At 71.9% G+C, this 57,671-nt stretch carries 41 protein-coding genes (2 of these 41 cut by a window edge); 23 read left to right on the top strand and 18 right to left on the bottom strand.

Annotation, left to right across the window (positions count from 1 at the left end; genetic code table 11):
* Together AB0F72_RS26720 and AB0F72_RS26715 are read right to left on the bottom strand one after the other, a co-directional pair.
* Window positions 1-63: the 5' portion of a metallophosphoesterase gene (locus tag AB0F72_RS26720; RefSeq protein WP_360436275.1), read on the bottom strand. Its footprint begins 1,125 nt before the window's first position; 63 of the gene's 1,188 nt are visible here — the first part of the coding sequence; the start codon lies at window positions 61-63; the stop codon falls past the left edge of the window.
* A 106-nt stretch (window positions 64-169) separates the two neighbouring features.
* Window positions 170-841 (bottom strand): nucleoside/nucleotide kinase family protein, encoded by a 672-nt coding sequence (locus AB0F72_RS26715; protein ID WP_360436274.1) that lies wholly within the window; start codon window positions 839-841, stop codon window positions 170-172.
* A 135-nt stretch (window positions 842-976) separates the two neighbouring features.
* Here AB0F72_RS26715 and AB0F72_RS26710 point away from each other — a divergent pair, with 135 nt between their 5' ends.
* The gene (locus AB0F72_RS26710) at window positions 977-2,095 is read left to right on the top strand and encodes a ScyD/ScyE family protein (RefSeq protein ID WP_360436272.1); all 1,119 of its coding nucleotides are present in this window, start codon (window positions 977-979) and stop codon (window positions 2,093-2,095) included.
* On the opposite strand, the gene AB0F72_RS26705 is transcribed toward AB0F72_RS26710, so the two are convergent.
* Window positions 2,079-2,741 (bottom strand): hypothetical protein, encoded by a 663-nt coding sequence (locus AB0F72_RS26705; protein ID WP_360436270.1) that lies wholly within the window; start codon window positions 2,739-2,741, stop codon window positions 2,079-2,081. The genes AB0F72_RS26710 and AB0F72_RS26705 overlap by 17 nt on opposite strands.
* A 392-nt stretch (window positions 2,742-3,133) precedes the next feature.
* On the opposite strand from AB0F72_RS26705, the gene AB0F72_RS26700 reads away from it, so the two are divergent.
* The 3 genes from AB0F72_RS26700 to AB0F72_RS26690 all read left to right on the top strand — a co-directional run bounded on the left by AB0F72_RS26700 (window position 3,134) and on the right by AB0F72_RS26690 (window position 6,389).
* Complete coding sequence (locus AB0F72_RS26700) at window positions 3,134-4,069, top strand: sulfotransferase (RefSeq protein WP_360436268.1); 936 nt, start codon at window positions 3,134-3,136, stop codon at window positions 4,067-4,069.
* 73 nt (window positions 4,070-4,142) lie between these two features.
* Window positions 4,143-5,048, top strand: coding sequence for a hypothetical protein (locus AB0F72_RS26695; RefSeq protein WP_360436314.1), 906 nt, complete (start codon window positions 4,143-4,145; stop codon window positions 5,046-5,048).
* 321 nt (window positions 5,049-5,369) lie between these two features.
* Window positions 5,370-6,389 carry a serine/threonine-protein kinase gene (locus tag AB0F72_RS26690; RefSeq protein WP_360436266.1) on the top strand — a complete coding sequence of 340 codons (1,020 nt, stop codon included), beginning with the start codon at window positions 5,370-5,372 and terminating at the stop codon, window positions 6,387-6,389.
* 196 nt (window positions 6,390-6,585) lie between these two features.
* Here AB0F72_RS26690 and AB0F72_RS26685 read toward each other — a convergent pair whose 3' ends face one another.
* Both AB0F72_RS26685 and AB0F72_RS26680 read right to left on the bottom strand, forming a co-directional pair.
* Window positions 6,586-7,509 (bottom strand): universal stress protein, encoded by a 924-nt coding sequence (locus AB0F72_RS26685; RefSeq protein ID WP_360436264.1) that lies wholly within the window; start codon window positions 7,507-7,509, stop codon window positions 6,586-6,588.
* Complete coding sequence (locus AB0F72_RS26680; RefSeq protein WP_360436262.1) at window positions 7,506-8,957, bottom strand: amino acid permease; 1,452 nt, start codon at window positions 8,955-8,957, stop codon at window positions 7,506-7,508. Before AB0F72_RS26680 ends, AB0F72_RS26685 begins: the two co-directional genes overlap by 4 nt.
* A gap of 255 nt (window positions 8,958-9,212) precedes the next feature.
* Here AB0F72_RS26680 and AB0F72_RS26675 point away from each other — a divergent pair, with 255 nt between their 5' ends.
* The gene (locus AB0F72_RS26675; protein WP_360436260.1) at window positions 9,213-9,563 is read left to right on the top strand and encodes an STAS domain-containing protein; all 351 of its coding nucleotides are present in this window, start codon (window positions 9,213-9,215) and stop codon (window positions 9,561-9,563) included.
* Here AB0F72_RS26675 and AB0F72_RS26670 read toward each other — a convergent pair.
* The 5 genes from AB0F72_RS26670 to AB0F72_RS26650 are packed head-to-tail and all read right to left on the bottom strand — an operon-like array spanning window position 9,551 to window position 18,687.
* On the bottom strand, window positions 9,551-12,817 hold the full coding sequence (locus AB0F72_RS26670; protein WP_360436258.1) for an AAA family ATPase: 3,267 nt from the start codon (window positions 12,815-12,817) through the stop codon (window positions 9,551-9,553). The two genes, AB0F72_RS26675 and AB0F72_RS26670, sit on opposite strands and share 13 nt — an antisense overlap.
* Before the next feature lie 51 nt (window positions 12,818-12,868).
* Window positions 12,869-14,131 carry a cytochrome P450 gene (locus AB0F72_RS26665; protein WP_360436256.1) on the bottom strand — a complete coding sequence of 421 codons (1,263 nt, stop codon included), beginning with the start codon at window positions 14,129-14,131 and terminating at the stop codon, window positions 12,869-12,871.
* A 35-nt stretch (window positions 14,132-14,166) separates the two neighbouring features.
* Window positions 14,167-16,377, bottom strand: coding sequence for a glycoside hydrolase family 9 protein (locus tag AB0F72_RS26660; protein WP_360436255.1), 2,211 nt, complete (start codon window positions 16,375-16,377; stop codon window positions 14,167-14,169).
* Between the two features lie 32 nt (window positions 16,378-16,409).
* Complete coding sequence (locus AB0F72_RS26655) at window positions 16,410-17,648, bottom strand: hypothetical protein (protein ID WP_360436253.1); 1,239 nt, start codon at window positions 17,646-17,648, stop codon at window positions 16,410-16,412.
* A 16-nt stretch (window positions 17,649-17,664) separates the two neighbouring features.
* Window positions 17,665-18,687 carry an alpha/beta hydrolase-fold protein gene (locus AB0F72_RS26650; protein WP_360436251.1) on the bottom strand — a complete coding sequence of 341 codons (1,023 nt, stop codon included), beginning with the start codon at window positions 18,685-18,687 and terminating at the stop codon, window positions 17,665-17,667.
* A gap of 166 nt (window positions 18,688-18,853) precedes the next feature.
* Here AB0F72_RS26650 and AB0F72_RS26645 point away from each other — a divergent pair, with 166 nt between their 5' ends.
* From AB0F72_RS26645 to AB0F72_RS26620, 6 genes are all read left to right on the top strand, one after another.
* Complete coding sequence (locus AB0F72_RS26645) at window positions 18,854-19,303, top strand: DUF5990 family protein (RefSeq protein WP_360436312.1); 450 nt, start codon at window positions 18,854-18,856, stop codon at window positions 19,301-19,303.
* Window positions 19,300-22,488: a DEAD/DEAH box helicase gene (locus tag AB0F72_RS26640; RefSeq protein ID WP_360436249.1), complete on the top strand. Its 3,189-nt coding sequence runs from the start codon at window positions 19,300-19,302 to the stop codon at window positions 22,486-22,488. Before AB0F72_RS26645 ends, AB0F72_RS26640 begins: the two co-directional genes overlap by 4 nt.
* Window positions 22,481-23,278: a hypothetical protein gene (locus AB0F72_RS26635; RefSeq protein ID WP_360436247.1), complete on the top strand. Its 798-nt coding sequence runs from the start codon at window positions 22,481-22,483 to the stop codon at window positions 23,276-23,278. Before AB0F72_RS26640 ends, AB0F72_RS26635 begins: the two co-directional genes overlap by 8 nt.
* A 13-nt stretch (window positions 23,279-23,291) precedes the next feature.
* Window positions 23,292-23,579: a DUF6412 domain-containing protein gene (locus AB0F72_RS26630; protein ID WP_360436310.1), complete on the top strand. Its 288-nt coding sequence runs from the start codon at window positions 23,292-23,294 to the stop codon at window positions 23,577-23,579.
* Window positions 23,580-23,650: 71 nt separating this feature from the next.
* Window positions 23,651-24,592: a membrane protein insertase YidC gene (gene yidC / locus AB0F72_RS26625; protein ID WP_360436308.1), complete on the top strand. Its 942-nt coding sequence runs from the start codon at window positions 23,651-23,653 to the stop codon at window positions 24,590-24,592.
* Between the two features lie 233 nt (window positions 24,593-24,825).
* On the top strand, window positions 24,826-25,467 hold the full coding sequence (locus AB0F72_RS26620; RefSeq protein ID WP_360436245.1) for a hypothetical protein: 642 nt from the start codon (window positions 24,826-24,828) through the stop codon (window positions 25,465-25,467).
* A 69-nt stretch (window positions 25,468-25,536) separates the two neighbouring features.
* On the opposite strand, the gene AB0F72_RS26615 is transcribed toward AB0F72_RS26620, so the two are convergent.
* The 6 genes from AB0F72_RS26615 to AB0F72_RS26590 form a co-directional block, all read right to left on the bottom strand.
* Window positions 25,537-26,958, bottom strand: coding sequence for an SDR family NAD(P)-dependent oxidoreductase (locus AB0F72_RS26615; protein ID WP_360436243.1), 1,422 nt, complete (start codon window positions 26,956-26,958; stop codon window positions 25,537-25,539).
* Window positions 26,959-27,046: 88 nt separating this feature from the next.
* Window positions 27,047-30,478: an MMPL family transporter gene (locus tag AB0F72_RS26610; RefSeq protein WP_360436241.1), complete on the bottom strand. Its 3,432-nt coding sequence runs from the start codon at window positions 30,476-30,478 to the stop codon at window positions 27,047-27,049.
* A gap of 37 nt (window positions 30,479-30,515) precedes the next feature.
* The gene (locus AB0F72_RS26605; RefSeq protein ID WP_360436239.1) at window positions 30,516-31,364 is read right to left on the bottom strand and encodes a hypothetical protein; all 849 of its coding nucleotides are present in this window, start codon (window positions 31,362-31,364) and stop codon (window positions 30,516-30,518) included.
* A 159-nt stretch (window positions 31,365-31,523) separates the two neighbouring features.
* Window positions 31,524-32,312, bottom strand: a complete 789-nt coding sequence (gene yaaA, locus AB0F72_RS26600) for a peroxide stress protein YaaA (protein WP_360436237.1) — start codon at window positions 32,310-32,312, stop codon at window positions 31,524-31,526.
* A gap of 144 nt (window positions 32,313-32,456) precedes the next feature.
* Window positions 32,457-32,798, bottom strand: a complete 342-nt coding sequence (locus AB0F72_RS26595; RefSeq protein WP_360436235.1) for an STAS domain-containing protein — start codon at window positions 32,796-32,798, stop codon at window positions 32,457-32,459.
* Between the two features lie 555 nt (window positions 32,799-33,353).
* The gene (locus AB0F72_RS26590; protein ID WP_360436233.1) at window positions 33,354-35,165 is read right to left on the bottom strand and encodes a copper resistance protein CopC; all 1,812 of its coding nucleotides are present in this window, start codon (window positions 35,163-35,165) and stop codon (window positions 33,354-33,356) included.
* 109 nt (window positions 35,166-35,274) lie between these two features.
* On the opposite strand from AB0F72_RS26590, the gene pgm reads away from it, so the two are divergent.
* The 3 genes from pgm (at window position 35,275) to AB0F72_RS26575 (ending at window position 40,651) form a co-directional block, all read left to right on the top strand.
* Window positions 35,275-36,924 carry a phosphoglucomutase (alpha-D-glucose-1,6-bisphosphate-dependent) gene (pgm, locus tag AB0F72_RS26585; RefSeq protein ID WP_360436231.1) on the top strand — a complete coding sequence of 550 codons (1,650 nt, stop codon included), beginning with the start codon at window positions 35,275-35,277 and terminating at the stop codon, window positions 36,922-36,924.
* 74 nt (window positions 36,925-36,998) lie between these two features.
* On the top strand, window positions 36,999-39,302 hold the full coding sequence (locus AB0F72_RS26580) for an EAL domain-containing protein (protein WP_360436229.1): 2,304 nt from the start codon (window positions 36,999-37,001) through the stop codon (window positions 39,300-39,302).
* Window positions 39,303-39,307: 5 nt separating this feature from the next.
* Complete coding sequence (locus AB0F72_RS26575; protein ID WP_360436227.1) at window positions 39,308-40,651, top strand: MFS transporter; 1,344 nt, start codon at window positions 39,308-39,310, stop codon at window positions 40,649-40,651.
* Window positions 40,652-41,174: 523 nt separating this feature from the next.
* On the opposite strand, the gene gndA is transcribed toward AB0F72_RS26575, so the two are convergent.
* Window positions 41,175-42,614 (bottom strand): NADP-dependent phosphogluconate dehydrogenase, encoded by a 1,440-nt coding sequence (gene gndA / locus AB0F72_RS26570; protein WP_360436225.1) that lies wholly within the window; start codon window positions 42,612-42,614, stop codon window positions 41,175-41,177.
* A gap of 138 nt (window positions 42,615-42,752) precedes the next feature.
* Between gndA and AB0F72_RS26565 the strand changes: the two genes are divergently transcribed.
* From AB0F72_RS26565 to AB0F72_RS26545, 5 genes are all read left to right on the top strand, one after another.
* Window positions 42,753-44,159 (top strand): GGDEF domain-containing protein, encoded by a 1,407-nt coding sequence (locus tag AB0F72_RS26565; protein ID WP_360436223.1) that lies wholly within the window; start codon window positions 42,753-42,755, stop codon window positions 44,157-44,159.
* 123 nt (window positions 44,160-44,282) lie between these two features.
* Complete coding sequence (locus AB0F72_RS26560) at window positions 44,283-44,597, top strand: type II toxin-antitoxin system PemK/MazF family toxin (protein ID WP_360436221.1); 315 nt, start codon at window positions 44,283-44,285, stop codon at window positions 44,595-44,597.
* A gap of 157 nt (window positions 44,598-44,754) precedes the next feature.
* Window positions 44,755-46,359, top strand: a complete 1,605-nt coding sequence (locus tag AB0F72_RS26555) for a SpoIIE family protein phosphatase (RefSeq protein WP_360436219.1) — start codon at window positions 44,755-44,757, stop codon at window positions 46,357-46,359.
* Window positions 46,360-46,387: 28 nt separating this feature from the next.
* Window positions 46,388-47,656: an erythromycin esterase family protein gene (locus AB0F72_RS26550; protein WP_360436217.1), complete on the top strand. Its 1,269-nt coding sequence runs from the start codon at window positions 46,388-46,390 to the stop codon at window positions 47,654-47,656.
* Window positions 47,657-47,818: 162 nt separating this feature from the next.
* Window positions 47,819-48,922 (top strand): alpha/beta fold hydrolase, encoded by a 1,104-nt coding sequence (locus tag AB0F72_RS26545; RefSeq protein WP_360436215.1) that lies wholly within the window; start codon window positions 47,819-47,821, stop codon window positions 48,920-48,922.
* A gap of 49 nt (window positions 48,923-48,971) precedes the next feature.
* On the opposite strand, the gene AB0F72_RS26540 is transcribed toward AB0F72_RS26545, so the two are convergent.
* A complete protein-coding gene (locus AB0F72_RS26540; RefSeq protein ID WP_360436213.1) occupies window positions 48,972-52,988 on the bottom strand; it encodes an NB-ARC domain-containing protein in 4,017 nt (1,338 codons plus the stop codon).
* Window positions 52,989-53,166: 178 nt separating this feature from the next.
* Between AB0F72_RS26540 and AB0F72_RS26535 the strand changes: the two genes are divergently transcribed.
* From AB0F72_RS26535 to AB0F72_RS26520, 4 genes are all read left to right on the top strand, one after another.
* The gene (locus AB0F72_RS26535) at window positions 53,167-53,373 is read left to right on the top strand and encodes a hypothetical protein (protein WP_360436211.1); all 207 of its coding nucleotides are present in this window, start codon (window positions 53,167-53,169) and stop codon (window positions 53,371-53,373) included.
* Window positions 53,374-53,451: 78 nt separating this feature from the next.
* Window positions 53,452-55,065, top strand: coding sequence for a methyl-accepting chemotaxis protein (locus AB0F72_RS26530; RefSeq protein ID WP_360436209.1), 1,614 nt, complete (start codon window positions 53,452-53,454; stop codon window positions 55,063-55,065).
* Between the two features lie 575 nt (window positions 55,066-55,640).
* Window positions 55,641-57,188: a S1 family peptidase gene (locus AB0F72_RS26525; RefSeq protein ID WP_360436207.1), complete on the top strand. Its 1,548-nt coding sequence runs from the start codon at window positions 55,641-55,643 to the stop codon at window positions 57,186-57,188.
* A gap of 42 nt (window positions 57,189-57,230) precedes the next feature.
* Window positions 57,231-57,671, top strand: partial view of a hypothetical protein gene (locus tag AB0F72_RS26520; RefSeq protein ID WP_360436205.1) — the 5' portion only. It continues 84 nt past the right edge of the window; the window shows 441 of its 525 coding nt (coding positions 1-441); its start codon is at window positions 57,231-57,233; its stop codon lies beyond the right edge, outside the window.

Raw genomic sequence — 57,671 nt, 5'->3', positions numbered from 1 at the left:
GAAGATCGCACGCCGCGGCGAGCGATGCCTCGGCTCGCTCTCGACCGCCTCACCCACCGACATGAGGGCAAGCATGCCACTCAGGTCCGACAAAAACCTTCAGAGGTACGGTGCCCTCCCCGCCCGACAACCGCATCCAGCACCGTCCCGCCCCCGCCGGTGACACGGCTCACCCTGGTGCGAGGCGCCGCAGAACACTCTCCGGGACCAGCAGATCGGCCCGCTCCCGGGTGGTGGCGATCAGCTCGGCGTTCCGCTCGTCGGTCCCGGTCGTCCAGGCCACCGCGTCGGCCTCCGGCTTGCCGAACCGCACGTGCCGCTCGATCAGCCGCCGCAGCCGCTCGCCGGGCTCGAGGTCGGTGTACCAGACCTCGGTCAGCAGCGAGCGCACCGGCCGCCAGCGCGCATCGTCGACCAGCAGGTAGTTCCCCTCGGTGATGATCAGACGGGCCTGGCGGGGCACCCCGATGGCCCCGGCGACGGGCTGTTCGAGGACCCGCTCGAACCCGGGTGCGTAGATCATCGGGTCCTGGTCGTCGAGGAGGCGGCGCAGCAGGGCCGCGTACCCGTAGGCGTCGAACGTGTCCGGGGCGCCCTTGCGGTCCCGCAGCCCGAGGCGCTCGAGTTCGGCGTCGGCGAGGTGGAAGCCGTCCATCGGCACGTGCGCCACCCAGTCCGGACCGTGCCCGGGCGGCGGGTCGGCGGCGAGGGCCGTGACCAGGGCTTCGGCCAGCGTGGACTTGCCGGCGCCGGGCTGCCCGGCGATGCCGAGCACGGCCCGCCGGTCGTCGCTGACCAGGCCGCGGGCACGGGCGACGAGGCCGGTGAAGGTGCAGGTCATGCCGGTGACCGTACCGGTTCATCCGCCCGGGGTCGGATCGACGACAAATGGGCTTACCGGCCCGTTCGGGCGATATGCGCCGCCGGGCGGGCGGCGGAACCTTGCGGAGTCATCTCGACCACAGGGGGAGATCAGATGATCACCAAGAGTGTCGTCGCGGCCGTCGTGGGGGCGGCCGCGCTGCTCGTCCCGGCAGTGCTGATCCCGGCCGTGCCGGCCGCCGCCACGCCGGCCGTCCGCACGATCGCGACCGGTCTGGACAATCCACGGGGGATCACGCTCGGGCCGCCCGGCGAGATCTACGTCGCCGAGGCGGGCCGGGGCGGTGCCGGCCCGTGCCGGCCGGGCCCGGAGGGGGAGGCCTGCTTCGGCCGGTCCGGCGCGATCACCGTGATCAAGCAGGGCCGGCAGTGGCGCCTGCAGACCAAGCTGCCGTCGCTCGCGTCGCGGGCCGGCACCGAGGCGTCCGGCCCGTCGGACGTGTCGCTCGGCGCGGACGGCCGGCTGCACTACACGCTGGGCCTCGGCGGCAGTCCCGACCTGCGGCAGCAGGTCCCGCAGCTGACCGGCATGGCCAAGCTGTACCGGGCCGGCCGCACCCCGGCGGTGCTCGCCGACCTGGGCGCCTATGAGACGAGCGCCAACCCGGACGGTGTGACGCCGCCGGACACCAACCCGAACGCGCTGCTCGCCACGAGGCGCGGGCAGCTGGTCGTGGACGCCGGCGGGAACTCGCTGCTGCGGGTCGCCCCGCGCGGCCGGATCTCCACTGTCGCCACGTTCCCGAGGCGTACCGTGGCGGCGCCGGAAGGCCTGCCGCCCGGCTCGCCGCCGGCCGGCACGCCGATCCCGATGGAGTCCGTGCCCACGTCGGTGACCCGTGGCCCGGACGGCGCGTTCTACGTCGGCGAGCTGACCGGTTTCCCGTTCCCGGCCGGGCAGGCGCGGGTCTGGCGGATCGTGCCGGGTAAGGCGCCGTCGGTGTTCGCGACCGGCTTCACCAACATCATCGATCTGGCCTGGGCACGGGACGGCCGGCTCTACGTGCTGGAGATCGCCCACCGGGGACTGCTCTCCGGTGACCGGACCGGCGCCCTGCTCCGGGTGGACCGCAAGGGCAGGCACCAGGTCGTGGCGTCGGCCGGGCTGACCGCGCCGGGTGGTCTGGCGATCAGCGGCCGGTCCGCGTACGTCACGAACTGCAGCGTCTGCGCCGGAACGGGTTCGGTCGTGCGGATCAGTCTCGGTAGCTGAGCCCCAGCCGCAGGCCGGCGACGCCGGCCGGGGAGAGCGGGCGAGCGGTGGCCCGGCACAGGTCGGAGCGGATCTGTGCCGGGAGCTCGTCGCCGAGCGAGCAGAGCGCCGGGTACAGGTCGAGCACCTGCCGGTGGGTGAGCGCGCCGGCGCCGATCAGCAGGCCGTTCAACGCGGTACGGCTCTCGGCCAGCTCGGAGCAGAGCTGCATCCGCCAGGCCACGTCGTGCACGTGGTCGGCGAACTCGCGGGCGATCCGGTTGCCGGACGGGGCGCGCAGGCCGCCGATCGAGGTCTGGCGGAAACGGGCGACGGACGGGGCGAGGCGGCAGGCGATGCCGAGCCGGCGGGCCAGTTGCGGGACGGTCAGCACGTCCATCCCGGCGGCGCACCGCTCGCAGAGCCGTTCGAAGGTCTTGGCGTGGACGACGGAGGCCGGTCGCTGGCAGGCGCCGTCGAGTCCGCAGATCGGGTCGAGGATGACCTCGGTGAGGGTGCCCTCGTGGTCGAAGCGCCCGACGGCGAAGTAGGACGCCGACGTGGTGCGGTAGTGGGCCAGGGCGGCGCGAGCGCTGACGTATCCGTCTGGGTCGACGCCGATGCGGGGCACACCGTCCTCGGTGTGCAGCTGGATGAGCCGGAACATGCTGCGCGCTCCCGGGGTAAGCAGTTTCCCTGTCGTTCTCCGGTACGTTCACTGACGAACAAAAGTTCAGGCGTTACCGAAAGTAGTCAATCGGTGACGTCATTTGCGCTGCTGAGCGCGCCGGAGTCTGTCGAAGGTTACTAGGCGTAATGATTAAAGGGAAGGGCCCGTGTGTTTGCGGGCACGACGCGCGGGCACATGAGCATCACCGGGCGGGCACCGAGTGCGCGCTGTGCGAGGCGGGGGCATGCCCGCGGTTCCGGCGGCGGGACGGCTGGTGGCGCCGCTGGCTCGGGTGAGACGTGCGCCACAGTGGCTCGGTGCGACTAAATCCTAGTTAGTCTGTAGGATAACTGTCACTTTGAGCGAGCCGTCGCACCCGAGGGGGCCCGATGCCACTGCCCGACTTCCTGATCGCCGGCGTTCCCAAAGCCGGCACCACGGCCCTGCACGCCGCGCTGACAGGGCATCCCGAGCTGTTCCTGCCGTCGGTGAAGGAGCCCAAGTTCTTCCTCTCGGACGGCCCGCCGCCGCAGTTCGGCGGACCCGGCGACGTGCAGACCTATCAGGAGCACGTCTGGCGGCAGAGCGACTACGAGGCGCTGTTCGACGCGGCCCCGGCGGGCACGCTGCGCGGCGAGGCCACCCCCTTCTATCTGTACGACCGGACGGCGCACGAGCGGATCGCGAAGCTCACGCCGGACGCGAAACTGGTCCTCCTGCTGCGTGACCCGGTGGACCGGGCGCACTCGAACTGGACCCACCTGTGGGTGGCCGGCCTCGAGGAGGAAGCCGACTTCCTGGCGGCCTGCCGGGCCGAGGAGGACCGCAGGGCACGGGGCTGGGCCGACTTCTGGCACTACATCGCTCTCGGGAAGTACGGCGAGCAGTTGCAGCACCTCTACCGGCACATCTCCCGTGACCAGGTGCTGCTGCTGCGCTACCGCGACCTCAAGGACGACCCGGCGCGGACCCTCGACCGGGTGTGCGCGTTCCTCGGCGTGCGGACCGGCCTGCTCACCGCGATCCCGAAGGAGAACGTCAACCGGCACTACGTCGAGGACAACGCGGTGAACCGGGTGCTGCGCGGCCTGCTGCGCGCGGGCGGCGAGGTCGGCCACCGGTTCCCGCTGCCGCTGCGGCTGGCCGCCCGCGGCCCGCTGCTCACCCTGCTGCACCGCAAGAAGGGGAGCCGGCCGGTGACCACGCCGGCGGAACGGGCCGCCCTGCTGCCGTACTTCGCCGAGGACATCGCGCTGCTGCAGGACGTGACGGGCGAGCGGTACGACGACTGGCTGAGCCTGGACCGACACGCCCGCGCCCGCTGAAACCACCGTAAAGCCCACTAACCCGATAGATGATGGGTTCCGTCGCCGCAACCCGAGGAGAACCGTCTTGAGCATGGGAACCATGGCCCTGCCCCTGCCCCGCTGGGAGGACTCCACTGTCGTGGTGGAACCACCGGGCACCGAACCCGGCGCGTGGTCCGGCGCGCCCAGTTCGGTGCTCGCGGACGGATACATCTATCTCGCGTACCGCCTGCGGCTGCCGATCGGCGCCGGCCGGGGCATCGCGAACGTGGTGGCCCGCTCGTCGGACGGCGTCACGTTCACGGTCGTCGCCGAAATCGCCAAGGACGGTTTCGGCGCCGAGTCCCTGGAGCGCCCGGCGCTGGTGCGTACGCCGGAGGGCCGCTGGCGGCTCTACGTCAGCGCCGCCACGCCGGGCACCAAGCACTGGCGGGTCGACCTGCTCGAGGCCGGCACGCCGGAGGGTCTCGCGACCGCGACGCCACGCACCGTGCTCGCCGGCGACGAGGCCAGCGGCGTGAAGGACCCGGTGCTGCACCACGACGAGCACGGCTGGCACCTGTGGGCGTCGGTGCACCCCCTGGAGTCCTGGGACGACGCCGACCGGATGACCACCGAGTACGCGACGAGCCCGGACGGTGTGCAGTGGACCTGGCGGCGGACCGCGCTGGCCGGCCGTCCCGGAACGTGGGACGCGCGCGGGGTCCGGGTCACCTCGGTGCGGATCGCCGGCGACGAGATCACCGCGTCCTACGACGGCCGGGCCACGGCCGGGGAGAACTGGGAGGAGCGGACCGGGGTGGCCCGTGGCGTCCGGCTGCCCGACGGGACGTTCGGGCCGCTCACGGCCGAGAGCCGGGACCCGGTGGGCAGCCCGCACGAGCCGTACGGGCTGCGCTATCTGAGCCTGGTCGAGCTGGCCGGCGGGCGGCAGCGGCTCTACTACGAGGCGACCCGGGCGGATGGGGCGCATGACCTCCGTACCGAACTGGTCTGACCGCGCAGGGTGACGCCCGCCGCAGCGGAAAGCGTGGTTTGACCGGTTCGTCGTGTCACATGCTGAGAGCATGATCACGCTCGGTGGGGGCTGATTTGGCGGCCTTGATCGACGTGGCCTAACGTCGTCGAGGACGTCAGGTGCACCGGAAAACGGCCGCACTGTCCGATGGCGGAGCCGCACTCACAAGGTGCCGCTCCGCCATTTCCGTTTCCGGACACGATCGGTGTGTCCTGCCTCGCGGCGGCGTTTGTGCCCTGGTCGCCGGGGTATCACCGGACGATCCGGCTGGGCGTCGGTGTCAGGGGGTGAGGAGGCACGATGCGTACGCTGGGCGGGCGGTATCAGCTCGTTAACCGCATCGGGCTCGGCGGCATGTCGGAGGTCTGGCGGGGGCACGACCGGGTGCTGGACCGGCCGGTCGCCGTGAAGATCATGGCGCCGGCGGTGGAGGGCACCCTCGGGCAGGTCGGCATCGAGCTGGTCCGGACCGAGGCCCGGTCGGCGGCCCGTCTCGCACACCCCAACGTCGCCGCGGTGCACGACTTCGGCACCTCGCCGTCGGCCGAGCGCGACGTCCCGTACATCGTCATGGAGCTCGTCGACGGGCAGACGCTCAGCGCGCACCTCGCCGCGGGCCGGCTGGACTGGCGGATCAGCGTGCGGATCTGCGCCGAGGTGGCGGCGGCGCTCGCCGCCGCGCACGCGCAGCAGGTGGTGCACCGCGACATCAAACCCGCCAACATCATGCTGACCCCGGCCGGCGCCAAGGTGCTCGACTTCGGAATCGCCGCGGCGGTCGGCTCACCCGACCCGGACCCGGACGGCCCGGTGATGGGCACGCCCGCCTACATCGCGCCGGAACGGTTCGACGGCCTGCCGGCCACCCCGGCCGCCGACATGTTCGCCCTCGGCACGCTGCTCTACCACTGCCTGTCCGGCACGCTGCCGTGGAGCGCCCGCTCGCACACCGAGATGGTGATGGCGCAGCGCTTCGAGGACCCGCTGCCGCTGCCGCACATCGACGGCGTGCCGCCCGAGGTGCTCGACCTCTGCTCGCGGTGCCTGTCCCGGGAGCCGTCCGAGCGGCCGCCCGCGCTGGTCGCGGCGCTGCTGCTGGCCGAAGCGGTGGACGCGCGGGTCTACGTGCCCCTCGCCGACCTGGGGATGGAGGCGGAACGGCCGTCGGTGATCTCCCCGTGGGACGCGCGGGCCGCCGCGGAGGCGACCACCCCGGCGCCGGTGCACCCGGAGCCCGTGCACCCGGATCCCGTGCATCCGGAGCCGGCCCGGTTCGCCGGTGACAGCGGTGAGCGGATAGGCCGGCACCGCAGAAGCTAGCCCCGACGCCACACGAAGCACGGGTCCTACGCCCGCGCTTGGCAGCGTGCCCGTTTTCCACACGCAGCGGGGTGCCGCGGCCGCGTGTGGAGTTGGGGTGCGGAGCGCGCCCGTTTTCCCCACGCTCCACGGGTGCCGCGTCTGCGTGTGGAGCTGGGGTGCGGAGCGCGCCTGAACTCCACACGCGATGCTGGGGTCAGGCGGCTCGGGGGACGACTATCAAAGGGCGGCGGGCGCGGCGGAGCAGCCGGCCGGAGACGCCGCCGAGCAGGACGCGCCGGGCCGGGCCGTAGCCACGGGAGCCGCAGAACAGGACGTCCACGTCGGTCAGTTCGGCCAGGGTCTCCACCACGTCGCCGGAACGCAGCGTCCACTCCACCGTCACGTCCGGCACGGACGCGGCGGCCTTGCGCAGCGCCTCCTCGTAGGTCTCCCGCGCGGTGTCCAGGAACGCCCGCTCGGCGTCCGAGCCGAGCAGGAACGGCCGGGCAGCGTCACCGCGCGCCACCACCGTGACCAGCAGCAGCGGGTCGCCGGTGCGCCGGGCCAGCCGGGCCGCCGACTCCAGGGCGGCCCGCCCGTCCGGGGTGTCCACATAAGCGACACCGATCCGCCCGCCGACCCGGGACTCCCCGGCCGGCGCCTCCGCCGCCGATCGGGTCATCCCGGCCGGGGCCACCGCGACCGGGCAGACGCTGCCCGCCAGCAGGCGTTCGGCAGTGCTGCCGGGAAACAGCCGCGACGCCGGGGCGGCCGCGCCGGAGCCGACCACCAGCAGCGCGGCGTCGCGGTGCTCGGCCAGGTCGTGCAGGCCGTGCGCCGCGGAACTGGACGCGAGCACCTGGTACTCCACGCCGGGCGGGTCGCCGAGCGCGGCCCGGGCACCGTCCAGGACCCGGTCCGCGGCGGCGCGCCGGTCGGCGATCCACTCGGCGTCCACCCGGCCCGAGCCGATCGCCGACGCCGCGGGCGAGACCACCGCCACGACCAGCGGAACCTCCAGGATCCCGGCCGCCCAGCGCCCGAGCGCCAGAGCGTCGGCGCTGTGCGCGCCCCCGTCGACGCCCGCGATCACCGGCCCGCTGCCCACCGGCCGGTCACTGACCGGACCCGGGCTCACGGCTGCTCCTCGCCGCGGGTCTCCGGGCGCTCCGGCGGGCCGGCCGGGTCGGTGGCGGCCTGGCGCAGGCGGGAGTGGCGGTAGCCGTAGAGGGCGTAGATGAGCAGGCCGGCGACGAGCCAGCCGATGAACCGGATCCAGGTGTCGAGCGGCAGGTCGGTCATCAGGTAGACGGCGAACAGGATGCCGAGGATCGGCAGCACCGGCGACCACGGCACCCGGTACGGCCGGGGCATGTCCGGCCGGGTCCGGCGCAGCACGATCACCCCGATGTTGACCAGCACGAAGGCGAACAGGGTGCCGATGTTGACCAGTTCCACGATGGTCCCGAGCGGGACCAGCGCCGCGAGGATCGAGATCAGGATGCCGAGGCCGATGGTGAGCCGGGCCGGGGTGCCGTACCTCTGATTGACCGCCGCCAGCCGGCGTGGCATCAGGCCGTCCCGGCACATGGCGAAGAAGATCCGGGTCTGGCCGTAGAAGATGACCAGAACCACGCTGGTGATCGCGACGACCGCTCCCAGGGCCAGGATCGCCGCCGCCCAGCCGATCCCGGCGCCCTCGTCGAGGGCCGCGGCGAGCGGCGCGTCGCTGCCGGCCATCTGTTCCGGCGAGGCGATGCCGAGCGCGCCGGTCACCGTCAGCACGTAGAAGAACGTGCAGATCACCAGCGAGCCGAGGATCGCCAGCGGCAGGTCCTTCGCCGGGTTGCGGGCCTCCTCGCTGCCGGTGGAGACAGCGTCGAAGCCGATATAGGCGAAGAAGATGATCGCCGCGGCCGAGGTCACCCCGTCGACGCCCTGCGGGGCGAACGGCTGGAAGTTGCCGGTGCTGAAGTTCGCGAACGCCACCACGATGAAGAAGACCAGCACCGCCAGCTTGATCACCACCATGACCAGGTTGGCTCGTGCGCTCTCGGTCACGCCGCGGACCAGCAGGAACGTGATCGCCAGGACGATGAAGACGGCCGGAAGGTTGAAGACGCCGCCGTCCTCGGGCGACTTCGCGATCGCGTCCGGCAGTGCGAAGCCGAACGCCGCGTCCAGGAACGCGTTCAGGTTGCCGCCCCAGCCGACCGCGATCGCCGCGACCGACACCCCGTACTCCAGGATCAGGTCCCACCCGATGATCCAGGCGACCAGCTCGCCCAGCGTCGCGTAGGCGTAGGTGTACGCGCTGCCGGAGACCGGGATCGACGAGGCCAGTTCGGCGTAGGAGAGCGCCGAGAACGCGCAGGCCACCGCCGCCAGCACGAACGAGAGGATCACCGCCGGCCCGGCCAGCGCGGCGCCCTCGCCGATCACCACGAAGATGCCGGTGCCGATGATGGCGCCGACCCCCATCGCGGTCAGCTGGGTGGAACCGACCGCCCGTTTCAGCTGCGCGTCCCCGGAGGTGTCGGTGATCAGCGAGCCCACGTCACGCACCGCGAAGATTCCCGGCTTCATCGCCCCTCCTCGTCCCCGCGGCCCCCGCCGCCGTGCCTGTCACGGTTACCGGCGATGCGCCGGCGCCGCAAGATGATCGGCGCGATGCGCCGAAATCGGTCGCCCGAGTTGCCGCGCGGCACGCTTCATGGGCGCAGAACACCATTGGCGTACGGGTTGTGCGCCGTGATCGCCGAACCACGAGGCAGCCTGCGAGGGCCCGTTGGGGGCGGTACCGTGAATTGATCGGGCACATCGCCCGGCTCGGAGGGTGGCATGGGCGAGGCCGTGATGACCACACGGCAACAAGCCGACGGCGCTGTCGTCGTCGAGATCCGGGGCAGCCTGGACACCGCCACCGTCGACGCGGTCCGCGGGGAGCTGCTGGTCGTCCTGCACCGCGAGCACCCCCGCACCCTGGTCGTCGACCTGATGTTCGTCACCTTCATGGATTCCACCGGCATCAGCGCGCTGGTGACCGCGCACGAGGCGGCGCGGGACGTGGGCGGCCGGGTGCAGGTGCGCAACCCGAGCGAGTTCGTCCACCGCCAGCTGCGCGTGACCGGCCTGTGCGACCTGTTCGGCCTCCCCTCAGGCCCGCCGAACTCCCGCCCCTACCGCTTCTGACCCGGCGAGTGAGCGATCGCCGCGCTGAAGTCGCTCCACAGCCGGTAGGAGGAGTGCCGCAGGCCGAAAGCGGCCTCCGGAAAGTGCCCCTCGTCCTCCCGTAGGGCGGCGGTCACCTGCTGAATCACGTCGGCGGCCGCCTCGGGGAGGCTGTCGGCGATCACGGCCTGATGGGGACTCGAAGCGGCCAGGTCGTCCTTGAACCGCCGGAACTGCGGACTGAACTCGTCGTCCTCGTAGTGAGCGAGGCATCTCAGGAGGATCGGACCGGTTGCCGTGCTCCGGTACCGCCGGACGTCCTGCAGCTCCGGGATGTCGTCCAGCAGGCTCGGGTACCGCGCCAGGTTGAGCAGGATCGCCGTGGAGTCGATCTCGTGGAGCAGGTCCAGCTCGACGATCAGGCGCAGGCACTGGTCGACGAGTTCCGGGCCTGCCTGAGTGCCGAGCATCATCCGCTCGAGGGCGTTGCCGATCAGTTCGGCCGTTCCCCGGCCGACCTCGCCGGGCGGAGCCGCGAAATAGCCGGAACCATCGCGTCCGGCGGTGAACGCGCAGATCGCCGCGAGCAGGGCCACGCCGGGATCTCTGTCGTCATCGACCCAGACGTCGTCGACGAAGATGAGGCCGAACTTGAGCCGGGCGCGCGCCGCGGCGTCGTCGATCAGGCAGGCGTGCCGGTAGTCCGCCATCGGCGGGGACACGGTTCCGGTGCTCACCACGAGGTCGTCGTTCCGCCGGTCGAGCACGCCGAGGACGGCGTGCCAGCCGTCGACGGCGAGCCCGGACTTCCAGAGGCTCACCGTCGACGCCCACTCCTCGGCGCTGGTCGCGACGTCGCCGAGGGGCGTCCCGGACTCCGCCACGGCGACGCGGAGCAGGACGAGGTTGGCGGAGTAACACGCGAGCCGGCGGACGAGATCGGGCGGTGTGGGGCGGTAGGACCCGGAAGCGCCGGGTGCGGCCCGTACCCGGTAGTTCCGGGCGAGGAAGGTGAGAACCCGGGTGACGTCGCCCTGTTCGCGCGCGTCGAGGTCGGCGAACAGGTCGAGGAAGAAGCCGACGATCGACGCCCGGGCGGCGATCGGTTGGTGTGAGAGCAACGTGGCCAGCTGGGTGTCGTCGGGATCCCGCTCGCGGCGGGAGGAGTAGGCCGTGTCGGCGACGTCGCGCAGTTCTTCGAGGATCCGGTACGCGACCAGGTACTCCCCGAACGTGGCGTGCAGAAACTCGTAGGATCGCCGTTCGCGTCGCCGAGCCGACGTGTCTCCCGCGCCGAGCACCGTCGCCTCGGCGGTGTGCACGAAGAAGAACTCGCCGAGCAGCCGCTGCCCCGGTTCTTCGCCGTCGAGCGGATCGGCGCCCTGCAGCGCGGTGAGGTCAGCGCTCAGCTCGATCTCCATGGTGTTCTGCCGGCCGCGGTTGAACATGGCGAAGGCGGCGACGCAGAGCCGTTCGATCTTGGCGTTCACCGCCGTGCGCAGGCGTTCGTCCGCGAGCGTGCCCTCCTTGAGGACCTCGCGCCGGGCGAACGATGCGATGATGTTCTGATACAGCGCGGTCCGGGAGATCCCGCCGGTGAGCGGTTCGGCCTGGGGGTCGGCCGAGTAGAGCGCCAGGATCAGCAGGAGCAGCGGCTGGCAGGCGAGCTCGCGCTGACCGAGCGCGACCTCTGCGGAGAGGCCGCGCACCAGGCCGGCGGCGATGGGAACCGCGTTCGTCTCGTTCCACTCCCGGAGCCAGCGCTTGATCTGCTGGTCGTCGAAGTCGTCCAGCTTCAGCACGGTGGTGCCCGCCGGGATGTCGACGCGGTCCGCCACGACCGTACGGGACGTGACGATCACGATGGCGGGGCGGTCCTGCTCGGCCTCGACCCGCTGGAAGTCCGTCACCTCCTGGAGGAACCCGCTGCGGTCGTGCTGGGAGGCCTGGAGCAGCTCGTCCAAGCCGTCCAGAATGATCACCCGGATGGTGTCCACGCTGGTGTCCGCGAGATCCGCCCACGCCACCCGCCGGTTGGTCGACCGGTCGAGGGCCTGCTGGATCTGGTCCACGACGGTGGCGTTGGCGCTCACGGCGCGCAGCGGCACGAGGGTGACCGTGTAGTCGGAGACCGGGAGTCGTGCGGCCAGGACCCGCATGAGCATCGACTTGCCGGCACCGGGATGCCCGAGCAGCAGCAGCGGCAGGCTCGTCGCCCGCGGGGCGAGCGCGTACCCGGCCAGCCAGACGTCGAGGTCGTCGTGGCGGGGTTGATGCTGCCACCACGTCTCGTCCGTGACCGGTGTCCGTGGGTCCATCTCCGTCACGCGGTAGGACGGAGCCACGAACGCGTTGCCCACCGTGGGCAGCACGACCGGACCGAGGTGCCGGGCCTCGGCCGGGTTGATGATCCGCTGGTCCAGCTGGGACCGGTTGGCTCGTGCGATGACGGCCTGCGGCTCGGGTTGCCGGACCGGTGTGCTCGCCGTCGCGGCCAGCGTGAGCAGAGCCTCCACGCGGGCCAGGCCGTCGTGCTGGTGGCCGAGCTCATCGGTCAGCGCGGAGATCGCGTACTGGGTCGCGGCGTGCTCGTCCAGCGACGCCCAGATCCGGAACTCCGGCACGGCAGCGGCCAGGGCGACGTAGTTCTCCCGGTATTTTTCGGCGGCGAGCTCGTCGAGATCGGGGTCCAGCGCCGCCCGGTGCCAGGCGTTGAGACCCTGGAGGAACGACTCGGTGCGCTCCGCCAGCGCGTGGTACCAGGTGCGGATGGCGCTCTCGGTCGCGGCGAAGCCCTGCCCCGGGCCGGGCGCGGGCACCTCGGCCTCGTAGAGGGCGCGCAGCAGGCCGGTGTGCGGGCCGAGGGCGACGGTCAGCTGCTCCCGCTCGGTGATCTTGAGCGCGGCGTAGGCGCGCTCACCCACGGCCTCGCGCAGCACCTGGAAGAACGACGACACCACGACGGTGGTGTGTGCGGCGGCAACCAGTTCCCGCCGTCTCCGGGTGGGTGCTGTGCCGAGCCCTTTCCGGAACGCGGCGTGCAGGTCGCGGAGCAGACCCATCGCCTCGTTCTTCTGGTCGACCCAGCCCCAGAACGGCGCCACCGCCGCCAGCGGAGCCGCGGCGGCCGGGCCGAGCGTGGCGACTGCCGTCGCCACGCCGGAGACCAGGACGACGCCGCCCAGCACCTTGCTGAGCCGGGAGTACTTCGACGGGTCCTGCGCGCCCAGGATGTCGAGCGCGCCGCTGAACGTCAGGCTGGGTTCGCGCCGCATAGCGCGCGATCCTATGTCGCCCGGGCACTCAGGTGAACTGTCCGATAGCTGTCAGTGAGGGGCGAGCAGTCGCCCGCCGGCGCGGACCGGGAAGGAGATCGGGCCTCGGATCAGGGTGGCGTTGCGGCGGCGGATCGGGCCGGCGCGGCGCAGGTCCGGCACGCGCTCGGCGAGGCGCTGGAGGGCGATCGCCGCCTCCAGGCGGGCCAAGGGCGCGCCGACGCAGTAGTGGATGCCGCTGGAGAAGGCCAGGTGCTCGGCCTCCGGCTCGCGGTGCAGGTCGAACTCGCCGGGCCGGGAGAAGATCGACGGGTCGCGGTTCGCGGCGCCGAGCAGGGTGATGACGAACTGGCCCGGACGGACCGTCCGGCCGCCGACCTCCATCTCCTCGGAGGCGCACCGCGCGGTGCGCTGCACCGGCGGGTCCCAGCGCAGCGTCTCCTCGACCGCCTTGCCGGCCAGGCCGGCCGGGTCGGCGCAGAGGTCGGCCCACTGGGCCGGGTGGTCGAGCAGGGCGTTGACCGCGTTGCCGATCAGGTTGACGGTGGTCTCGAAGCCGGCGACCAGCAGCAGCCGGCACATCGGCAGGATCTCCGCGGACTGGATCTGGTCGCCCTCGGCGGCCAGGATCCGGGAGACCGCGTCGTCGGCGGGTTCCCGGCGGCGCAGCGCCAGCAGGTCGGCGAGCACCGCGTCGAGGGCGCCGCTGGCCTGCTGCAGCCGGGCGGCGTGACGGAGGCTGCGGATGCCGTCGAGGGCGCCGCCGATGACGGCGCCGTGCTCGGCGAAGCGGGCGGCGTCGGCGTCCGGCACGCCGAGCAGGTCGGTGATGACGGCGATCGGCAGGGGCGCGGCGAACGACGGGACGAGGTCGAACGTACCCCCGGACAGGGCTTTGTCGAGGAGGTCGTCGACGGTCCGCTCGATCAGGGGGCGGTAACCGGCGATCTCGCGGGGGCTGAACGCCGGCTGGGCGACACGGCGCAGCCGGGTGTGCTCGGGCGGGTTGCGGTCCAGGAACGACATGTCCAGGGCGTCGCCGGGTGCGCCCGGGCCGTTGATCTCGGCCGAGCGCACCACGAAGCGCCGGTCCCGCAGCACCGCGTCGCAGATCCGGTACGACGCGGTGACGTAGTTGCCGAGGCGGGTGGCGACCAGGTCGCCACCCGCCCGGACCCGGTCATAGATCGCGTACGGGTTGTCGCGCCCCGGCTTCAGGTGGAGCCGGGAGAGCGGGTCGCGCCGCACGTAAGCGTGGTACACGGTGTCGAACCGTTGCCGGTACAGCGCGGCGGCGAATCGAAGAGCCTGCATGGAGCCACCCCCTTTTGCAAGGAGGGTAGGACGCGTCAGGCCGTCTCGGCTACGTATGCGCTGATCCAGGCCAGCGCCGCGTTCCAGTTGATGGTGAGCTCGTTGGTGGCCCAGGAGCCGATGTCGTCGATGTAGCAGAACTGGCCGACGCAGCCGGTCAGCTTGGCCTGCGCGACGGGGTCCTGGATCGACGAGTTGGGCCCGCCGGAGAGGGTGCCGGCCGGCGGGTGCGGCAGCGACGGGTCGAGCTGCGCGGCGTACCAGCGGCTGTGCTGGTTCTGCGAGCTGACCTCGCCGTACCCGGTCACGTAGGAGATGTTCAGGGCGTTGCGGCCGAACAGGTAGTCGATGCCGGTCAGCACGCCGTCCCGGTACCGGTCCCGGCCGGTGATCTTCTCGGCGGCGGCGATCACCACCAGGTTGTTGGCGATGATGCTGCTGGAACCCCAGTCCCACACGTTGTTCGCCGGCGCGTAGGCCACCCCGTAGCCGTGCCCGCGCTGGACCGCGAGGTACTCCTCGGCGCCGCGGACCACCGAGGCGCGCACCGCGGCGCGGCCGGGCAGGTTGTTCGGGGTCAGCGCCAGGTCGATGCGGGCGGCCGCGGCGGTGGCGGCCCAGTCGAACGCGACCGGCCCGAACACGTCGGCGGTGTGCTCGGGGGAGCGCAGCACGTCGTCGCGGTACTGGCGCTCGCCGGTGGTCAGGTAGAGCTCGGCCGCCGCCCAGTAGAACTCGTCGGTGACCTTGTCGTCGTTGTAGGCGCCTCCGCCGACGCCGTCACTGGCCGGGGCGTACCGGATCGGGTTGTCCGTGGCGGCCCGGTAGGCGGTGCGCGCCGCGGCGAGCGCGCGTTTCGCGAAGGCCGGGTCGAACGGCTTGTAGAGACGCGCCGCCTGCGCCGCTGTCGCGGCGACGTTCAGCGTCGCGGCGGTGGAGACCGGGTGCAGCTCGCGCGGCTGGGGATCCAGGTGGGGCAGCAGCGGGAGACCGGTCCAGGCCGCGTCGTGGATCTTGTGGTGGACCATTCCGGCGTACGGGTGACCGGCCGGCACCTGCATGGACAGGAGGAAGTCGAGTTCCCATCGTGCCTCGTCGAGCAGGTCGGGCACCCGGTTGCCGCTCTCCGGGATGGCCAGGTTCACCGTCCGGGAGCCGCGCAGGTGCTCGTACTCGCTGAGCAGGCCCCAGACCGAGATGCCGCCGTTGACCACGTATTTGCCGTGGTCGCCGGCGTCGTACCAGCCGCCGCGCACGTCCAGGGTGTAGTCGCAGACGCCGGGCTGGCAGGGCACCGCGCCGTCGCCCTGGTTCGGGGCGACGTCGACGTGACCGGCCGGGCGGGCGTAGCCGGGGCGCAGGTCGTCGCGGATCTCGATGCCGCTGCGCTGGGTGTAGTAGAGCTTCAGGGCGTCGGTGCGCAGGTTCCGGTACGGCGTCGCGCTGATGTCGAACGGCCGGGACGTCTCGCCGTCGGCGGTGAGGGTGAGGCCCGTGGCGTGCCGGCGGTAGCCGCTGAAGTCGATGGTGTGCACGTTCTGCCCGGACGACTCGTCGAGGCCGTGCGGGGTCGTCGTGCCGGTCTTCACGACCTTTCCGGATCCGTCCGTCAACTGCCAGGGCAGCGGAGTCGTCGCCGCGGTCACCAGCGTCGCGTTCTTCGGGCCGTCCTTGAGGTAGGCGACCTGGTTGACCCGGACCCGGGGACCGGTGTCCGGCTCGTAGACCTCCGGCGGTACCCCGCCGACCAGGCTGACGTCGTCCACGCAGAACCGCCACGGGTCCGGGCTGCCGCCGACCTGGAAGGCGACCTGCGCCTGCGCGGTGGAGGTGTTCGCGGTGAACGTGTACTCGTAGTGGGTGCGGTCGCCGCTGAGGATCGGCGACTGCTCGAAGTAGGTGTCGTAGGGGCTTACCGCCAGCCCGGTGACGGCGCGGACCACGTGGCCGGCGCCGCCGGTGGCGTCGAAGCTGAACCGGTAGTTCTCGCCGGCGACGAGGTCGATGTCGTTCTGGCCGATCGCCACGTCCCAGCGGTTGGTGGTGCCGCCGGGCACGTCGATGCAGGCCTGGCCGCCGTCGAGCGCGATCGGCGATCCGGCGGTGGACCAGAACGGGTCGGCGGTGCCGTCGAAGCCACCGTTGACGACCTGTTCGACCTCGTCGGCGAGGGCTGGCGCCGCGGCGCCGACGGTCAGGAGAACGGCCGTGAGGCCGATGATTCGGGAGCGCTCCCAAAGAGACATGCACCTATGTTCATTGCCGGGGTGTTACCGCGTCAACGGTCCTGGTCCCGGATCCATGCGTCGATCAGGCCACCGAAGTGCGCCAGGAACTTCTCGTGCTCGTGCACCGGGTACATCGCGCGGACCGTCTCGCGCAGCAGCGAGCGGAACTCCTCGGAGGTCACCCAGTCGTAGACGATGTCGTCGAGGTTGCCCAGGTGCTTGGCGCAGAACTCCTGGTAACGGTCCACCTCGAAGTAGTCGTCGGCGAGTTTGCGGTAGCCGTCGAGCTTGTCGGCGTACGACAGGGAGGTGTCGTCCGCAATCGCGAAATACTGGGACGTGTCGGTGTCCAGCCGGGGCTTGCGGCCGGTCACCACGCAGAAGACCGTCCAGCGCAGCAGGGCGGTCATCGCCCACGGGAAGTAGTAGTGCAGCGAGGTCAGCGCGACGTCCGGGCAGGCGTTCGCGTAGTCGATCGGGTGCACCTGGTCGCCGCGCACCAGCGTCTCGCAGCTGTTGAACTCCCACCGGAAGAACGCGTTGACCAGGCGGGAGATCGTCACCACCTCGTCGCCCGCGGACGGCGACAGGAAGTTGTGGTCCACCTCGTACCGGGCGTGCATCGGCTGGTCCGGCCGGAACTTCATGACCATCGTCTCCGGGCCGATGCTCAGGCTGCGGGCGAACACGTCGTAGTCCTCGATCGAGGACTGCAGGTGCATGAGCCGCTCACCGGAGGCGTCGTACGCGGCGTGCAGCTCGATCTCGTTCCGGATTTTGGAGACGCCGACCCAGGCGCCGCCGTCGTACGGTTTCATCCAGAGCGGGTAGCCGACCGCCGCGGCCGTCGCCTCCAGGTCGAACGGCCGGTTGTACCGCGCCGCCGTGTACGCCCAGCGGGAGTTCTCCAGCGGGTTCTTGAACGGCACCAGCACCGTCTCCGGGATCTTCAGCCCGAGCCGCAGCATCGCGCAGTACGCGGCGTGCTTCTCCATCGACTGGAAGGTGAACGGGCTGTTCAGCAGGTACACGTCGTCCATCAGCGCGATCTTCTTGAGCCACTCGCGGGGGTGGTAGTACCAGTACGCCAGCCGGTCGATGACGAGCTCGTGCCGGGGCTTGTCCCGCAGGTTGAACGGCTCGATCGTCACCCGGACCGCGTTGGCCCGGTGCGTCTTGCCGTCCGGGCCGGTCACCAGGCCGACGCGGCGCAGCAGCGCCTCGTACGCGCGTGGCCAGTCGTCCTCGGTGCCCAGCAACATTCCGATGGTGTGCTCGACGTCGGCCACGGCCGCCTCCTTCAGATCACTCGGGCCAAACCCTGCGCAGCAGGGACGTCAGATGCGGGTCCAGGGCGTCCCGCCACCCCGTCCAGGTGTGTGCGTCAGGGTTCTCGGCGAATGCCACCGGATACCCCTGATCACGCAACGCATCCACCATGTCGCGGTTGTTCGCCAGGTTCTCCTCCGCCGCCCCGCAGGTGAGAACGGCCGGAACCGCCGGGCCGCGGCCGGCCCGCAGCACCTGGCCGGTGAACCGGACGATCCGTCCCCAGCGGGGAAAACCCGACTCCTGGCTGTCGTGCCGCGGCTGGAAGTAGCTGCCGGACTGCAGGAAGAGCCCGGCGAACCCGGCCGGGTGCCGGCGCTGCGCGTGCAGCAGGGCGAGCGCGCCGAGGCTCGCCCCGGCCCCGACCACCGCCGGGCTCTGCAGGTCCGCGCGGAGCCGCGGAATGATCTCGCCGGCCAGGGCCAGCGCGTACGCCGGGGAGGCCGAGTACCACTCGTCACGCTCACCGGGCGGCAGGAGCGCCAGATGGTACGGCGGAACCCGTCCCGCCCGGATCATCGCCGACGTGTACCGGGCCAGGCCGCCGAACCGCTCGTAGTCCGGCCCGTCGTGGGCGATCAGCACCCGGCCCCGGGCCGCGTCCGGCGTCTCCGGCGACCAGATCCGGATGTCGGCGGTGGCGCGCAGGCCCCGGACCGGCAGATGCAGCGACCGCCAGGTGCCGGCCTGGCCGTCGTGGTGCAGCCAGTCCGGCTCGGCGTAGTCCGGGTGGTGCACGACCGAGGATTCGCCGAAGCCGCCCGCGGCGTGCATCGGGTTGCCCGGATCGGTCACTGGCTCCCGGCTGCCGTCCGGGTGGGTCAGCTCGAACCGGTACTCGATCCGGTGGACCGCCGGGGCCGGCAGGGCGAGCTGCCAGCCGTCGCCGGCGAACTCCAGATCGGCGTGGCGGACCGACGAGAGCAGGCGGACCGCGGCGAGGCTCTTGGCGGGATCGGGGTAACGGAAGCGCACCGTGGCGCCGTCCCAAGCCTCCATGAACGCACCCTACTGCCGGGAGCGCCCGCGCGCCGGGCGTGTGCGGCGGCCCGGTCCCGCCGCGCGGGCGCCCGATCTCGCCGGGCGCTCGGCCGGCTTCGCCGCGCGGGCGCCCAGCCGGCGCGGGGAAATGTCGGAGGGGAGGCCTAGAGTCGTCGGCGTGCGGATGAGGATCGAGGGCCACGACCTGCCCGGCCGGCCCGGCGCCCCGCAGGCGGAGGCGCTCCGGCTGGGCGGGGTGCACGTCGGCGTGCAGCGCACGGCGGGTGGCCGGGCCGAGGTGGTGCAGCGGGTCCCGGTCTCGGCCGAGAGCGCGGTGTGGGAGCTCGACGTCGACGTCCGTGAGGTGGACGGCTGGATCGACGTGGGCGGCCCGTGGGTGCACGGGCGGCCCGGGCAGCGGTTCCTCTACCTGAGCTGGGGCGCGGTCGACGGCCCGGAGTTCGCGATGTTCCGGCGGGCCAAGCTGATGTTCGGTGACATCCCGGGCCCGCTGCTGCGCGCGGCCGCCGCGGGCGGGGGCGTCCTCGTCGCCCGGCTCGGCCTGACCGACGCGGAGGGCGGGCCGCGGTGCGCCCGGGTCCGCCCGCCCGAGCTGACCTGGGAGCTGGCGTGACCACCGGAACGGCCGCCGGCGCGGTCGCTGATCGGGATGCGGCGCCGGTGCTGGCCTCGGTGCGGGTTCTGCACGGTTTCGTCGGGCACGACGGCGGGTTGAACCTGTGGGCCGAGGACGGGTCGGCGGGGCCGGTGGCCGGGTCGGCGGGGCCGGTGGCCGGCTCAGCGACGGCCGGGAAGGGCCCGGCGCGCGGTGTCCCGGCATGGCACCCGTTCGCGGTGGCGGCGGGCGACCTGCCGGCCGGGGAGCCGCGGGAGGCCGCGACGCTGGTGCTGCCCTCGACGTCCGCCGGGCCGCTGGCGTCGCCGCAGCTCGGGATGCCGCCGCGGCGGGGTGCGGTCCGGGCGCGGACCTGGCGGGTGCCGGCCGTGACGGTGCCGTTCGCCGACCCCGACGTGGTGGCCGATTTCGACGGCCGGGTCGCGCCGTCGGCGGCCTGGATCGTGGAGCTGTGCGGGTTCGCGGCGAGCCTGGTGCGGCGCGGGCGGGTGCTGCCGGCGATCCGGATCGAGGGCGCGCGGCCGGCGGCGCACTGGCGGCCGGTGACGATCGGGGCGGACGCGGTTCGCCGGGCCGCGCTGCTGGAGACCATGCCACCGGCCTGCCGCGCCGAGGCCGCGGCGGCCACCGCCGGCGCAGCCCGCAGCGCCGTCGGCTCGGGCGGCGCAGCCCGCAGCGCCGTCGGCTCGGGCGGCGCAGCCCGCAGCGCCGTCGGTGCGGGCGGCGCGGCCCGGAGCGGCGGGGATCGGAGCAGCGCGGACCGGAGCGCGGCGGAGTTGTTCCGGGCGGCGCTGGATCGGCTGGTCGACGGCCTGGTCCGGACCCGGCTGGCAGAGGCCGGGATCAGCCTCGCCGACTACGGGTGGCTGGCCGCGCTCGGCGGGGAGCCGGAGTTCGAGGCCACGCCCGCGCTCGCCGACGAGCTGGCCGGGCGGCTCGACGCCTGGTTCGAGCAGGCGGCCCGGGGCGCCGAGGTGCGGGTCTGCTTCCGGCTCAGCGATCCCCGCGAGCACGAGCCGGTGATGCCGGCCGAGGTCCCGCTGCCCGAGGACGTCTGGCGGCTGGAGTTCCTGCTGCAGGCCACCGACGAGCCGAGCGTGCTGGTGCCGGCCGCCGACGTGTGGCGGGACACGTTCGCGCCGCTCAGCCGGTGGACCAGTCACCCGCAGGAGCGCCTGCTCGCCGGGCTGGGCCGGGCCGCCCGGCTCTACCCGGCGCTCGGCGAGGCGCTGCGCGACGCCCGGCCCGCCGAGATGCTGCTCGACACCGAGGCGGCGCACGGGTTCCTCAGCCATGCCGCGCTGCTCACCGAGGCGGGCTACGGCGTGCTGCTCCCCGCCTGGTGGCAGCGGCGGCCGGGGCTCGGCCTGTCGCTGGAGGTGCGCGGGCGCGATCCGGTCTCGACAGTGCTGCGGGATCGGGCCGTCGGCAAGAAACAGCTGGTGGACTACCGGTGGTCGCTCGCGCTCGGCGGGCGCACCCTGACCGAGCACGAGCTGGCCGACCTGGCCCGGGCCAAGGTGCCGCTGGTCCGGCTGCGCGGGCGGTGGGTGCACCTCGATCCGCAGCGGCTCGCGGCCGGGCTGGCGTTCCTGAGCCGGGGCGGCGGGACGATGACCGCCGGCGAGGCGCTGACCACGACGCGCCTGCTGCCACCGGAGGAGCTGCCGCTGCCGGTGACCGACGCGCGGGGGGAGGGCTGGCTCGCCGACCTGCTCACCGGGCGGCTGGAACAGACTCTTGAGCAGCTCGAACCGCCGGAGGGCCTGGGGACGGTGCTCCGGCCGTACCAAATCAGGGGTTTTTCCTGGCTTGCGTTCCTGGACGCGCTGGGGCTGGGCGCGTGCCTCGCGGACGACATGGGCCTCGGCAAGACGGTGCAGCTGCTCACGCTGCTGCTGCACCACCGGGCGGGTCCGGCGCTGCTGATCTGCCCGCTCTCGGTGCTGGGCAACTGGCAGCGGGAGGCGGAGCGGTTCGCGCCGGGGCTGCGGGTGCGGGTGCTGCACGGCGCCGACCGGGCCGATCCGCGGACCCTCGCCGAGGGGGCCGACCTGGTGCTCACCACCTACCAGACCGCCGTGCGCGACGCGGACGTGCTCGCCCGGATCGACTGGGACCGGGTGGTGCTCGACGAGGCGCAGCACATCAAGAACGCCGGCAGCGCCGCCGCGAAAGCGGTCCGCCGGTTCCCGGCCCGCAACCGGATCGCGCTGACCGGCACCCCGGTGGAGAACCGGCTCGCCGAGCTGTGGTCGATCCTCGACTTCCTCAATCCGGGGCTGCTGGCGTCGGCGCACACGTTCCGGGCCCGCTTCTCGGTGCCGATCGAGCGCTACGCCGACGAGGACGCCGCGGCCCGGCTGCGGCAGGCGACCCGGCCGTTCCTGCTGCGCCGCACCAAGAACGACGCGATGATCGCCGCCGAGTTGCCGAGCAAGCGGCACGTGCGGCACCTGTGCGGGATGACGACCGAGCAGGTCAGCCTCTACCGGGCGGTGCTCGACGACCTGCTCGCGCGGCTTGACGAGCCCGGCGACACGTGGCGCAAGGGCCTGGTCCTGTCCGCGATGACCAAGCTGAAACAGGTGTGCGTGCACCCGGCGCTGGCGTTGAAGGACAATTCGCCGCTGCCCGGCCGGTCCGGCAAGGTCGACCGTCTGGAGGAGATCGTCGACCGGGCGCTCGGCGCAGGGGAGAGCGTGCTGTGCTTCACCCAGTTCGCCCGGTTCGGCGGGATGCTCACCCCGCATCTGGCCGCCCGGTTCGGCGCGCCGGTGTCGTTCCTGCACGGTGGCACGCCGCGCGGCCGGCGCGACGCCATGGTCGCCGAGTTCCAGCAGGCCACCAGGCCGGGCATCTTCGTGCTGTCGCTGAAAGCCGGCGGCACCGGGCTGAACCTGACCGCCGCCAACCACGTGATCCACATCGACCGCTGGTGGAACCCGGCGACCGAGACGCAGGCGTCCGACCGGGCGTTCCGGATCGGTCAGCGCCGCGACGTGCACGTGCACAACCTGGTCTGTCTCGGCACCCTGGAGGAGAACATCGATCGGGTGATCGCCGACAAGGGCATCCTCGCCGACCGGGTGGTCGGCACCGGCGAGAGCTGGCTGAGCGCTCTCTCCACGAGCGAGCTGCGGGACCTGTTCACCCTGGCGCCGGAGGCCATCGTTGACTGATCTCCCGATCGCCTTCCTGGGCATGTTCGAGGCGCTGCGGATGGGCCCGACGTTCGCCCGTGGCCGCCGCGACGACCGAGCCGGGCACGTGCGCAGCCTGACCGTCTCGTCCAGTCTGGTCACCGCCCTGGTCCGCGGCCCGGACGACCCGGTCGCCTTCCGGTCCCGGATCGCGGTCCGCTCGTTCGGCGCCGCCGAGTGGGCCCGGGTGGAGAAAGCGCTGGTCAGCGAGGCGCGATACGTCGCCGACCTGCTCGGTGGCCGGATGCCGGACGGGATCGAGGCGGTCTTCGCCGGCGCCGGGCTCGGCCTGCTCCCGCTCTCGCTCGACGAGGTCGCCCTGGACTGCACGTGCGAACGCTGGCCGATGCCGTGCGTGCACCTGGCGGCGACCTGTTACGCCCTGGCCCGGACGTTCGAGGGCGACCCGTTCGAGGTGTTCACCTGGCGCGGGCGGTCCCGCGACGAACTGCTGATGCGGCTCCGCACGCTGCGGGAGTCGGCCGCGGTGGACGGGACGGCGCCGGCTCCGGCGTCCTCGTCCTCGTCCTCGTCCTCGCCCGAGGAGGAGCGGGAACCGGCGCGCCCGCTCGTCGACCCGGACGATCCGGCCGCGTTCTGGGGCGTCGATCCGCCGGGCACCGCCGTGCCGCTCGCCGGGGTCCGCCCGGACGCGCTGCTCGACCAGCTGGACGCCCCGCCGCTGAGCCACCACGGGCAGCCGATCGTGGAGGTGCTGCGCCCGGCGTACGCGGCGCTGCCGGAGACCGAGGTTGCGGACCGCGGCTAACGTGGCAAGCGTGATGTGGTGGGAAGCCCTCTGGCGCCTGGTCGGCCTGCTGACCGACGCCGGCTCCACCGCGCTCCTGACCGGTCCCAGCGCGCTCCTGGTCGGCGCGGCCGGCATCCTGCTGGTGGCCGTGCTCGCCGCCGGCCTGATGATCGACTTCCGCTCGGCGGCGAACCCGCTGGTCAGCCGCTCGGCGATGCGCGATCGTGCCCGCCGGGCCGGAGTGCCCCGCCATCGTGACCCGGACGCACCGGGACGCACCCGTCCTCGAGGACCCACCCCGCGGCCCGTGGCCGCCTGAGTTCCTTCCGCCTCGCGCGGCCACTGCCGGCTGTCCTGAAGTCCAGTGCGTCCGCAAGGGGTCCGCTCGTGATGGAACCTGTCTACACCACCATTTCCGCCATTCTTCTCTTCTGGCATGCCGCCTGGGAACGCCTGCTCGGCGACACCCTCGCCCTGGGCACCTCGTGGGCCTGGGTGCTCGGCATCGTCTTCCTCGTCCTCACCGTCCGGCTCGCGCTCTTTCCCGTGATCATCCGGCAGGTCCGTTCGCAGCGCGCCACCCAGCGCCTCCAGCCCCAGGTCAAGGCCTTGCAGGAGAAGCATCGAGGGGACCGGGAGACGCTGCAGAAGGAGCTCACCGCCCTCCTGGCGCGGGAGAAGGTCAGCCCGCTCGCCCAGTTCCTGCCGATGCTGGTGCAGATCCCGGTGGTGATCGGCCTGCTGCACGTGCTGCGCCACCTGCGCCCCGGCGTCACCAGCGAGGCGTCCCGCACCCTCTACGGCTGGACGCTCACCCAGTTCGACAGCGCGATCCACGCGAAGCTGCTCACCGCGCCGATCACCGCCGGGTTCAGCACCGGGGACCTCACCGTGAAGCTGGTCGCGGCCGTGCTGATCCTGGTGATGACCGTGACGACCTACCTCACCACCCGCCAGATGATCAACAAGTCGGGCCGGGCCGGGGACGGGCCGGCGCTGATCATGCAGCGGATCATGCTCTACGGCTTCCCGCTGTCACTGTTGATCTCCGGGGCGCTGTTCCCGATCGGCGTGGTCCTTTACTGGGTCACCCAGAACATCTTCGCGCTCGGCCAGCAGGCGTGGATCCTGCGCCGCTATCCGCTGCCGCCGGCCGCTCCGGCTTCGGCCCCGGCGACTCCGGCCCCGGCTGCGGCGGCCCGGACCGCTGCGGCCCGGACCGCTCCGGCTCCGGCCGTGAAACCGCTGGTCACGGCGGTTGCTCCGCCCAAGGTGGGTGTCAAGCCGGCCAGGCGTGACCGGCGGGGGTACGGGCGGAGCGCCGCCCGCTGACGCGGATTCCCGCGCTCTCATAGCGACGGCCGGGAATGCCGTCTCGATTTCCGTCCAATTCTCAGGCATCTCCCAGTCGGAACACTTTGCGGCGTTGAAAGGTGCGCCATTCATGGCTTTACGGACACCGAAAGGGTCATCCAAACGGTCAGCTTTCCCGGAAACGAACAGAACCGGATTGCGACCCGTGATGGGCTGACAGAGTCATAGCGATTTGTCCGAAAAGGTGTGAGATGAACAAGGTAAAGCGGATGGTGGCCCTCAGCAGCATGGGCCTCGCGGCCGGTGCGATGCTCGGCGCGGCCCCGGCTCAGGCGACGCCCGCCGCCCCGGGCAGCACCGGTTCCACCGTTGTGTCGGCGGACCCGCGCTTCGGCTCGTACGAGGTCGGCTACTTCCGCAGGGAGTGGCGTTGCTACCGGGCCGGCTTCACCGGTCAGCAGTGGGGAGCCTGGAGGCGCTTCGACTGCTACTGGAGCAGCAGGGCCGGAGCATGGGTCCTCGTCGTCAAGAGGAACTACTGGCGCTGGGACGAATGGCGCGGCGGCTGGCCGAAGGGCTGGGACGACAAGCCCGACCGCTACGGCAGGCCGTTCCAGGTCAGGGACGACCGCGGCGGGGACGACAACTGGCGCAACGGCATGGGCGGTGACGACATGCGCGGTCCCGGCGGCAACGACTTACGCGGACCTGGCGGGAACGACCTGCGCGGACCCGGCGGCAACGACCTGCGCGGTCCCGGCGGGAACGACGACTGGCGGAACGGCCAGGGCGACGACGACATGCGCGGTCCCGGCGGCGGCGGTAAAGGCGGCGGCGGCAAGGGCGGCGGCGGCAAAGGTGGCGGAGGCAAAGGCGGCGGCGGAGGCGAGTGACGTCTCAGCCCGGAACTGACGGTTCACTCCGCGCGCGGGCCGCGCCCTCGAGGGCGCGGCCCGCTCCCGTCACCAGGCGACCGGGGCGTAGTCCTTCAGGAAGCAGCCGTACACGTCCTCGCCCTGCTCGCCGCGGACGATCGGGTCGTAGACCCGGGCCGCGCCGTCGACCAGGTCCAGGGGAGCGTGGAAGCCCTCCTCGTGCAGGCGCATCTTCGTCGGATGCGGCCGCTCGTCGGTGATCCAGCCGGTGTCCACGCTGGTCATCAGGATGCCGTCGGCGAACATGTCGTCCGCGCTGGTGCGGGTCAGCATGTTCAGCGAGGCTTTCGCCATGTTGGTGTGCGGATGACCGGCGCCCTTGTAGCCGCGGTTGAAGATCCCCTCCATCGCTGACACGTTCACCACGTACCGGCGCGGGAACGACGACACGCGCATCGCCTGACGCAGCCGGCCGACCAGGATGAACGGGGCCGTCACGTTGCACAGCTGCACTTCCAGCAGCTCCAGGGGCTCCACCTCGTGCACCCGGTCGCTCCAGCTGTTCGTCGGCGTCGTGTCCGGGACCAGGCCGCCCGCGTCGATCGCCGTGGACCGTGCGGTCAGCGCCAGCGCGGTGATCTCCTGCGGGGACATGCCGCCGCCCGCGGTCAGCGCCGTCGCCGGGGACGCCGAACCGAGCGTGGCCGCGCCGCCGAAGTACTCCAGGGCCGGCAGCGGGCCGTCCGGCAGCGGCGCCGACTCGGCCGTCACCAGTTCGGCATACGCGCCGGGCGTACGCCGTACCGTCTGGGCCGCGTTGTTGATCAGAATGTCCAGTGGCCCGCGCGCCGCCACGGAATCGGCCAGACCCACCACCTGGGCCGGGTCCCGCAGGTCGATGCCGACCACCCGCAGCCGGTGCAGCCACTCCGCGCTGTCCGGCATCGCCGCGAACCGCCGGACCGCGTCATGCGGGAACCGCGTCGTGATCGTCAGATCCGCGCCGTCCCGGAGCAGGCGCAGGGCGATGTACATGCCGATCTTGGCCCGCCCGCCGGTGAGCAGGGCCGTCCGGCCGGTCAGGTCGGTACGCGCGTCCCGCCGGGCGTGGTTCAGCTCCGCGCACCGCGGGCAGAGCTGGTGGTAGAACGCGTCCACCACGGTGAACCGCTGCTTGCACACGTAACAGCCGCGCGCCTGCTTCAGCACTCCCGCGGTCGCGCCCCGCACCGAGCTGCGCAGCGGAATCCCCGCCGTCTCGTCGTCGATCCGCCCGGGCGCCCCGGTCGCGGTCGACTCGGTGACCGCCCGGTCGTTCGCCAGGATCGCCTCCCGGCGGTCCCGCCGCCGCTGCAGCTTCACCGTCTTGAACAGGCCCGCCGTGGCCCGCCGGACCTTCACCGCGTCGGGGTGCTCGGCCGGCAACGCCTCCACCTCGGCCAGGACGGCAAGGCAGACCGCGAGACGGTCCGGATCCACGCCCGTAGCGTTGTCGACACTGCCGGTCATTACCGCATCCCCCTTTGTTTCCACCGCAGGCACTGTACTTACCCGGCCGTCCTATCGGCCGCCGGTGGGACAGGGCAAGGGGTCCGGGTCACCCTTCCCCCCTCGGCTTGGCCGATTTCGGCTGATCCGCCAGGGTTTGCGGGCGCGGGGTGGGCGGCTTGGGTCCGCTGAGCCAGTCGTCGAGCGTCTGCGGGCGGGCGATGTGGGCCGGGTTCTCCGGCGCGGGGCCGGGCTCCGGGGACAGGTCGCCCAGCGTCTGCGGGCGCGGGCCGCTGAGCCACTCGTCCAGCGTCTGCGGGCGCCGGCCGGTTGCGGGCAGGGCACTGACGGGTACGGCGGTGCCGCTCAGCAAGTCGTCCAAGGTCTGCGGGCGGCGCGGCTCGGGGTCGGCAGTGACCGCAGGGGTGGCGGGTGCGCCGGGCGCGCCGGTCTCGGCGGGCTCGCGGGTCTGGTGGGGTTCGCGGGTCTCGGCGGCGGTCGCGGGTTCAGCCGGTTCGCCGGTCTCGGCGGCGGTCGCGGATTCAGCTGGTTCGCCGGTCTCGGCGGCGGTCGCTGGTTCAGCTGGTTCGCCGGCGTCTGCGGTCGCGGGTCCGGCGGCGGCGGTCGCGGGTTCGGCTGGTCCGGCGGCGGCGGCGGTTTCGGTCGGCTGCGGGGTGGCGCTGGGCAGCCATCCGAAGTCGTCCGATGTGGGGGCCGTCAGGATCGCGAGCCGTGGGTCGTTCCGCCAGGCGAACGGGTCCGGCACGATGGCGGCCACCGGTTCGGCGGCGACCTCGGCCCAGATCGCCTCGCTCTCGTCCGGCTCCGAGATCGCGAGGGACTCCGGGCCGTCCGAGGCAGAGGTGTCCTCTGAAATAGCGGGTTTCTCGGCGGGGGAGAGTTGCTCGGTAGGGGCGGGCTCCTCGGCGGGAGCGGGCTCCTCCTCGGCCGGCGGGGTCGCCTCCACGGCGGCAGCGATGGCCGGCGCCTCGGGCGACTCCGGCGCCGCCGGTGAGGTGGGCGCCGTGGCTTCCGGTTCGTTCGGCTCAGCGTCACCGGTGTGGGAAACGGCCATGGCGGCTACCCGTTCCTTCTCGGCCAGATAGTCCAATACGTCGTCATAGTCCAGTACGACCGTGTTGTTCTCGTCGACCGAGGTGTGCAGGACCAGGGTGTCGGCAGGCAGGTAATCGGCGAACGAGCGGTGCTCGGCGGTCCGGCCGGCGGGCAGGGCTGCCGCCGCGTGCCGGCCGGGCAGGGCGGTGGCGGCGTGCCGGCCGGGCAGCGCGGCCGCCGCGTGGCGAGGCACAGGGACGGCCGAGCCGATGTCCGGCGAACCAGCGCCCGCCGAGCTGTCCCCGGCCGAGCCGGCCTCCGCCGAGCCGGCCTCCGCCGGGTCGGCCCCCGCCGGGTCGGCAACGATCGGGTCGGTGGACTCGGCCGCGTGCTCGGCCAGGCCCGCGCGCTCCTGCAGGCGCCGCAGCGGCCCCGGCGCCCACCACGCCGCGTCGCCGAAGAGGGCGAGCACCGCCGGTACCAGCAGCATCCGGACCACCGTTGCGTCCAGCAGCAACGCGATGATCATGCCGACGCCGACGAAGCGCATCGTGGTCACCGAGGACAGGGCGAAGGCGCCGGTCACCACGATCAGGAGCAGGGCCGCCGCGCTGATCACGCGGCCGGTCCGGGTCAGCCCGATGGTGACGGCCTCGGTCGTGGTGGCGCCCTTGACCCGGGCCTCGACCATCCGGGAGAGCAGGAACACCTCGTAGTCGGTGGAGAGTCCGAACACGACGGCCGCCATCAGCACGACGATGCCCGCTTCCAGGGGCGCCGGCGTCACGTTCAGCAGGCCCGCGCCGTGGCCGTCCTGGAAGATCCAGATCAGGATGCCGAACGTGGCGGTGAGGCTGAGCGCGCTCATCACCACGGCCTTGATCGGCAGCAGGATCGAGCCGAACGCCAGGAACATCAGCACGAGCGTGGCGCCGGCCAGCAGCCCGATCATCAGCGGCAGTTTCGCGGCGATCGCGGCGATGCTGTCGACGTTGCGCGCGGTGGCGCCGCCGATCAGCACCTCGGCGCCGGCGGGCGCGGGCAGGGCGCGCAGGTCGTCGACGGCCTGGCGGGCGGCGGCGCTGAACGGGTCGGGGTCGGCGAGAGCGGCGTTGAGCACGAGAACGTCCCCGGCCGCGCCCGTCGTGGTCACCCCGGTGACCCCGGTGACACCCGCGACGGAATCCGAGAAGCCCGCGATGTCGGTCTCCTCCGCGGCCCCCTCCACCACGATCTGCACGCCACCGGTGCTGAACTGCGGATAGTCCGCCTTGAGCGTCTCGATCGCCACCCGGGACGGATCGTCCGACGGCAGCACCCGCTCGTCGTTCTCGCCGAACCGGACACCGCCGATCGGCAGCGCGAGCACCAGCAGCCCGGCCAGGATCGGCACGGCGAAGAGCACCGGCCGGCGCAGCACCGCCCCGGCGAGCCGGGACCAGCCGCCGCCCGTGGAGGATCGGGACGGCAGTCGTACCGGAAGCTTGTCCACGCGCGGGCCGAGGATGGCCAGGATCGCGGGCAGCAGGGTGAGCGACAGCAGCATCGCGAGGAAGACGGCGGCGAGGCCGCCGTAGGCGAGCGACTTCAGGAAGCCCTGCGGGAAGAGCAGCAGCCCGGCGAGGGCGGTCATCAGCAGGGTGGCGGAGAACAGGACGGTACGGCCGGCGGTGACGACGGTCCGCCGGATCGCCTCGGCGGTGGGGTGCGCGGCCTGCTCCTCGCGGAACCGGCCGACCATGAACAGGCCGTAGTCGATCGCCATGCCGAGCCCGAGCAGGCTCGCCACGTTGACGGCGAACGAGTTGACCTCGTGGGTGAGCGCGACAGTGTTCAGCACCCCGAGCGACCCGAGCACCGCGGCGCCGCCGACCAGGACCGGCAGGGAGGCGGCGACCAGCGAGCCGAAGATAAACAGCAGCAGCACCAGCACGATCGGCAGCGAGATCATCTCGGCGAAGACCAGGTCGTCGGCGGAGCGCTCGTTGGAGGCGTGCGAGAGCGGCACGCTGCCGGCCAGCTGCAGATCCGCTCCGGGTACGCCCAGGGACTCCTCGATCTCGGCGTAGGACGACATCTTCTCGGCGTCGTCCTCGCCGGCCAGGGTGATCACCGCGGCCGCGCTGGACCGGTCAGCGGCGGCGTACTGCGGCGCCTTGTCGTCCCAGTACGACGTCGTCGAGACGACGGCGTCGGACGGCAGCGCCCCGAGCCGCGCGGTGATCCGCTTGGCCAGCGCGGCGTCGTCGATCGTGCCCCGGTCCGGCGTGTAGATCGCGACGACGTCACCGCTCTGCCCGCCCAGCGCGGTGGCGACCACGTCGGCGGCCTGCGCCGATTCGCTGTCCGGGTCGCTGTAACCACCCTCGGTGAGCCGATCGAACACCCCGAAGCCCCAGACGCCCGCGCCGAGCACCGCGACGAGCGCGACGACCAGCACTGACCATCGAAGGCGGGCGACCCGCGATCCCCAGCCCGCGAACACAAGCTCCCCTTCCGGAACCGAACTAAGTTAACGCAGGTCAGCTCAGTGTCGCGGCCTGCAGCGCGACCCCGCCGCAGCCCTCGGTGAAGGACTCGTCGGTGATCCACTTGATGGAGATCTTGCCAGTATCCGAAGCGGTGTAGCTCACCGTGTAGACGGCTGTCTCCATCGACGTGCCGGTCTGCTCCCAGCTGTCCTTGACGACCTTGCCCCCGGTGGAGAGCCGTACCTCCAGCGATCCGCTCCCGGAGACCAGGCCGACGTAGAGCCGCAGGGTGCTGTCCCGGGTGCCGGCCGGCGCGGAGAGCGTGAAGCCGCTGCCGGCGTCGCAGGCCCGGACGCCGCTGGTCACGCCGGACGCCTTGGCGAGCGGGCTGCCGCCGGTCCAGCGGTAGGTCTCCGGGCTCACCGCGTGCCGCACGCGGGACGGATCGGGTGTGCCCTCGAGGATCGCGAAGCCGCCGTTCGTGTTGCGTTCGAGGGCGTAGGTGCCCTGCTCGCCCCAGTGCACCCAGTCGATAGTGCCCTCGGCGGTCAGGTCGACCCGCTCGGGAACCGTGGAGCGCTCGATCGCGACGGTGTCGACCGGCGCGAAGCTGGGCGACGGCGACGGGCTCTGTAGGGGGATCGGCAGCTGGGCGGCGTTCGGATCACCGAGCCCGCCGAGCGCCGGCGCGGTGCCCGCGGGCCGCGGCTCGTCGCCGCCGCGGGTGACCACGACCAGCCCGAAGGCGATCACAGCGATCACGCCCAGGAAGATCACCAGGCCGGGAGCGGCGTACTCGCGCCATGACCGCTTGTCGGCGAGCAGCATGGCGGGCACGTCCGGCTTGCGCCGGAGCACCAGTTCCTTGCCAGGTTGTTCCGGTGGCGTCCGATCGGACAAGGGTCCTCCGGATCAGGCGTTCGTGAGAGGGGGCACGCCTCCCGGCCGAGGCCGCGCGGCGATAAACGATCTCATCTACCGGGGCCGGAGTGAAGAGTGGGAGCCGTCACCGGACGAACGGACGATCAACGACCTCGGCGATTCGGCGGAGATTCCCGGTCAGAGGTCGCTGACCACGACGTCGAGCTGCCGCGGCCGGCCCTCGGGCGCGGGCCGCTCCTCGACCGTGAACTTCAGGTCGCGCAACGCCACGACCAGCTCGTCCACCGTCCCGGGCGTGGCGCGATCCTCGGCCAGCGCGCGGACCAGCCGCCCCTTCGTGGCCTTGTTGAAGTGGCTGACCACGGAGCGTTTCGCCACTCCGCCGACCAGACGCTCGTGCAGCACGCGCACCTGCGCGCTCTGCGCTCCGGGCGCCCACATCGCCACATAGGCCCCGGATCGCAGGTCCAGCACGGGTCCGTCCAGGCGGTCCAGCGCCGGCTTCAAAGCCTTCTTCCAGTACGGGGTGAGCCCGCCCACCTGCGGCAGGGTGACGCCGATCGAACACCGGTAGGCCGGGATCCGGTCACCGAGGCGCACCACGCCCCACAGCCCGGAGAAGACCACCGCCCGGGAGTCCAGCCATGCGCGCGACTCGGGGCCCAGCCCGGCCGGGTCGAGGGCCTCGTAGAGCACCCCGGTGTAGACCCGCGCGGCCGGGGCGGCCGGCGCGGTGGGCAGCCCCGCGTTGCGGGTGATCTCGTCGCGCTGGCCGGTGCTGAGCCCGAGAACGGTGAGGGAGTCGGCCACCGACCGCTCGCTGCTGCGCTTGCAGAGGGCGACGAGACGGTTGAGCACCCGGGTGCGGGCGGCGGCGAGCTCGGGCAGCCAGAGGGTGGCCGGGTCGACCGGCTCACCCGCGGTGGCGGGGGTCTTGCCCTCGGACGGCGGCAACAGGATCAGCACGCCGCGAGACTATCCGGCGGGCGGCGCCGGAGGCCGGACGGAGTGATCGGTCGCTCAGCAGTCGGGTGCTCGGTAGTCGGGTGTTCAGCAGTCGGGTGCTCGGTAGTCGGGTGTTCAGCAGCCTGGTGCTCAGTAGTCCGGTGCTCAGCTGTCCGGGCGGTTGGCGACGGCGTCGTCGACGGTCGGGTAGACGCCGAGGCGCTGGGCCAGCCCGACGGTGTCGAGCAGCTGTTCCAGGAATTCGCCGGGTGCGGCCAGCCGCAGCCAGCCACCGGCGGCCCGGGCCCGGTTGTGCCCGGTCACGAACGTGCTCAAGCCGATCGAATCGCAGAAGTCGACACCGGACAGGTCGACCACGACACGTGGCTCGGGTCGGCCGAGAGCCTCGTTGAGGCAGACGGCGAGGGACGGGGCGCTGTCGAGATCCAGATTTCCTCGTACCGTCACCACGACGGTGCCGGATCTCTCGTCAAGGGAGACATTCACCAACCCCATCTGCCCAGAAACCGCCCCCGACTCACCTGCGACCCACCCCGACCAGCCGGCCGTAGCCCGCGCAGGGTACGCGGCCGGATGAGCTGCGTGCGCGACGGCTCGGGTGGCGGTGCTCGCTGGGCGGGTTGCAGGCGGGGCAGCGGACGGGGCGGCGGACTTGAGCCGACGAGGGCGGACGAGGGTGGACGAGGGTGGACGAGGGCGGACGAGGGTGGACGAGGGTGGATGAGGGCACACACAACGTCGTGGTGAGGTCTCACCTGTGCCAGGGCGGCGGTGCGGGCACACGGACGGCTTCCGTGTGCTGCTGTCCCCGCTGGTGCGGGCTTCGGTGTGCTCCCGTCGCGGTGCCTGCGCCACATCGTGTGCCCTGATCCTGCCGGACGGCCTGCTGGACGGGCTTGCTGGACGGCCGGCTCGACGGGCCTGCTGGACGGGCCTGCTGGACGGGGCGTCGGCCGACGGCGACCGCGCCCCGGGAGCCAAGGCCTACTCAGCCCGAGCGTTCGACTCAGCCCGAGCGTCCGACTCAGTCCGAGCGTCCGACTATCCGGGCTGCTGGCGCGGGACCTCGACGGTCGTCTTGACGGTGGCCCGGTTCAGCTCGTCGACCCGGATCGTGAAGGCGATCTCGTAGGTGCCGGGGACGGGGAAGGTGACGGTGCCGAGCGCCTGGTGCTCGATCGGCAGCGCGGCGAACGGCTCCTTCACGGCTTCCAGGTTCTGGCTGACCAGGCGGGTGGTGAGCTGCCACTCGGCGGGGGCGAGGGGCGCCCCGGCCGGGGTGTAGAGGAACGCGTGCACCGTGTTGTACTCGCCCAGCTCCACCGGATAGACGTTGAACTGCACGGTGTAGAGCGGGCTGCTCAGCGTCTCGGACAGTCCCTTGCCGGTGACCGCGCGGTCGCGTGCGCCGGCGGTCCGGCCCGGGTCCACCTGCACCAGCACGGCGCTCAGCCCGAGGATCAGCACGGTCGCCACGATCTCGACGGCGACCGTGCGGCGCAGCCGGGACGCGCCGGTTCCGGCCACCCGGGTGACCAGGCGGCGGGCGGCGGCGGCCAGGGCGAGGACTCCGGCGAGGAGCCCGAGTTTGGCGAGCAGCAGCCGGCCGTACCCGGTCTGCCAGAGCGCGGGGAGCGCGCCCAGCTGGACCACCGCCTGCACCGATCCGGCGATCGCGAGCCAGGCGACCGCGAGGACCGCCCAGCGGGACCAGATCGGCAGCAGCACGCCGAGAACGCGCCGGTCGGTGCCGCGCAGCAGGAATCCGAGCAGCGTGCCGAGCCCGCCGATCCACACCGCCATCGCCGCGAGGTGAACCACGCCCACCGCGACGGTCACGGCCGGCAGCGGTGCGGCGATGGCGTGCCCGGTCAGCGGCCAGGTAGCGAGTCCGAGAACGGTCAGCAGGAGCACTGCCGCAGCCAGCACTGGCGACTGGCTGGTCCGGCTGGTCCGGCCGGTCGTCAGTGCTGTTGTGTGCCCGATTTGTGAACGCTGAGAGCCAGCTGGACCAGCTGGACCAGCTGGACCAGCCGGCGGCGTGGTGAGTGCGCCCGCGGCGACGGCGACCAGCTGGGGTGCTTCGACGACCGGCTCGGGAACGCGGGACGGCCGCCGGGCCGGGCCGCGCAGCAGGGCGGGAAGGAGGACCGCGAGGACGGCCAGCACCGCCAGGCGGGCCACCAGCAGCAGGCCGAACTGACTGGTCAGCACGGTGGTCAGCTCCGCCGCGGAGACCTGCCACAGCGCGCCGCCGCTGCCCTGCTGCGCCTGGGTGCCGAGCGCGCCGAGAGTGGCGACCGCGGTGAGCGCGAGACCGATCCGGATCATCCGGAGCGGGCCCGTGCGAGAACGCCGGCGCGGCCACAGGAACGCCAGGAAGAGCGCCGGTCCGGTGATCAGCGCGAGTCCCCCGTACCCCAGGAACTTGAATGTGGGAACCGCGACGGTGACCGAAGGATGCGAGCCGGTGGCGGTCGCGGCCTCGGGCGTCGCCGAAGGCGCGCCCACCGAGAAGGTGACGGCGCCGCCGACCGGGTGACTGTCCGCGGAGATCACCCGGAAGCTGACCAGGTAGGTGCCGAGCGGGCGGCTCGCCGTGCGGACCGGGATGCGCAGGACGCTTCCCTCCACGACCGGCGTCGCGTTGATCCGCTCGCCGTCCGGGGCGATCACCTGGATCTGGCCGCCGACCGGGGCGACCGGTTCGCTGAACGTGACGGTGACCTCGGTGGGGGAGACGCCGACGACGCTGCCGGGCGCCGGGCTGGACCCGACCGTGGCGGCGTGGGCGGACGCCGGGCGCGGCGCGGCGGTAAGCGCGCCCAGCACGATGAGCAGGAGCAACAGCACGCGTGGAACAACCCGGGTCACAAGAGGTAGTTCGGATGGTGCGGGGGAAAGGTTCAACCGGGCCGCTCGATACGATTCCGCACAGGTCCACGCTCCAAAGGAGGCCGCGATGTCCACCCACCCCCGCGCCGGCACGCCCGCCGAACCGGCTGATCTGATCGACGTGCCCAAAGTCATCTCGCGTTACTACACGGAGCACCCGGATCCGTCCCAGGCGGGACAGCGGGTCGCGTTCGGCACGTCCGGGCACCGGGGCTCCAGCCTGCGGACCGCGTTCAACGAGGACCACATCGCCGCCACCAGCCAGGCCATCGTCGAGTACCGCAGGGAACAGGGCACCGACGGGCCGCTGTTCCTGGCCCGGGACACGCACGCGCTGAGCGAGCCCGCGATGATCACGGCGCTCGAGGTGTTCGCCGCCAACGACGTCACCACGCTGATCGACAGCCGGGACGGGTACACGCCGACGCCCGCCCTGTCGCACGCGATCCTCACCTACAACCGGACCCGCGCGCGCAACGACGGGCTCGCCGACGGCGTGGTCGTCACGCCGTCGCACAACCCGCCGGACGACGGCGGCTTCAAGTACAACCCGCCGAACGGCGGGCCGGCCGACACCGACGCCACCAAGTGGATCCAGGACCGGGCGAACGAGCTGATCGCCGGCGGCCTCAAGGGCGTGCGGCGGATCAGCGCGGTCCGGGCCCGCGAGTCGGCCACCGTCTCCGGGTACGACTTCCTCGCCACCTACGTGGACGATCTCCCCTCGGTGATCGACATCGAGGCGATCCGGCGGGCTGGTGTCCGGATCGGCGCGGACCCGCTGGGCGGGGCGAGCGTCGCGTACTGGGGTGAGATCGCCCAGCGGCACGGTCTGGACCTGACCGTGGTGAACCCGGCGGTGGACCCGCGGTTCGGCTTCATGACCCTGGACTGGGACGGCAAGATCCGGATGGACTGCTCGTCGCCGTACGCGATGGCGTCGCTGATCGAGCAGAAGGACCGGTTCCAGATCGCCACCGGCAACGACGCGGACGCCGACCGGCACGGCATCGTCACCCCCGACGGCGGGCTGATGAACCCGAACCACTACCTCGCGGTCGCGATCGGGTACCTGTTCCGGGCCCGCACCGACTGGCCGGCCGGGGCCGGCATCGGCAAGACGCTCGTCTCCTCCTCGATGATCGACCGGGTCGCCGCCGACCTCGGCCGCCGCCTCGACGAGGTGCCGGTCGGCTTCAAGTGGTTCGTGCCGGGCCTGCTCGACGCGTCGATCGGCTTCGGCGGCGAGGAGAGCGCCGGAGCGTCGTTCCTGCGCCGCGACGGCAGCGTGTGGAGCACCGACAAGGACGGCATCCTGCTCGACCTGCTGGCGTCCGAGATCCTGGCCGTCACCGGCGAATCGCCCAGCGCGCACTACCGCTCGCTCGTCGCGCGTTTCGGCGAACCCGCCTACGCGCGGATCGACGCGCCCGCCACCCGCGAGCAGAAGGCGATTCTGGGCAAGCTCTCGCCGGAGCAGGTGACCGCCAAGGAACTGGCCGGCGAGCCGATCACCAGCGTGCTGACCAGCGCGCCCGGCAACGGCGCGGCGATCGGCGGGCTCAAGGTGGTGACCGGGTCCGGCTGGTTCGCGGCCCGGCCCTCCGGCACCGAGGACGTCTACAAGATCTACGCCGAGTCGTTCCAGGGGCCCGAGCACCTGGCTCGCATCCAGGAGGAGGCGCGCGGCGTGGTCTCGGCGGCGCTGGAAGGATAGAACTCAGGTTGGGCTGGTCCCCGCCGACTGGTTCTGTGTCGAGTCCGCCAGTCGGCGAGGAGCAGTCGGAGACCGTGAGCGCACCCGAAAGCCAGCGAGCCGGAGGGCTCGCTCCGGTGGTGGTGGCCGCAGGTGCCATCGTCGCGGTGCTGCTGTGGCTGCTGATGCGCGCCGAATCCGACGTGACGCTCGGCTATGCGGGCGGGCCGGTCGCGCTGGCCGCCGCGCTGTACGCCAGCTGGCGGGTCACCCGGCAGCCGCGGCTCGCCCGTCCGGTGCGCACGTTCTGGCGCCGCCTGGAGTACGCCTCGGTCTTCCTCCTCATCGCCTCCTGCGTCTCGCTCGCGCGGGCCAACAACAACACCGGGCTGTCGGTGCAGACCGCGGTCCCGATGCTGTTCGGCGTCGTGCTGCTGATGCAGGCGTTCCTCGGGCTGCCCGGGCCACGGCGCACCGCTTCCGGCTGGCTGCGCGCGCTGCTGGACGCCGCGACCGTCGCCGTGGCCAGTGCGCTGATCTTCTGGTACGTGGTGCTCGACCTCGCACCGGACGGGACGTCGCTCGTCGCCCGTACCGCCGCGGCGATCGTCGGCGTCGGCGGCGTGCTGCTGCTCGTGATGATCGGCAAAGCCGCTGCCCGGCCGGAGACCATGGTCGAGCCGATGGCGCTGCGGGTGCTCACCGTCGCGCCGATCGCCGCGATCGCCGGCAACATCCTGCTGATCGCGGGAGCGGACTGGAGCCGGCTGGCGCTGTCCGTGCTGGCCCTGCCGCTGGTCGGCGCGGCGGTCTGCGTCGGCGCGGCGCTGCAGCGGCGAGCGCTGGCCGGCGAGCCGCGGCCGGCCCTCGAACACCGGTCGCTCTTCAACCTGCTGCCGTTCCTCGCGGTCACCGCGACGGCCGGCCTGGTCGTCACGGTCAGCGCCCAGGAGATGACCAACCGGCAGCGTACGGTGATCATCGGCGCTGTGCTGATCGCCGGTTTCGTGGTCGCCCGCCAGCTGCTCAGCCTGCGGGAGAACACCATCGCGCTGCGCGGGATCCGCCGCCAGCAGGCCGAGCTGGAACGGCTGGCGCTCAGCGACTCGCTCACCGGCCTGCCGAACCGCACCCGGTTCGGCGTGGCGCTCGGCGAGCGGCTGGACGCGTGCCTGCCGGCCACCGCCCTGCTGATCGACGTCGACGACTTCAAAATGATCAATGACACGCTCGGCCCGGCCGCCGGCGACCAGCTGCTCCACCAGGTCGCGATGCGGCTGCGCGACTGGTGCGCGGAGAACGAACTGGTGGCCCGGCTCGGCGGCGACGAGTTCGCCGTGCTGCTGCCGGTCGACGACCCGCGGACCGCGGAGGAGGCCACCGGGCGGCTGCTGCGCGCCCTCGCCGACCCGTTCCACTTCGGTGACCAGCACCTGCTGCTGCACGCCAGCGCCGGCATCGCGATCGCCGAGCAGGGCGAGACCGCCGACGAGGTGCTGCGCAACGCCGACATCGCGATGTACGCGGCCAAGGAGTCCGGCAAGGCGTCCTGGATCCGGTTCGAGCCGCAGATGCGGCAGGACATGGTCAGTCACGCGCTGCTCGCCAGCGAGCTGCGCACCGCGATCCTCCGCGGCGAGTTGCGCCTGCTCTACCAGCCCGTCTTCGACCTGGTCACCGGCCGTCTCGCCGGTGCCGAGGCCCTGGTCCGCTGGCAGCACCCGCAGCGCGGCTTCGTCTCACCCGCCGAGTTCATCCCGGTCGCCGAGCGGTCCGGGCTGATCGTGCCGCTCGGCTCGTGGGTGCTGCGCGAGGCCTGCGAGCAGCTCGCCCGCTGGCGTGCCGAGCACGGCAGCGCCGCCATCGAGGCGATCAACGTCAACGTGGCGGTCCGCCAGCTGCGCGAGGCAGCCTTCGTCGACGAGGTCGCGGCGGTGCTCAGCGACACCGGGCTGACCCCGGTCAACCTGATCCTCGAGGTCACCGAGTCGTCGGTGGTCGACGGCTGGCAGGTCCGGGCCACCCTGGAGGCGCTGCACGACATGGGCGTGCGGCTCGCGCTCGACGACTTCGGCACCGGCCAGTCGTCGCTGAGCCTGCTGCGGGCTTTTCCGGTCGACGTGCTCAAACTCGACAAGTCGTTCGTCGACGGGATCGCCGACGGGGAGGACCGGGGACGGCTCGCGGTGGCCGGCGCGGTGGCGCAGCTCGCCGAACATCTGCACCTCAAGGCGGTGGCCGAGGGCATCGAGAGCCAGGCGCAGGTGGACCGGCTGCGGGCCATGGGTTACCGGTACGGGCAGGGCTTCTTCATGGCGCGACCGCTGCCGGCCGCCGAGTGCGGCGCGCTGATGGCCGATTCTCGCTGGACTTCCACCACTGTTGAGGTCGTACCTTAACGGGCATGACCTCCATCCAGGGCCATGTGAAGACCTTCTATCAGATCCTCGCCAACACGCTGCTGGTGTCGGTCATGAACTACACCGTGTGGTTCGCGGTGACCTTCTGGGTCTATCTGCAGACGAAATCGGTCTTCGCCACCGGAATGGTCTCCGGCATCTTCCTGGTGCTGACCGCGGCGACCGGCATCTGGTTCGGCAGCGTCGTCGACGGGCACCGCAAGAAGACCGCGCTGCAGGCGTCGGCGGCCGCGTCGCTGCTCTTCTACGCCGGCGCGTTCGCCGTCTACCTGATCACCCCGGCGGACGATTTCCACGACCCGGCGAGTTTCGCGCTCTGGGCGCTGATCCTGCTGCTGATGTTCGGCGTGATCGCCGGCAACATCCGGACGATCGCCACGCCCACCCTCGTCACCCTCCTCATCGAGGAGAACACCCGGGACCGCGCCAACGGCCTGGTCGGCACGGTCACCGGCACGACGTTCCTGACCACGTCGGTGATCAGCGGCGTGCTGGTGGCCTTCGACGGGATGCGCTCGGTGATCATCCTGGCGATGGCGGCGCTCGGCCTGGCGATCCTGCACCTGTCCTTCGTGACCATCCCCGAGCGAGCCGTTCCGCACGGCGAGACTCCCGGGAAGAGCGGCGTCGACATCCGCGGCACCCTGCGGATCATCGCGGGAGTGCCCGGGCTGACCGCGCTGATCCTGTTCAGCATGTTCAACAATTTCCTCGGCGGCGTCTTCATGGCGCTGGCCGACGCCTACGGGTTGTCACTGGTGTCGGTGCAGGCGTGGGGACTGCTCTGGGGCGTGCTCAGCACCGGCATGATCCTCGGCGGCATCGCGGTGTCCCGGACCGGTCTGGGCCGTCAGCCGGTGCGGCTGCTGCTGCTGATCAACGTGGCGCTCTGGGCGATCATCATCGTCTTCCCGCTGCGGGCGTCGATCTGGTGGCTGGCCGTCGGCTTCTACCTGTACATGCTGCTCATGCCGTACGCGGAAGCCGCCGAGCAGACCATCCTGCAGAAGGTGGTGCCCTACGAGCGGCAGGGCCGGGTGTTCGGGCTGGCGCAGAGCGCGGAGCAGGCCGCGTCCCCGCTCACCGCGTTCCTGATCTCGCCGATCACGCAGTTCGTGTTCATCCCGTTCATGACCGACGGGTGGGGCGCCCGGGAGATCGGCCCGTGGTTCGGCACCGGCGCGGACCGAGGGATCGCGCTGGTCTTCGTGCTGACCGGGATCATCGGGGTGATCGCCACGGTGCTGGCGCTGATGAGCAGGCCTTATCGGCGGCTGAACGCCCGGACGGCCGGTGCTCCGGTGGAGCCGGCTGCGGCGGCGCTCTGACCGGGGGGCTGTTGTGGTTCCCGTCCCGAGCCGCGGTCGGGGCTGGTTGTGGGGCGGCGTGACCTGCGTGGACTACGGCTGGGTGGCGCGCGGGTGTCGCGAGCCGTAGTCGGCGCAGGTTGTGGGGCTGCGTGACCTGTGTGGACTACGGCTCGGGACCGTCGGCCGTAGCTCAGCCCTGTGATCAAGCTGTGTTTGCCTGTGTGGGCTACGGCCGGGGGTCGCGAGCCGTAGCTGGGGCAGGTCATAACGCCGTTTTGCCTGCGTGGGCTACGGCTCGGCGGCGCGCGGGGGTCGCGAGCCGTAGCTGGGGCAGGTTGTGGGGCGGCGTGACCTGTCTGGACTACGGCTGGGTGTCGCGAGCCGTAGCTGGGGCGGGTAACGGGGGTACTTGCCTGGAATACGGCTCGGGCTGGCCCGGCGGGGGACCGGCCCGGTGGGAACCGGCCCGGTGGGAACCGCCCCGCCGACCGGATGGCGGTCGGCGGGGCGGGCGGGGCGGGCGGGGCGGGGAGGAAGCGGATCAGGCGTCGATCTCGCGCCGGTCGTCGGTTGCCCAGAGGGTGTGGAACGAGCCCGGCTTGTCCACCCGGTGGTAGGTGTGCGCGCCGAAGAAGTCCCGCTGACCCTGGATCAGCGCGGCCGGCAGGCGCTTGGCGCGCAGGCCGTCGTAGTAGGCGAGCGCCGACGCGAAGCCGGGCGCCGGGATGCCCTGCTGGGCCGCGGTGACGACGACCCGCCGCCAGGCGTCCTGCGCGCCGGAGACGGCGTCCAGGAAGTAGTCGTCGACGAGCAGCGTGGCCAGTGTGGGGTTCTTGTCGTACGCCTGCTTGATGAAGTCCAGGAACTTGGCGCGGATGATGCAGCCGGCCCGCCAGATCTTGGCCATCGCGCCGGGGTCGATGTCCCAGCCGTACTCGGTGCTGGCCGCCTGGATCTGCTGGAAGCCCTGCGCGTAGGCCACGATCTTGGAGGCGAAGAGGGCCTGCTCGACGTCGGCGACCAGGTCGCCGTTGTGCACGCCGGAGTTCGCGGCCGGTCCGGGCAGGTTCGCGGTGGCCGCGGCGTCACGCACGTCGGCGCCGCCGGAGAGGGCGCGCGCGAAGACCGACTCGGCGATGCCGGAAACCGGAACCCCGAGATCAAGAGCCGCCTGTACGGTCCACCGCCCGGTGCCCTTCTGCTCCGCGCGGTCGAGCACCACGTCGACGAACGGCTGACCGGTCGCCGCGTCGGTCTGCTTCAGCACCTCAGCGGTGATCTCGATGAGGTACGAGCCGAGCCGCCCGGAGTTCCAGTCGCCGAAGACCTGGGCGATCTCGGCCGGCGTGTGCCCGCCGACCTGACGCAGCAGGTCGTACGCCTCGGCGATGAGCTGCATGTCGGCGTACTCGATGCCGTTGTGCACCATCTTGACGAAGTGGCCGGCGCCGTCCGGGCCGACGTGCACGCAGCACGGCTCGCCGTCGACCTTGGCCGAGATGTCCTCCAGCAGCGGGCCGAGCGCCTGGTACGACTCGGGCGAGCCGCCCGGCATGATGCTCGGGCCGTGCAGGGCGCCCTCCTCGCCGCCGGACACGCCGGTGCCGACGAAGTGCAGGCCGCGCTCCTTGAGAGCGGCTTCCCGGCGCCGGGTGTCCGCGAAGTGCGCGTTGCCGGCGTCGATCAGCATGTCGCCCTCTTCGAGCAGCGGCGCGAACTCGTCGATCACGGCGTCGGTGGCCGGACCGGCCTTCACCATGATGACGACGCGGCGGGGACGCTCCAGGCTCGCGACGAACTGCTCGGCGGTCTCGGCGGGCAGGAACGTACCCTCGTGGCCGAATTCCTCGACCAGTTCCTTGGTGCGCCCGTAGGACCGGTTGTGCACCGCCACGGTGTGACCGTGCCGGGCGAAGTTACGAGCCAGGTTGCGGCCCATCACCGCCAGGCCGGTGACTCCGATCTGCGCCTTCTGCGACATCACTGCGTCCTTCCTCGAAACCCCGCGGTGTTACGGGTTCCCGCCGTCATTCTTACGGGTTCGGGCGGCCAGAGGTTCGATCGTGCCCACGTGTTGAGCAAGCTCAGGTCGTGGCGGGCGCGACCGATGGATTGGCTCGTGACCCGTTTTCTCGGCGTGTCCGTCTACCTGGTGGTGACCGGCGCACTGACCGCAGCCATGCCGGTGGCGCCCCCGCCCGGGCGGCAGCTGGTGATGCTGCTCGTCTCGCTGCTGGCCGGCGTGGCGGTGCTGACCGTCCTGCCGCGGGTGGCGGTGACCGAGCGGGCCCCGTACCGATGGCTGGCCCTGGGTCTGTGCTGGCTGGTCGGCTCCAATGCGGTGAATCTGGCCGCCGAGGGGCCGCACAGTGCGGCCGCCGAGACGCTGGTGGCGGTCAGCCACGCTCATCTGCTGATCGCCGCGGTGCTGCTGGTGCTGCGGCGCGGCCGGGACGACGTCGGCGGCCTGATCGACGCCAGCGTGGTCGCGATCGTGGTGGCCGCGCTCACCTGGACCGCGCTGCTGCAGCCGGCGCTCAACGCGGCGCGGGTCGTGGTGGGCCGGCAGACCATGCTGCTGACGACCGTGCTGCTGCTCGCCGGCGTGCTCGGCGCGATGCTCCGGCTCGTGGTGATCGCCCGGCGGCCGCCGCTGCCGCTGGCGCTGCTCGCCGCCGCGATGGTGTTCGACCTGGCCGGCGCGACAGCGGCGGCCACCGCGACCGGCACGATCACCGGGTCGTCCTCGGCCGGCCGCGAGATGCTCTTCGCCATCACCTACCTGCTGGTCGGGCTGGCCACGCTGCTGCCCGGCGCGGAACGGATGGCGCAGCCCGGCCCGGCGCCGAAGGAGCGTCCGTTCCGGATCCGGGTGATCTTCCTGACCGCTGCGGTCACGGTGGTGCCGCTGGTCGCCGCGGCCCGGGAGTTCCTCGGTGCGCGCGGTGACACCGCGCTGCTGACCGTCGGCAACCTGCTGATCGTGGTGCTCGTCGCGATCCGGGTGGCCCGTCTCGCCGAGCAGCGCGAGATCGCCGAGGCCCGGATGCGCCACCAGGCCACCCACGACCTGCTGACCGGCCTGCCGAACCGGGCCGAGCTGTGGAACCGCCTGGACGCCGCGCTGGCCGCCGAACGCGACGCCGGCCGGCCCGAGGTGGTGCTGCTCTTCTGCGACCTCAACGGCTTCAAGGCGGTCAACGACCGGCTCGGCCACCTGGCCGGCGACCGGCTGCTCACCGAGGTGGCGGCCCGGCTGCGCGCCGGCCTGCCGGACGGTGACACGGTCGCCCGGTACGGCGGCGACGAGTTCGTGCTGCTCTCCCACGGGCCGGGCGCTGCCGAGCGGCTCGCCGACCACGTCCGGGGCGCGCTGAGCGCGCCGGTGGCGATTTCCGGCGAGACGGTACGGGTGGGCGCCAGCGTGGGCACGGTCTGCTCCGATGGACTGCTCGACGCCGACGAGTTGATCCGCCGGGCCGATCAGGCGATGTACCGGGACAAGGCGGCGCGCCGCGCGGCGTGACGCGGCTTCGCCGTAACAGGACGGTAGGCGGCACGCGGCGGGGTGGCGCGGGCCGCGATCGGGGCGGCGGTACGCTTCCAGCCATGCCGAGCCGGACGACGCCGCCCGCAGGACACTGCTGACGTGCGCCGCGGGGAGATCTGGACCATCGGCGACCGTTCCGACCTGCGATACCGCGTGCTCGTGCTCTCCGGGGACAGCTACAACGAGCGGTCCAACGCCGCCCCGTTCTGCGCGCCGATCGTGCGCCAGCGCGGCGTCACCGAACTCCCGCCGTACGCGGTGGCCCTGACCGAGCAGGACCCGATCACCGGCGTCGTGGTGATCAACCGGATGCGCCGGCTGCCCGCGTCGACGGGCGCCGAGCGGATCGGCATGGTGACCGGCGCGAGCATGGCCCGCCTGACCGAGGCGATCCGGTCCCTCTTCGAGCTCTGAGCCCTTGTCCGGGGTGCCGGTGGCCGAACGCCCGACGCCCGACCGGGTGACCGCGTGACGTGATGTCGCAGGCGGGAGCCCGGCCCGGATGATCGGAGGATGCGGCGCCCGCGCGGCCTGGCGTAAGCAGGAGCCCAGAACGGGCGGGAGGTCTCCGGTGGGCAGTCAGGCGTACGCGCAGGCGTTGAGCACGCTGGGTCCCGACGCGAGCGACGCGTCGCCGGAGGCGGCCCGGATCCGCGTCGAGCGGGCCGCCGGGTTGCTCGCCGGCCGGGCCCGGTGCCGGCTCGCCGAGGCGCACCGCCACCTGGTGCGGATGGCGGAGGCGCAGGACTGCGAGGTGGCCGAGATGGCCGTCCGGGTCACCCGGCTGCTGGACAACGTGCAGGAGGGCGCCGCGTCACCGGTGCCGCAGATGCTGGCCGCGCTCGGCCGCGACGAGCCGGCCGGCCGCAAAGAGCCGCTCGGCCGCGACGAGCCGGCCGGCCGCAAAGAGCCGCTCGGCCGCGACGAGCCGGTCGGGCACCGGCCGCCCGGCGCCCGGCGCGACCACCCGCAGCGGGAGCGGGACCGCCTGGCCGACATGGAGGAGCTCGGCAGGCTCGGCTGGGGCGAGTGGGATCTGGTCAGCGGCGAGATCTACTGGTCGCCGCAGATCTATCGGATCTACGAGCGGGACCCGGCCCTCGGCCCGCTCAGCCAGGAGGAGGCGGACCGGGCGGCGGTCGCCGACGACCAGCCGCTGCGGCTCGCCGCCCTGGACGCGTTCCGCCGCTCGGAACGGGTCGATCTGATCAGCCGGGTGCGGATCGGCGGCCGGGTCAAGCATCTGCGCACGGTCGCCGACGCGGTCCGGGACGCCGACGGGCGGCCGCTGCGCATCTACGGCATCGTGCAGGACGTCACCGAGCAGCAGATCGGGGCGGAACGGCTCGCCGCTGTCGAGCACGAGCTGGACGAGCAGCGCCGGGCGTCCGCCGCCGAGCACGACCTCACCGCCCGGCTCCAGCGGATCATCCTGCCGATCCCGGAGGAGCCGATCGAGCTGCCCGGCCTGAAGGCGGCCGTCCGCTACCTTCCGGCCACCGAGGAGACCATGGTCGGCGGCGACTGGTACCACGCGGCGGCCCTGCGGGACGGCGCGGTGCTGCTCGCGGTCGGCGACGTCGCCGGGCACGGCACCCCGGCGGCCACCACGATGGCGCAGCTGCGGCACGCCCTGCGGGCGCTCACCGTGATCACCAGCGATCCGGGCACCCTGCTCGGGCACCTCAACCAGCTCACCTGCGAGCTGGGCACGCAGACTCCCGAGGTGGCCGCCACCGCGGTGATCGCCCGCTTCGACCCGGTCCGCCAGGAGCTGGTCTGGGCACAGGCCGGCCATCCGCCGCCGCTGCTCAGCCGGGACGGCCGCACCCGGCCGCTGGCGCGCCCGCCCGGGCCGATGCTCGGTGTCGTCGACGGCGCCGTGTACCCGGACGCGGTCACCGGCTTCCTCCCCGGCGACGTGCTGCTGCTCTACACCGACGGCCTGGTCGAGCACCGCGGGCAGTGCCTCGACACCGGGCTGAACGCGGTGATCGCCACGGTCGACGAGGCGGTCCGGGCGTCGCCGGCGCGCCCGCTCGCCGAGCTGGTGGCACGTCTGCGCCGGGCCAACCCGGACGACGACACCTGCGTGCTGGCGGCCCGCCCGCTGCCCGGCCGGGCGCGGCCGTCCCGCCCGGACCGTCTCGCCGATCTGGCTAAGTCGGACGTATAGGGCGCAACGCCCGGGGTACCGGACCAGGATGATCCGGTACGGGGACGAGGTGGCGTCCATCGCCCGGCCGTTGCGTGACCCGGGGGACCTGGAGGTTCTCCTGGATCGGGCAGCCGGCGCGCGGGTCGTCCAGATCGGCGAGGCCACCCACGGGACACACGAGTTCTACACCTGGCGGGCCGCGCTGACCCGGCGGCTCATCGAGGAGCGCGGGTTCTCCTTCGTGGCGGTCGAGGGGGACTGGCCGGACTGCGATCGGGTGGACGCCGCGGTGCGGTGCGCGCCGGGCGCGCCCGAGGACCCGCGGGCCGCCCTGATCCGGTACGACAGGTGGCCGACCTGGATGTGGGCGAACGAGGAGACCGTCGACTTCACCCGCTGGCTGCGCGACTTCAACGCGCGGCGGCCGCCCGGCGACCGGGCCGGCTTCCACGGGCTCGACGTCTACTCGCTCTGGGAGTCGATGCACCAGATCCTGACCTGGCTGCGCGAGCACGACCCGGACCTGGTGCCCGCGGCGCTCGACGCGTACCGGTGCTTCGAGCCGTTCGCCGAGGACCCCAACGCGTACGCCTGGTCCACCCAGTTCGTCTCGGCCGGCTGCCAGGAGAACGTGGTCCGGATGCTCGCCGCGCTCAAGGACCGGGACTTCGGGGTGTGGCAGAACGCCGAGGTGGTGGCCGGCGCCGAGGGCTACTACCGGAGCATGGTGCAGGGCGGGCCGGAGGCCTGGAACATCCGGGACCGGCACATGGACCAGACCCTGGACCGTCTGCTGACCCGGTACGGGCCGGGATCCAAAGCGGTCGTCTGGGCGCACAACACCCACGTCGGTGACGCCCGTGCCACCGATCAGTCACGGTACGGGGAGGTCACTCTCGGCCAGCTCGCCCGGGAGCGCTTCGGCGACGACGAGGTCGTGCTGGTGGGCTGTGGAACGTACCGGGGAAGTGTGGTGGCCGGGCCCGCCTGGGGCGCCCCGATGGAGGTGATGGGCGTGCCGGAGGCACGGCCGGACTCGCTGGAGGACGTGCTGCACGCCGCCGCGCCACGGTGCGGCCTGTTCGTCTTCCCCGCCGGGACCGACGGGCCGGACCTGCTCACGACCGTATTGGCCCATCGGGCGATCGGTGTGGTCTACCAGCCGCACCGGGAACGCTGGGCCAACTACGTGCCCACGATCCTGGGCGGCCGCTACGACGCGTTCCTCTGGTTCGACGAGACGCACGCGCTGCGCCCGCTGCACACCCTGCGGGTGGACAGGCGCGAGCCGGAGACGTTCCCGAGCGGCGTCTGAAACGTTCTTCGTAAAGATCGGCTTAAATGGATCTTCGCTTTGACGCAATCGGCGATTCCACATCGGATAGGTGGCTAGGCATCTGTGTACCTGAATATGGATTCGGTTGCCGGTGATCGGTTTTAGGCTGAGCCCTCAAATCTTTCAGGGAACGGGGTCTACATGAAATCACTGTCACATGTGCTGCTCACGGCGCTACTCGCTGTCAGCGGCACGGTCGCCGCCACCGCCCAGCCAGCGGCCGCGGCAGCCCTGCCCGGCGTCGTGCTGACCAGTTCGGCCGCCACCCTGCCGGCCGAACTGGCGCCGCTCGCCACCGGCCGCCGCATCCAATACGTCACCACCGGATTGACCGGAAACGTCATCACCGCCACCGGTCTGATCATGACTCCGAAAACCGGGAAGAACGGCAAGATCGTCGCATGGGGGCACGGCACCACCGGCCTCGCCGACAAATGCGCGCCGTCCACCAATCAAGCGGTCTTCTGGGAGGAGGCGCGCATCGCGGTCGCCGAACTGCTGAGCCGCGGCTGGACCGTCACGGCCCCGGATTACCCCGGATTGGGTACGGCACAGGCGCACCCGTACCTGATCGGCGCCAGCGCCGGCCGGTCACTGATCGACAGCGTCAAAGCGGCGCGCAACCTCGACACGTCTCTCTCCACCCAGTACGTCGTCGACGGGCACTCGCAGGGCGGGCAGGGCGCGCTCTTCGCGAGCCAGCTGGCGCCCTCCTACGACGGGACGCTCGTGCTGAAGGGCACGGCCAGCATCGCCCCGGTCTCCAACACCGAGCAGATCATCCCGGTCATCGCCGGAACCGAAGGGCAGGGATACCTGGTGATGGCCCTGTACGGGCTGGCCGCGGTGGAGCCGACCTTCCACCCGTACTCGGTCCTGGCCGCCCCGGCCGAGGCGAAGACTCCGGTGCTGAACACCGGCTGTCTCTACGAGATCCTCGCCGCCTATCAGAACTTCACCGCCGCGCAGCTGGTGAACGGCGGGCAGGTGCCGGCCGCGGTGGTCACCAAGCTGGCCTCCTACCAGAACCCGGCCCAGACGGCGCCGAGCGCGCCGGTGCTGATCGTGCACGGCACGGACGACGAGGCGGTCCCGTTCTTCCTCTCCACGGACTACCTGGTGCCGCAGATCCAGGCGTACGGGGTCCCGGTCACGTTCCTCGGCCTCCCGGACGCCGACCACGACGAGGCGGTGATCGAATCCGCCGACTACGTGGCGGACTGGATCGCGACCCGCTTCGCCTGACCCCGTTCTCCGCACCAGCAGTGAAGCCCGGCGGCGATCCCGCCGGGCTTCACTGCGCGCCGGAGGCCTCGCCGGGGTGCAGGAGGTCGAAGGCGTGAAGCCCGCACGATGCCGCCACATAGATCACCCGGCCATCGGCGGAGACGGCGCAGTCGTTGATGTGCCCGTCGACGCGCATGCCGGCGAGCGGCTCGCCATAGGAGTCGAACACCTGCACGCTTCGTTCCCGGGTGACCGCGAACCAGGCACTGTCCGGTGCGATGACGACGCGGCGGCGGCTGAAAACGCTGGGTTCGCCGATCCGGAATCGGCTGGTGCCGTCGGCCGTGGTCCATCCGCGCACGTCGGTGCCGACCGCGGTGAGCCAGGAGCCGTCCGGGGCGCACGCCACGGCACCGCCGCCGAAATGGTGCGGCACCTCGATGCCGAGCCGACGTTCTCCGCTGGTCGTATCCCACAGCTCGACACCCGGGTACGGATTCGATCGCGCACCGTTCTGCTGCGTGATCAGGGCGGCGCCGTCCGGCGTCGGGGCGATCGATGACACCGCCCGCCCCGGCCCGATGTCGATCACCAGTCGTGGAGTGCCCTCCACGAGCCGCCCGAGGCGTACGGTGGAGAGAGTCGGGTCGGCGGGCGAGCCGAGCCCCGTGGTGGCGAACCAGTCGCCGCCGGGCGCGATGGCGATGCTCCCGACGCCGGTGGGATGGCCGCTCTGAATCTCCCATCGCACCGTCCAGGTGCTGGTGTCCCAGAGCCGAACCAGCGATTCTCCCCGCTTCCCACCGTGACTTCTGCCGTCCGCCGACAACAGCCACCGCCCGTCCCGTGACAACGCCATGCTCTGTACGAAAGCGCTGTCGATGTGAGCGCGGTGTATCACCGACCCGGTGAGGGAGTCACGGACCTCGAGCGCGGGATGCCCCACGGTACGGTCGTGGTTGATCGTGGCCAACCAGGACCCGTCCGGAGCGACGACGATGTGCGGGGTCTGCCAGGAGACCATTGCGCGCAGTACGAGCCGGACGTGACCCGTTCGGGCATCGCGGATCAGCAGCGCGTTGTCCGTTGCCCACTCGTGCGCGACCACCCAGCCGCCTGCCGCCGGCACGTGCGCTTCCCGGCAGGCGGACGCGGCGGCGGTGGATCGGGACCGTGTCGCCCCAGCGGTGTTCCAGATGCGGATCGCCGGATCGCCGAGTATGCCGCCGGCGGTCGCGATCCAGCGCCCGTGCGGAGCGATGCCGACGCCGCAGGCCACTCCCAATGTCCCGGTACCGATGACCCCACGTGATTGTCCGGTGTGGGCATCCCACAGAACGAGTGCGGTGTTGTCATTCTCCGTGACGGCGAACCATCGGCTGTCCGGTGCTACAGCGATCGACGCACGGCTTGTCGGTGAGTCGACTTCCATGGTCTGGAGAAGCGCGCCGTCGGCGCTTCTCCAGACCTGTACGAGAGTGTCACCGGAGTGACCCGACGCGGTCACGGTCGCGAGCCACCGGCCATCGGGCGACGCCGTGACGCGTGGGAAGCCGCTGTAACTCACGTCGATCTCGGCCCGGACCCCGCCGGTCATGGTGTCCCGGAGGTGAGCCGTGACATTGCCGGCATCATCGACGTGCGGTGAAGCGATAGTGACGATCCAGTCACCGTCGGGAGACACGCTCAGGCACTCGTCGATGGGATCGCTCAGATTCAATTCATGCACCAGGGTGGCGGTCGAGGTGTCCCAGAAACGCCACACCGGGTCCTCGGCATCCTTGGTGATGAGGCGGGTGCCGTCGCCCGTCAGGGACATCTGCTCGACACCATGGAGGTGCCCGGTGTCGAGCGTCCGGATCTCCGTGCCGTCATCCGGATCGAACAGCCGGATGACGGCGCTGACCCGATGTCGCATCGAGGGTCCGGGCGGATCGATTCCGCACACAGCGATCCACCTGCCGTCGGCGGGTGTCACCACGCTGACGGAGGCGTCCTGAAAGCCCGTGTTCACGGTGGATCTCCGGGTGCCCCGTCGCGGATCCCACACGGTGAGCGTCCTGAACTCCGCGCCGTGATGGTGCGCGTATCCCCATAACGGGCTGGACACCAGGAGGGATCCGTCGGCGGCATGCGCCAGCACCTCGCACCCGACGTTGTCGGCCGCCGTCATCGAAGCCAGCAGCTTTCCCGTCTCGGGATCCCAGCACTCGACGACGGGATGTCTCTCCCAGGTGCGTAACAGGATCGCGCCGCCGGCGGCGAGAATGATCTGGCTCGGCGCGCCCGTCGGGGAGTAATGACTACCGCCGAACACGCGGACCAGTTCCGGGGAAGACGTGTTCGGCGGTGCCCATCGGTTGACCAGGCGATGCCGTGCCACGGGCTCCCCGGGCAGGTGGCGGCCCGGCATGCGGCTGGCCAGGATGTCGCCGAGCGCGTGCGGCGGTTCCAGCGGGTCGAGGAGGTGGGCGTTGCGCCGGATCACCGCGCCGACGGCCCCGGCCTCGGCGGTCTGCGGGATCGCGGTGTCCGCCTCGGCGGCTGCCGGGCCGTCGTGCCGCAACCGGTAGGTCAGCCAGCGCAGGTCGGTGACCAGCGCCGTCGCGTCGCGGCCGGCCTCGTGGAGATGGCGGACCAGGTGGTGACGGAGATAGGGCAGCTCGGGCGGGAGCTCCCACCACGCCTCCGCGAGGCAGGCCGCCGCGTCCACGAGCTTGCCGTGGATCCCGGCGATGTCCGGCTTGATCTCCATGCGCAGGTGGGCGCGGAGGACGTCGTGCAGCCGGACCGCCCGGCCGTCGAAGCCGATCAGCGAGGCGTCGGCCAGGGCCCAGCAGAGTTCGTCCGTCTCGAAGTCGTCGAGACCCCACAGCAGGCCCGCGATCCGAGCTGGGATCTCCTCGCCTTCGGCGAAGACGGCCAGTTCCCGGTACCGATCGCGGACCGCGGGCGGCAGGAACTCGACGCTCGCGCCGACCGACGCCGCGACCATGCGGTCCCGGCGCTGCTCGTTGCTGAACGACCCGCCGTCCATGCTCGCCGGACCGGTCGTGTGCAGGCGATCCGCGACCGCCGAACCGGCCACCGCGGGGTCCCGGCCGGCCTCGACGCGGCGGACGATGGCCCGGTTCGCGATGCCGAGCAGCAGGGGCCAGCCGCCGGTCAGCGTGATCAGCTCGGCCATGATCCGCGCCGGCAGGCCCGGGGTGCCCCGGGACAGTACGGATGCCGCCTGCTCGGCGGACATCTCCGGCACCCGCACGGCCGGTTCGCCGGCCAGCGAGGGCAGCCGGAACCGGGTGGTGACGATCAGGCGCGCTGATCTGGCGGCGGCCAGGAACGGGCGGATCTGGTCGTCGAGCCAGACGTCGTCCACGGCGAGGAGCACTCGGCCGTCCCGGGCATCGAGCGCCGCACCGAGCCGGAAGCCGGCCTGCAGCGGGTCGGTCGTCAGTGGACGGTTGCCGGTCAGCTGCTCGGTGAGGTCGTTGACCCGGGCCGCGAGTTCCGCGCCCCGCAGATCCTCGCCGAGTTCGGCCCAGAGTGCGCCGCCGTCGTGGGCGGCGACCACCGAAGGATGGTGGCAGGCCTGCTTCAAGAGGCTGGTCTTGCCGAATCCGCCGGCCCCGTGCACGGCGGTCAGGACGACGGAACCCCGGGTCAGCGCGGTGACGACGGCGTCCAGGAGCTCGGGCCGGGGGATCAGGTCGTCCTCGGGGCGGGGCACGTTCCAGTGGCGGGGGCCGGTGTCCCGGTCGCCGGCGCGGGCCGCCTCCCAGGACCGCCGCCACGTGGCGGCGTCGTACAGGTCGGAACGGCCGGGGCGGCGGCCACGGCCGAGCTCGAACAGCACGGTCAGGACGGCGGCCAGCTGGCGCCAGTCGTGCGGGACGTGTTTCGCGGTGCGCCAGGAGCTGAGGCGTTTGTGATCGAACGGGCGCAGCCCGGTGTAGTCGGCGGGGCGGACACCCTCCACCCGGCGGGCCGTGATCCGCTCACCGGCCTGACGGGCGACAGCCTGGTTCGTCGGGCTGCCCGCGCAGTCGAACAGCTCGGTCAGCCGGTCGGAGAAGGCCGTCACGGTCGTCAGTCCTTTCCCGGTGAACATCCGGAGCGGGAGAGGTCCGGAACTCCGGATCAGCGGCGGTGAGCAGGGGATGGGCCGGCTCCGGCGACGCCGGTCGTGGCGGCCGGGCGGACCGGGCGGGTCAATGGTGGCGCTCCGCCCGCCAGGCTATCCACTCGTCACAGGAGTCACCATGTCCACTGTCGTCTCACTCGTACTGATGGCTCTCGCTCTTGCCGTGATGTTCGCGCTGCTCATCGCCGCCGCCACCGGCTGGCTCGCGTACGTCGGAGGCGTCGCTCCGGCCGCCGCGATCCTCCGCGCGGGTGTCGCGTTCGGTGGCACGCTGACCCTGCTGATGGGGTTGGTGGGAATCGTTGTGGCGGTTGTGCAGCGATGAGATGGGGGACCGCTCGTTCCGAGTCCTTTCCCGTCCCGACTGGGCACGCAGTCCCGGATTGCGTCCTACGGTAAGGCTGTGAGCTCGGACAACTCCGGTAAGCGCGGCGGGTTCGTGGCGGACCTCAGCGTCAAGGTCAAGATCCTCGGCGCGGTGGCGCTGGCGGCCGTGGTGGCGCTCGTCGTGGGCATCAGTGGGCTGATGTCACTGGGCGAGGTCAGCGACAAGGCCCAGCTGATCTACGAGAGCAACGTGGCGAGCATCAAGGCCGTGGGGCAGATCAGGGCCACCGTCCTGCAGACCCGGTCCGACGTCGCCAATCAGGCGCTCTCCCCGGACGCCGCCTCGGTCACCAAGTTCACCGAGGCGTTCCGGGACGACCTCACCGCCTTCGACGAGGCGATGACCGCGTACCGGAACAGCATGCCGGCCGGTGACCCGGACACCATCGACCACCTGCAGACCGAGTGGGACGCCTACACCGAGCTGGCGGAGGGGACGCTGCTGCCGCTCGGCGCGAAGAACCAGCTGGCCGCCTGGTCCAAGGTGCGGGACACCCAGACCATCCCGCTGTTGCAGACGATCTACGCCGACATCGCGGAGCTGGACAGCACCGAGACCGCCGACGCGGCCAAGAACGCGACGGCCGCGAAGGACACCTACGAGAACAACCGGATCGTCCAGATCGTCCTGCTCGTCGTCGGGCTGGCGCTGGCGCTGGCCCTGGCCGCCTACGTCGCGATGCGGATCGTGAAGTCGATCGGCGCGGTGCAGCGGGTGTGCGAGGCCCTGGAAGCCGGCGATCTCACCCAGCGGACCGGCCTGACCAACAACGACGAGACCGGCCGGATGGGACGGTCGCTGGACGCCGCGGCCGTCTCGCTGCGCGGCGCGATCGTCACGATCGAGGGGTCGGCCGCGTCGCTGGCCGGGGCGAGCGAGGAGATGACCAGCACGGCCGCGCAGATCGCGTCCTCGGCGCAGGAGGCCTCGGACCAGTCGGCGGCCGTCTCCAGCGCCGCGGAGGAGATCTCCCGCAGCGTGGACACGGTGTCGGCCGGCGGCGAGGAGATGGGCGCCTCGATCCGGGAGATCTCGCACAACGCCAGTGAGGCGGCCCAGGTCGCCGCGGAGGCGGTCGGGCTCGCCGCGGCCACCTCCAGCACCATGAACAAGCTGGGCGAGTCGTCCGCCGAGATCGGCAACGTGATCAAGACGATCACCGCGATCGCGGAGCAGACGAACCTGCTCGCCCTGAACGCCACCATCGAGGCCGCGCGGGCCGGCGAGATGGGCAAGGGATTCGCCGTTGTCGCGAGCGAGGTGAAGGACCTCGCGCAGGAGACCGCTCGCGCCACCGAGGACATCTCCCGCCGGGTCGAAGCGATTCAGGTCGACACCGAGGGCGCCGTCGAGGCGATCGAGAAGATCTCCACGGTGATCGCCCGGATCAGCGACTTCCAGACCACCATCGCGTCCGCTGTGGAGGAACAGACCGCGACGACGGCCGAGATGAACCGCAGCGTCTCCGAGGCGGCCACCGGAACCGGCGACATCTCCCGCGGCATCACCGGCGTGGCACAGGCCGCCGTCAATACGAGTCAGGGCGTGGCGGAGACGCAGCAGGCGATCGCGGAGCTGGCCCGGATGTCGACGGATCTGAACACGCTGGTGTCCCGGTTCCGGGTCTAGGGAAACCCCGGGACGTGAATCAGCCTGCGTAATCGACTATCTGACGCATTTCGACAGCGCCGTACCGAGCGGTGGGTAGCTGCTCCGCCACCGCGGTCGCCGCATCGAGGTCGGCGATGACCTCTCCCGGCCGGCCGCTGGCCGCTCTCGACCGCGCTCGCCCCGTCGCGAACCGCCACTTCATGACGATCTCCTTGATCCGTTGAGCTTTACACGCTGACGTTGAGTTCGAGGGTGGTGTGACGGACCCGGCCGTCGACGAGCACGGAGATCGGAATCGGACAGTCCGCTAGGCACAGGAGTTCGGCAGGTCATCGTTGCCCTCTGCGGCCCCGGTGACCGAGGGCGCGCGCCCCGATGCCGCGCCCGATTGTCCATTACAGATCTCTTCGCCGCCGTCCCGGATCCTGTGCAAATGATCATATGGCGATCGGCCACCACCGGTCGCCCGCTTCGAAGATGATCACCTCGTCATCGGACGATGACCACGTGTTGTGCTCCTAGAGGTTCGTCGATGGCGGAGGGCGCCCGACCATCGGCGTTCCCCGTCGAGCTCGGATCTGAGGAACACATCTATGAGGAAGACAGGGGCCCGAGGGCGGGTCGCGTTGTTCACCGCGGTGCTGCTGGGAGCGAGTCTCGTACCGGCCGGCGCCGCCCAGGCGGTCGGTGGTGGAGCACCCGCCACGGACGCAGGGCTCGCGTTCAGCGTGAAGCTCACCTTCGGTGATCTGGTGCGCTCGTGCACCGGCACGCTGGTCAACCGCTGGTGGGTGCTCACCGCGGCATCGTGTTTCAACGACGGCAGCGGCGTCGTCGCGGGTGCGCCGAAACGCACGACCACGGCGACGATCGGCCGGCTCGACCTGAGCAGCACGGTGGGTCAGGACCGCACGGTGCGGGCGATCGTCCCGCATCCGGACCGGGATCTGGTCCTGGCCCGGCTCACCGACGAGGTCACCGGCATCACCCCGGTGACGATCTCGACGACGGCACCGGCCGTCGGGGAGACGCTGGTCGCGGCCGGGTACGGCCGGACCGCCGACACCTGGTACCCGACCAAGCTGCACACCGGTGACTTCACCGTGACCGCGGCGGGCACCACCACCGTCGACATCACCGCCGCCGACAAGGCGACGATCTGCAAGGGCGACGCGGGCGGGCCGCTGCTGCGCCGCACCGGCAGCACCTATCAGCTGGTCGGGGTGCACAACCGCTCGTACCAGGGCGGCTGCCTCGGCGAGACCGCGACGCGTCGTGACGCGGTGGAGACCCGCGCCGACGACCTGGCGTCGTGGATCTCGACGACTGCGAGCCTGCCGAACGCGCTGCAGGTCGGCGTCACCGACACCCGCGTCGGGGTGCGGCAGGGCGACTACGGCACCCGGCTCAAGGAAGGCGGGCTCAGCGCCGGCTGGACGACGCTCATGGCCAACGCCAAGGACATCGTGGTGGTCAGCGACCGCATCGGCGTGCTCACCCACAATGGCGAAGCCTGGGTCAAGGACGGCGCGGTGAGCGCGGGCTTCGTCCGGGTCTTCACCGGGGTCCGAAAGCTGGTGCTCTCCCCCAACCGGGTCGGTGTCCTCACCACCGGCGGCCTCGCCAAGGTCAAGGAAGGCGGCCTGAGCACCTCCTGGGTCGACGAATACTCCGGCGTGCACGACCTGTCGATCACGGACACCCGCATCGGCATCACCGCCGGCCTCAACCGCGTGATGCGGATCAAGGAGGGCGGGCTCAGCGCCAGCTGGCACCAGCCGATGATCCAGGTCGGGACAGGCGTGGAGGGCATCGTGCTGTCCGGCAACCGAGTCGGCAGGTATGGCCTGAACAGGTCCGCATCGGTGTACGAAGGCCCGATCGACTGGAGTGGAACCACCTACACCCTGGCGTCCACCGGCGCCAAGGAGCTTCAGCTCAAGGACGACCGGGTCGGTCTGCTCACCACCGACGGCGTCGCCAAGGTCAAGGAAGGCGCGCTGGGCAACGACTTCGTCACCCAGTACTCGGGGGTACACGACCTCGACGTCAGCGCCAGCCGCGTCGGCATCGTCACGCTCGACGGCTCGGCGATGGTCAAACACGGTGGCCTCAGCGCCCAGTGGACCCCCGTCTGGTGACGACCGCCGTCCTCATCGACCTTCTCCAGGAAGAGCTGACTGATGCGTAACCCCTTGAAGATCGCGGCCGGCGCGGCCGCTGCCGTCGCCGCGCTGTTCGTCGTCGCCGCAGTCCCGGCCACCGCCGACGACGCCGCCGACACCCCTGCCTCCGCCGTCGAGGACCACATGTACCCCGGCGCGGCCGGCATCCTCGCCGAGAAGAACGTCAAGCTGCTCACCGGCGACGGCAACATCCTGTTCATCGACTGCTCCACCCCGGCCATCGGGGACATCGGCAACATCGAGGTCTACACCACCGATATCGACATCAACGGTGGCAACCCCCTCTGCTTCCGGGTGAGCGGCAACAAGGGCCTGCTCAACATGGAGGTCCCTGCGGTCTTCGAGATCCGCGGCGACGGTCAGGAACCCGGCACCGGTCACGCCATCACCGCCACCGTCAAACCCGACGGCGGCACCGCCAAGACCGTCACCGTCGAC

Origin of the sequence: Actinoplanes sp. NPDC023936 (assembly GCF_040639325.1) — a bacterium.
Classification (GTDB): Bacteria; Actinomycetota; Actinomycetes; order Mycobacteriales; family Micromonosporaceae; genus Actinoplanes.
This window is presented reverse-complemented; position numbering and strand designations above follow the sequence as displayed.

What these genes read in the sequence shown, in the direction of transcription:
- AB0F72_RS26670 (WP_360436258.1), bottom strand. Translation starts at nt 12,817, where the DNA reads ATGCGGCGCGAACCCAGCCTGACGTTCAGCGGCGCGCTCGACATCCTG.
- pgm (WP_360436231.1), top strand. Translation starts at nt 35,275, where the DNA reads ATGTCCACCCACCCCCGCGCCGGCACGCCCGCCGAACCGGCTGATCTG.
- AB0F72_RS26695 (WP_360436314.1), top strand. Translation starts at nt 4,143, where the DNA reads ATGGGAACCATGGCCCTGCCCCTGCCCCGCTGGGAGGACTCCACTGTC.
- AB0F72_RS26705 (WP_360436270.1), bottom strand. Translation starts at nt 2,741, where the DNA reads ATGTTCCGGCTCATCCAGCTGCACACCGAGGACGGTGTGCCCCGCATC.
- AB0F72_RS26690 (WP_360436266.1), top strand. Translation starts at nt 5,370, where the DNA reads ATGCGTACGCTGGGCGGGCGGTATCAGCTCGTTAACCGCATCGGGCTC.
- AB0F72_RS26535 (WP_360436211.1), top strand. Translation starts at nt 53,167, where the DNA reads ATGTCCACTGTCGTCTCACTCGTACTGATGGCTCTCGCTCTTGCCGTG.
- AB0F72_RS26680 (WP_360436262.1), bottom strand. Translation starts at nt 8,957, where the DNA reads ATGAAGCCGGGAATCTTCGCGGTGCGTGACGTGGGCTCGCTGATCACC.
- AB0F72_RS26615 (WP_360436243.1), bottom strand. Translation starts at nt 26,958, where the DNA reads ATGACCGGCAGTGTCGACAACGCTACGGGCGTGGATCCGGACCGTCTC.
- AB0F72_RS26630 (WP_360436310.1), top strand. Translation starts at nt 23,292, where the DNA reads ATGTGGTGGGAAGCCCTCTGGCGCCTGGTCGGCCTGCTGACCGACGCC.
- AB0F72_RS26645 (WP_360436312.1), top strand. Translation starts at nt 18,854, where the DNA reads ATGAGGATCGAGGGCCACGACCTGCCCGGCCGGCCCGGCGCCCCGCAG.
- AB0F72_RS26700 (WP_360436268.1), top strand. Translation starts at nt 3,134, where the DNA reads ATGCCACTGCCCGACTTCCTGATCGCCGGCGTTCCCAAAGCCGGCACC.
- AB0F72_RS26675 (WP_360436260.1), top strand. Translation starts at nt 9,213, where the DNA reads ATGGGCGAGGCCGTGATGACCACACGGCAACAAGCCGACGGCGCTGTC.
- AB0F72_RS26660 (WP_360436255.1), bottom strand. Translation starts at nt 16,377, where the DNA reads ATGTCTCTTTGGGAGCGCTCCCGAATCATCGGCCTCACGGCCGTTCTC.
- AB0F72_RS26545 (WP_360436215.1), top strand. Translation starts at nt 47,819, where the DNA reads ATGAAATCACTGTCACATGTGCTGCTCACGGCGCTACTCGCTGTCAGC.
- AB0F72_RS26550 (WP_360436217.1), top strand. Translation starts at nt 46,388, where the DNA reads ATGATCCGGTACGGGGACGAGGTGGCGTCCATCGCCCGGCCGTTGCGT.
- AB0F72_RS26715 (WP_360436274.1), bottom strand. Translation starts at nt 841, where the DNA reads ATGACCTGCACCTTCACCGGCCTCGTCGCCCGTGCCCGCGGCCTGGTC.
- yidC (WP_360436308.1), top strand. Translation starts at nt 23,651, where the DNA reads ATGGAACCTGTCTACACCACCATTTCCGCCATTCTTCTCTTCTGGCAT.
- AB0F72_RS26710 (WP_360436272.1), top strand. Translation starts at nt 977, where the DNA reads ATGATCACCAAGAGTGTCGTCGCGGCCGTCGTGGGGGCGGCCGCGCTG.
- AB0F72_RS26650 (WP_360436251.1), bottom strand. Translation starts at nt 18,687, where the DNA reads ATGGAGGCTTGGGACGGCGCCACGGTGCGCTTCCGTTACCCCGATCCC.
- AB0F72_RS26665 (WP_360436256.1), bottom strand. Translation starts at nt 14,131, where the DNA reads ATGCAGGCTCTTCGATTCGCCGCCGCGCTGTACCGGCAACGGTTCGAC.
- AB0F72_RS26525 (WP_360436207.1), top strand. Translation starts at nt 55,641, where the DNA reads ATGAGGAAGACAGGGGCCCGAGGGCGGGTCGCGTTGTTCACCGCGGTG.
- gndA (WP_360436225.1), bottom strand. Translation starts at nt 42,614, where the DNA reads ATGTCGCAGAAGGCGCAGATCGGAGTCACCGGCCTGGCGGTGATGGGC.
- AB0F72_RS26575 (WP_360436227.1), top strand. Translation starts at nt 39,308, where the DNA reads ATGACCTCCATCCAGGGCCATGTGAAGACCTTCTATCAGATCCTCGCC.
- AB0F72_RS26620 (WP_360436245.1), top strand. Translation starts at nt 24,826, where the DNA reads ATGAACAAGGTAAAGCGGATGGTGGCCCTCAGCAGCATGGGCCTCGCG.